General features: G+C 41.8%; 51 protein-coding genes and 1 tRNA gene. 26 read left to right on the forward strand and 26 right to left on the reverse strand.

Translation table 11 applies throughout. The features are described 5' to 3' along the window. The 8 genes from ACM9H2_RS04660 to ACM9H2_RS04695 all read left to right on the forward strand — a co-directional run. Nucleotides 1-846, forward strand: an 846-nt coding sequence (locus ACM9H2_RS04660) for a 50S ribosomal protein L32e (protein WP_415488717.1), incomplete at its 5' end; no start/stop codon positions are given. Beyond that, a complete protein-coding gene (locus tag ACM9H2_RS04665; RefSeq protein WP_415488719.1) occupies nt 843-1,292 on the forward strand; it encodes a 50S ribosomal protein L19e in 450 nt (149 codons plus the stop codon). The genes ACM9H2_RS04660 and ACM9H2_RS04665, both read left to right, overlap by 4 nt. Next, entirely contained in the window at nt 1,292-1,846 is a 555-nt protein-coding gene (locus ACM9H2_RS04670; protein WP_415488721.1) for a 50S ribosomal protein L18, read from the forward strand. Before ACM9H2_RS04665 ends, ACM9H2_RS04670 begins: the two co-directional genes overlap by 1 nt. Beyond that, nucleotides 1,843-2,493 carry a 30S ribosomal protein S5 gene (locus tag ACM9H2_RS04675; RefSeq protein WP_415488723.1) on the forward strand — a complete coding sequence of 217 codons (651 nt, stop codon included), beginning with the start codon at nt 1,843-1,845 and terminating at the stop codon, nt 2,491-2,493. The genes ACM9H2_RS04670 and ACM9H2_RS04675 overlap by 4 nt, the downstream gene beginning before the upstream one ends. Then, the gene (gene rpmD / locus ACM9H2_RS04680; RefSeq protein WP_415488725.1) at nt 2,493-2,957 is read left to right on the forward strand and encodes a 50S ribosomal protein L30; all 465 of its coding nucleotides are present in this window, start codon (nt 2,493-2,495) and stop codon (nt 2,955-2,957) included. Before ACM9H2_RS04675 ends, rpmD begins: the two co-directional genes overlap by 1 nt. 3 nt (nt 2,958-2,960) lie before the next feature. Then, on the forward strand, nt 2,961-3,428 hold the full coding sequence (locus ACM9H2_RS04685) for an uL15m family ribosomal protein (RefSeq protein ID WP_415488727.1): 468 nt from the start codon (nt 2,961-2,963) through the stop codon (nt 3,426-3,428). Nucleotides 3,429-3,433: 5 nt separating this feature from the next. After that, nucleotides 3,434-4,891, forward strand: coding sequence for a preprotein translocase subunit SecY (gene secY, locus ACM9H2_RS04690; RefSeq protein ID WP_415488729.1), 1,458 nt, complete (start codon nt 3,434-3,436; stop codon nt 4,889-4,891). A 75-nt stretch (nt 4,892-4,966) separates the two neighbouring features. Then, on the forward strand, nt 4,967-5,923 hold the full coding sequence (locus ACM9H2_RS04695) for an MBL fold metallo-hydrolase (RefSeq protein ID WP_415488731.1): 957 nt from the start codon (nt 4,967-4,969) through the stop codon (nt 5,921-5,923). On the opposite strand, the gene ACM9H2_RS04700 is transcribed toward ACM9H2_RS04695, so the two are convergent. Genes ACM9H2_RS04700 through ACM9H2_RS04710 form a run of 3 tightly spaced genes read right to left on the reverse strand, consistent with a single transcriptional unit; the run spans nt 5,924 to nt 7,806 of the window. Further along, nucleotides 5,924-6,322 (reverse strand): VOC family protein, encoded by a 399-nt coding sequence (locus ACM9H2_RS04700; RefSeq protein WP_415488733.1) that lies wholly within the window; start codon nt 6,320-6,322, stop codon nt 5,924-5,926. A 6-nt stretch (nt 6,323-6,328) separates the two neighbouring features. Beyond that, the gene (locus tag ACM9H2_RS04705) at nt 6,329-6,787 is read right to left on the reverse strand and encodes an adenylyltransferase/cytidyltransferase family protein (protein WP_415488735.1); all 459 of its coding nucleotides are present in this window, start codon (nt 6,785-6,787) and stop codon (nt 6,329-6,331) included. 50 nt (nt 6,788-6,837) lie between these two features. Next, a complete protein-coding gene (locus ACM9H2_RS04710) occupies nt 6,838-7,806 on the reverse strand; it encodes a beta-ribofuranosylaminobenzene 5'-phosphate synthase family protein (protein WP_415488737.1) in 969 nt (322 codons plus the stop codon). Nucleotides 7,807-7,887: 81 nt separating this feature from the next. On the opposite strand from ACM9H2_RS04710, the gene ilvD reads away from it, so the two are divergent. Next, nucleotides 7,888-9,615 (forward strand): dihydroxy-acid dehydratase, encoded by a 1,728-nt coding sequence (ilvD, locus tag ACM9H2_RS04715; RefSeq protein ID WP_415488739.1) that lies wholly within the window; start codon nt 7,888-7,890, stop codon nt 9,613-9,615. A gap of 10 nt (nt 9,616-9,625) precedes the next feature. On the opposite strand, the gene ACM9H2_RS04720 is transcribed toward ilvD, so the two are convergent. Continuing rightward, complete coding sequence (locus ACM9H2_RS04720) at nt 9,626-9,814, reverse strand: hypothetical protein (protein WP_415488741.1); 189 nt, start codon at nt 9,812-9,814, stop codon at nt 9,626-9,628. A 136-nt stretch (nt 9,815-9,950) separates the two neighbouring features. On the opposite strand from ACM9H2_RS04720, the gene ACM9H2_RS04725 reads away from it, so the two are divergent. Further along, entirely contained in the window at nt 9,951-10,730 is a 780-nt protein-coding gene (locus ACM9H2_RS04725) for a hypothetical protein (RefSeq protein ID WP_415488743.1), read from the forward strand. A 56-nt stretch (nt 10,731-10,786) separates the two neighbouring features. Here ACM9H2_RS04725 and ACM9H2_RS04730 read toward each other — a convergent pair. The 5 genes from ACM9H2_RS04730 to ACM9H2_RS04750 form a co-directional block, all read right to left on the reverse strand. Continuing rightward, nucleotides 10,787-10,859: transfer RNA gene (locus tag ACM9H2_RS04730), tRNA-Pro, on the reverse strand. Between the two features lie 52 nt (nt 10,860-10,911). Continuing rightward, complete coding sequence (locus ACM9H2_RS04735; RefSeq protein WP_415488745.1) at nt 10,912-11,796, reverse strand: RNA-guided pseudouridylation complex pseudouridine synthase subunit Cbf5; 885 nt, start codon at nt 11,794-11,796, stop codon at nt 10,912-10,914. After that, complete coding sequence (gene cmk, locus ACM9H2_RS04740) at nt 11,786-12,322, reverse strand: (d)CMP kinase (protein WP_415488747.1); 537 nt, start codon at nt 12,320-12,322, stop codon at nt 11,786-11,788. Before cmk ends, ACM9H2_RS04735 begins: the two co-directional genes overlap by 11 nt. Nucleotides 12,323-12,361: 39 nt before the next feature. After that, nucleotides 12,362-13,261: a DUF106 domain-containing protein gene (locus tag ACM9H2_RS04745; RefSeq protein ID WP_415488749.1), complete on the reverse strand. Its 900-nt coding sequence runs from the start codon at nt 13,259-13,261 to the stop codon at nt 12,362-12,364. A 46-nt stretch (nt 13,262-13,307) separates the two neighbouring features. After that, a complete protein-coding gene (locus ACM9H2_RS04750; RefSeq protein ID WP_415488751.1) occupies nt 13,308-13,937 on the reverse strand; it encodes a nucleoside monophosphate kinase in 630 nt (209 codons plus the stop codon). A 104-nt stretch (nt 13,938-14,041) separates the two neighbouring features. On the opposite strand from ACM9H2_RS04750, the gene ACM9H2_RS04755 reads away from it, so the two are divergent. Beyond that, entirely contained in the window at nt 14,042-14,794 is a 753-nt protein-coding gene (locus tag ACM9H2_RS04755; protein WP_415488753.1) for an MIP/aquaporin family protein, read from the forward strand. Between the two features lie 5 nt (nt 14,795-14,799). On the opposite strand, the gene ACM9H2_RS04760 is transcribed toward ACM9H2_RS04755, so the two are convergent. Continuing rightward, nucleotides 14,800-17,121 (reverse strand): xanthine dehydrogenase family protein molybdopterin-binding subunit, encoded by a 2,322-nt coding sequence (locus tag ACM9H2_RS04760; protein ID WP_415488755.1) that lies wholly within the window; start codon nt 17,119-17,121, stop codon nt 14,800-14,802. A gap of 235 nt (nt 17,122-17,356) precedes the next feature. Between ACM9H2_RS04760 and ACM9H2_RS04765 the strand changes: the two genes are divergently transcribed. Both ACM9H2_RS04765 and ACM9H2_RS04770 read left to right on the forward strand, forming a co-directional pair. After that, on the forward strand, nt 17,357-17,734 hold the full coding sequence (locus tag ACM9H2_RS04765; RefSeq protein ID WP_415488757.1) for a hypothetical protein: 378 nt from the start codon (nt 17,357-17,359) through the stop codon (nt 17,732-17,734). Nucleotides 17,735-17,791: 57 nt separating this feature from the next. Beyond that, nucleotides 17,792-19,018 (forward strand): TIGR00300 family protein, encoded by a 1,227-nt coding sequence (locus tag ACM9H2_RS04770; protein ID WP_415488759.1) that lies wholly within the window; start codon nt 17,792-17,794, stop codon nt 19,016-19,018. Nucleotides 19,019-19,039: 21 nt separating this feature from the next. On the opposite strand, the gene ACM9H2_RS04775 is transcribed toward ACM9H2_RS04770, so the two are convergent. From ACM9H2_RS04775 to gpmI, 3 genes are read right to left on the reverse strand one after another with little or no spacing between them, the layout of a single operon-like run. After that, nucleotides 19,040-20,032, reverse strand: coding sequence for a deoxyhypusine synthase (locus ACM9H2_RS04775; RefSeq protein WP_415488761.1), 993 nt, complete (start codon nt 20,030-20,032; stop codon nt 19,040-19,042). Nucleotides 20,033-20,036: 4 nt separating this feature from the next. Beyond that, entirely contained in the window at nt 20,037-20,804 is a 768-nt protein-coding gene (locus ACM9H2_RS04780) for a Nif3-like dinuclear metal center hexameric protein (protein ID WP_415488763.1), read from the reverse strand. A 22-nt stretch (nt 20,805-20,826) separates the two neighbouring features. Further along, nucleotides 20,827-22,338: a 2,3-bisphosphoglycerate-independent phosphoglycerate mutase gene (gpmI, locus tag ACM9H2_RS04785; RefSeq protein WP_415488765.1), complete on the reverse strand. Its 1,512-nt coding sequence runs from the start codon at nt 22,336-22,338 to the stop codon at nt 20,827-20,829. A gap of 145 nt (nt 22,339-22,483) precedes the next feature. On the opposite strand from gpmI, the gene ACM9H2_RS04790 reads away from it, so the two are divergent. The 5 genes from ACM9H2_RS04790 (at nt 22,484) to ACM9H2_RS04810 (ending at nt 29,552) form a co-directional block, all read left to right on the forward strand. Further along, nucleotides 22,484-23,716, forward strand: a complete 1,233-nt coding sequence (locus ACM9H2_RS04790; protein WP_415488767.1) for a DNA double-strand break repair nuclease NurA — start codon at nt 22,484-22,486, stop codon at nt 23,714-23,716. A gap of 35 nt (nt 23,717-23,751) precedes the next feature. Then, nucleotides 23,752-25,458, forward strand: a complete 1,707-nt coding sequence (locus ACM9H2_RS04795; RefSeq protein WP_415488769.1) for an ATP-binding protein — start codon at nt 23,752-23,754, stop codon at nt 25,456-25,458. Nucleotides 25,459-25,582: 124 nt separating this feature from the next. After that, nucleotides 25,583-27,520, forward strand: coding sequence for a threonine--tRNA ligase (gene thrS, locus ACM9H2_RS04800; protein ID WP_415488771.1), 1,938 nt, complete (start codon nt 25,583-25,585; stop codon nt 27,518-27,520). A 53-nt stretch (nt 27,521-27,573) separates the two neighbouring features. Further along, on the forward strand, nt 27,574-29,220 hold the full coding sequence (locus tag ACM9H2_RS04805; protein ID WP_415488773.1) for a CTP synthase: 1,647 nt from the start codon (nt 27,574-27,576) through the stop codon (nt 29,218-29,220). Between the two features lie 5 nt (nt 29,221-29,225). Next, on the forward strand, nt 29,226-29,552 hold the full coding sequence (locus ACM9H2_RS04810) for a hypothetical protein (protein WP_415488775.1): 327 nt from the start codon (nt 29,226-29,228) through the stop codon (nt 29,550-29,552). 6 nt (nt 29,553-29,558) lie between these two features. Here the strand turns inward: ACM9H2_RS04810 and ACM9H2_RS04815 are convergent, their stop codons facing one another. Both ACM9H2_RS04815 and ACM9H2_RS04820 read right to left on the reverse strand, forming a co-directional pair. After that, complete coding sequence (locus tag ACM9H2_RS04815) at nt 29,559-30,104, reverse strand: MogA/MoaB family molybdenum cofactor biosynthesis protein (protein ID WP_415488777.1); 546 nt, start codon at nt 30,102-30,104, stop codon at nt 29,559-29,561. Nucleotides 30,105-30,106: 2 nt separating this feature from the next. Further along, on the reverse strand, nt 30,107-30,673 hold the full coding sequence (locus tag ACM9H2_RS04820; RefSeq protein ID WP_415488779.1) for an isopentenyl-diphosphate Delta-isomerase: 567 nt from the start codon (nt 30,671-30,673) through the stop codon (nt 30,107-30,109). Nucleotides 30,674-30,787: 114 nt separating this feature from the next. On the opposite strand from ACM9H2_RS04820, the gene carA reads away from it, so the two are divergent. Together carA and ACM9H2_RS04830 are read left to right on the forward strand one after the other, a co-directional pair. After that, complete coding sequence (gene carA, locus ACM9H2_RS04825; RefSeq protein ID WP_415488781.1) at nt 30,788-31,819, forward strand: glutamine-hydrolyzing carbamoyl-phosphate synthase small subunit; 1,032 nt, start codon at nt 30,788-30,790, stop codon at nt 31,817-31,819. Nucleotides 31,820-31,900: 81 nt separating this feature from the next. Next, nucleotides 31,901-32,602, forward strand: coding sequence for a plastocyanin/azurin family copper-binding protein (locus ACM9H2_RS04830; RefSeq protein WP_415488783.1), 702 nt, complete (start codon nt 31,901-31,903; stop codon nt 32,600-32,602). Between the two features lie 9 nt (nt 32,603-32,611). Here the strand turns inward: ACM9H2_RS04830 and carB are convergent, their stop codons facing one another. From carB to ACM9H2_RS04855, 5 genes are read right to left on the reverse strand one after another with little or no spacing between them, the layout of a single operon-like run. Next, a complete protein-coding gene (gene carB, locus ACM9H2_RS04835) occupies nt 32,612-35,872 on the reverse strand; it encodes a carbamoyl-phosphate synthase large subunit (protein WP_415488785.1) in 3,261 nt (1,086 codons plus the stop codon). A gap of 39 nt (nt 35,873-35,911) precedes the next feature. Further along, nucleotides 35,912-36,427 (reverse strand): DUF5815 family protein, encoded by a 516-nt coding sequence (locus ACM9H2_RS04840; RefSeq protein WP_415488787.1) that lies wholly within the window; start codon nt 36,425-36,427, stop codon nt 35,912-35,914. Nucleotides 36,428-36,439: 12 nt separating this feature from the next. After that, entirely contained in the window at nt 36,440-36,856 is a 417-nt protein-coding gene (locus ACM9H2_RS04845; protein WP_415488789.1) for a hypothetical protein, read from the reverse strand. Between the two features lie 49 nt (nt 36,857-36,905). Next, nucleotides 36,906-38,141, reverse strand: a complete 1,236-nt coding sequence (locus ACM9H2_RS04850) for an NAD(P)/FAD-dependent oxidoreductase (protein ID WP_415488791.1) — start codon at nt 38,139-38,141, stop codon at nt 36,906-36,908. 4 nt (nt 38,142-38,145) lie between these two features. Then, nucleotides 38,146-39,471: an NAD(P)/FAD-dependent oxidoreductase gene (locus ACM9H2_RS04855; RefSeq protein WP_415488792.1), complete on the reverse strand. Its 1,326-nt coding sequence runs from the start codon at nt 39,469-39,471 to the stop codon at nt 38,146-38,148. Between the two features lie 90 nt (nt 39,472-39,561). Here ACM9H2_RS04855 and ACM9H2_RS04860 point away from each other — a divergent pair, with 90 nt between their 5' ends. Next, entirely contained in the window at nt 39,562-40,443 is an 882-nt protein-coding gene (locus tag ACM9H2_RS04860; protein WP_415488794.1) for a homoserine kinase, read from the forward strand. A gap of 11 nt (nt 40,444-40,454) precedes the next feature. Here ACM9H2_RS04860 and pdxS read toward each other — a convergent pair whose 3' ends face one another. Further along, nucleotides 40,455-41,363 (reverse strand): pyridoxal 5'-phosphate synthase lyase subunit PdxS, encoded by a 909-nt coding sequence (gene pdxS, locus ACM9H2_RS04865; protein ID WP_415488796.1) that lies wholly within the window; start codon nt 41,361-41,363, stop codon nt 40,455-40,457. Nucleotides 41,364-41,492: 129 nt separating this feature from the next. Between pdxS and ACM9H2_RS04870 the strand changes: the two genes are divergently transcribed. Continuing rightward, nucleotides 41,493-42,158: a DUF1405 domain-containing protein gene (locus ACM9H2_RS04870; RefSeq protein WP_415488797.1), complete on the forward strand. Its 666-nt coding sequence runs from the start codon at nt 41,493-41,495 to the stop codon at nt 42,156-42,158. Here the strand turns inward: ACM9H2_RS04870 and ACM9H2_RS04875 are convergent. Then, complete coding sequence (locus ACM9H2_RS04875; protein WP_415488799.1) at nt 42,153-43,463, reverse strand: DUF92 domain-containing protein; 1,311 nt, start codon at nt 43,461-43,463, stop codon at nt 42,153-42,155. The two genes, ACM9H2_RS04870 and ACM9H2_RS04875, sit on opposite strands and share 6 nt — an antisense overlap. An 80-nt stretch (nt 43,464-43,543) precedes the next feature. Here ACM9H2_RS04875 and ACM9H2_RS04880 point away from each other — a divergent pair, with 80 nt between their 5' ends. After that, nucleotides 43,544-44,152, forward strand: coding sequence for an undecaprenyl diphosphate synthase family protein (locus tag ACM9H2_RS04880; RefSeq protein ID WP_415488801.1), 609 nt, complete (start codon nt 43,544-43,546; stop codon nt 44,150-44,152). 18 nt (nt 44,153-44,170) lie between these two features. On the opposite strand, the gene uppS is transcribed toward ACM9H2_RS04880, so the two are convergent. Continuing rightward, nucleotides 44,171-45,100: a polyprenyl diphosphate synthase gene (gene uppS, locus ACM9H2_RS04885; protein WP_415488803.1), complete on the reverse strand. Its 930-nt coding sequence runs from the start codon at nt 45,098-45,100 to the stop codon at nt 44,171-44,173. Between the two features lie 101 nt (nt 45,101-45,201). On the opposite strand from uppS, the gene ACM9H2_RS04890 reads away from it, so the two are divergent. From ACM9H2_RS04890 to ACM9H2_RS04900, 3 genes are all read left to right on the forward strand, one after another. Further along, on the forward strand, nt 45,202-45,585 hold the full coding sequence (locus ACM9H2_RS04890) for a translation initiation factor IF-5A (protein ID WP_415488805.1): 384 nt from the start codon (nt 45,202-45,204) through the stop codon (nt 45,583-45,585). Then, entirely contained in the window at nt 45,585-46,394 is an 810-nt protein-coding gene (locus ACM9H2_RS04895) for an agmatinase family protein (RefSeq protein WP_415488807.1), read from the forward strand. Before ACM9H2_RS04890 ends, ACM9H2_RS04895 begins: the two co-directional genes overlap by 1 nt. A 64-nt stretch (nt 46,395-46,458) precedes the next feature. Continuing rightward, a complete protein-coding gene (locus ACM9H2_RS04900; protein WP_415488809.1) occupies nt 46,459-47,418 on the forward strand; it encodes a sugar phosphate nucleotidyltransferase in 960 nt (319 codons plus the stop codon). Nucleotides 47,419-47,467: 49 nt separating this feature from the next. On the opposite strand, the gene ACM9H2_RS04905 is transcribed toward ACM9H2_RS04900, so the two are convergent. The 3 genes from ACM9H2_RS04905 to ACM9H2_RS04915 form a co-directional block, all read right to left on the reverse strand. Further along, nucleotides 47,468-48,178 carry a diphthine--ammonia ligase gene (locus ACM9H2_RS04905; RefSeq protein WP_415488811.1) on the reverse strand — a complete coding sequence of 237 codons (711 nt, stop codon included), beginning with the start codon at nt 48,176-48,178 and terminating at the stop codon, nt 47,468-47,470. 13 nt (nt 48,179-48,191) lie between these two features. Further along, entirely contained in the window at nt 48,192-49,331 is a 1,140-nt protein-coding gene (locus ACM9H2_RS04910) for a DUF373 family protein (protein WP_415488813.1), read from the reverse strand. A gap of 86 nt (nt 49,332-49,417) precedes the next feature. Then, on the reverse strand, nt 49,418-50,311 hold the full coding sequence (locus ACM9H2_RS04915) for a coiled-coil protein (protein WP_415488815.1): 894 nt from the start codon (nt 50,309-50,311) through the stop codon (nt 49,418-49,420). Nucleotides 50,312-50,374: the final 63 nt, after the last annotated feature.

Raw genomic sequence — 50,374 nt, forward strand, 5'->3', positions numbered from 1 at the left:
ATCGAGGCACTACAAGCTGCAGGAGTAACCGACCTCGCCGCAGTTTCAGGAATCAGTGAAAATCTCGCTGAGAAAATAAAGGAAGCAGTTCAAATACTGGAACAAGAAATCTCCCCTGCAGATGCGCCATCCGAACCAGTTCCTACTGATTCAAACGACGATTTCCTAAGTATAAGCGGAATCACTCCTACCCGTGCAGATTCTCTCCGTGCAGCTGGATTTAAGACCATAGCTGATATCACAAACGCTAGCCAAGATGAGCTCTCTTCGATTGAAGGAATAAGCACTGCTCTAGCAGCTAGAATAAAAGCCAGTATAGGTGATATAGACCTTGAAGAAAAAGTAACTCCCCCCACGAAGCCCCCTGTCGAAGACACTCCCGATCCCACCACAGTTGAACTCCGCCCCCGCGGACATGTTGGAAAAATTCCTGAGCTAGGTCCCAAAGACAAACGACTATTGGCCCAAAAGCAACGCGAAGGAAAACCAACTTTCAATCGCCAAGACGGCCATATGAAAAAAAGACTCACTAAGAATAAACACAAGTCAGTTTGGAGAAGACCTCGCGGAACGCATTCCAAACAACGACGAAGAAGAGGAGGGCACGGAGAGGTTGTCCGGGCTGGGTATCGGACTCCCGTTTCTGTTCGCGGTCTCCATGCTAGTGGATTTAAAGAGGTTCACGTCCACCGGCCTGAAGATTTATCCGATATCGATCCAGCCATTGAAGCCATCCGTATTGCGGCATCTGTTGGCAACCGAAAACGAGAACGAATCGAAGATATCGCAGAAGAAAATGGAATCCGCGTCCTTAACCCCTCTTACGAAGAGGTGAGTCTACAATGACAAACCTCAGTACGCAACGGAGATTGGCATCTGAAGTTCTCAAAGTCGGAAAAAGTCGAGTGTGGCTTGATCCCGAATCCGAAGAACAAATTTCTGAAGCCATAACTCGAGAGGATATACGCAATTTAATTGATCAAAAAATGATCAAAAAGACCCCTGCAAAAGGAAATTCCCGTGGACGTGCACGAGAACAAAATCAAAAAAGAGCATACGGTCATAGATCTGGTCATGGATCCCGAAAAGGTAGGGCTGGGGCCAGACAAAACCGAAAGAAAAAATGGATGTCCAATATTCGAGCCCAACGAAAGCTCCTCCGGGAACTAAGAGAAAATGGAACTATCGACCCAACACAATATCGAATAGTCTATCGAAAAGCAACTGGTGGGGAATTCAGAAGCTCCCAACATTTAGCATCTTATGTGGAAAATAATTATGGAGGAAACTAATGGCTAAAGGCCCTCGATACAATGTCCCAATGCGCCGAAGGAGAGAAGGCATAACCAATTATCACCAACGATTACCGTTGCTGAAATCTGGCACTTCTCGAATGGTCGTACGGATTAGTAATAAATATATCTCAGTACAGTTAATCAATCTCGGATCTATTGGAGACGAAACAGTAGTTTCTGTAAGCTCAAAAGATCTTTTGAGTTATGGTTGGAAAGCACCCCTAAATAACCTCCCTTCCTCATATTTGACAGGTTTCCTTTTAGGCAAAAAAGCACTCTCCATTGGAATAAAAGAAGCCGTATTGGATATTGGTTTGCACTCCGGTACTAAAGGATCAAAAACATTTGCAGCACATAAAGGCGCAATCGACGCGGGACTTGACGTCCCCCACAGCGAGGTAGCATTTGGATCTTGGGAACGGATCCGGGGAGAACATATCGCAGAATTTGCAGAAAAAACTAATAATAAACTTTCTAACGATTTCGATTTGACGACGTTGCCAACTCATTTCGATGAAATCCTTGAAAGCCTTAAGGAGGAATCCCCATGACCGATCCAGTAGAAAATACTTGGGAACCTGTCACAAGACTTGGGCACATGGTACTAAATGAAGAAATAACTTCAATGGAAGATGCACTCAACTCTGGACTCCCTTTGAAAGAACCTGAAATAGTCGATCACTTATTGCCTGGAATCGAAGATCGCGTTCTCGACATTAATATGGTTCAAAGAATGACTGATTCCGGCAGGCGTGTTAAATTTAGGTGTTGCGTCGCAATCGGTGATAAAACTGAATTCATAGGCTATGCAGAAAGCCGAGAAACCCAAGTCGGTGCAGCAATTCAGAAAGCAGTTGCAGCCGCAAAACTCAATATTATTCAAGTACCTCATGGTTCTGGATCTTGGGAAAGTAGATCTGCAGATCCCCATTCCCTCGCCATGAAGACTAAAGGAAAATCTGGTAGCGTTATTGTTGAATTATTCCCTGCTCCTGCTGGACTCGGCCTGGCAGCTGCCCCTACTGTTAAAACCATCTTGGAACTCGCTGGAATCCAAGATGCTTGGACTAAATCCTACGGTAAAACTAGAACGACAATGAATTTGGCCAAAGCCACTTTCAATGCATTAGACAATGCATCCCAATTCCGCAGCGCTAATAATCAACGAGCCATATCTTCCAGACAGGAGACAAATTAATGAAAGCCATTGTACAATTACGCGGTGAGGTTAACATAACTTCTCAAACCCGGGATACTCTTAAAATGCTAAACTTACACCACGTGAACCATTGCGCGTTAATACCCGAAACAGATACCTATCGTGGTATGATCACCAAAGTACATGACTACGTAGCCTATGGGGAACCAAGCCTTTCGGTCTTGGAGAAGATAATTTCTCGCCGTGCAGAACCACTCAAAGGAGCTGCAACTATAGACGACGCTTGGATCTCTAACAACACAGAATATGATTCCATAGCCCATCTAACCCAAGCTCTCATTTCAGAGGAAACAACACTCCGATCCCAAGGACTTTCCCCCGTACTAAGACTGCATCCGCCACGCGGAGGTCACCGGGGTATTAAACACCCCACCAAAGAAGGCGGACAACTTGGAAAACACACTACTGAGGAGATTGATCAACTCCTTAACTCGATGCGATAACTCATGACTACTATCAAAAAAAGAAGACAAAGAGGCTCTCGAACTCACGGCGGCGGAACTCACAAAAATCGCCGCGGTGCTGGCAATCGTGGAGGCCGCGGAAACGCAGGGCGGAATAAACATCATATCCATTTACATCCCCCTCTAGGAAAGCATGGATTCACTCGTCCAACTAGTACTGAGAAAGGACGCGAAATATTTCCTATTAATATCCAGGACCTGGACGAGCAAATCACATCCCTTGTAGATGCAGGAATTGCAGAAAAAACTAAGGAAGGTTTCCGACTAAGCGCTCGAGATATGTTCGAGAACATTTGTGAATCCGATTCAGTAAAAATTCTTTCTTCAGGTCAAATCAATCACGCATTCGAGATAACTGCCGACGCCTTTTCACAAAAAGCTGTGACTCAGATCGAATCTGCTGGAGGAACTGTAATCTACACCGGAAATTCACACATTGAAGAGGAATAACTTTTATGACTTGGAAAGAATCTATAGCACCTCTTCTTTCCCGTATTCCCGTAGTCAGGCGTCCAACCAAACACGTCCCCTTCCGGCAAAAAATGCTTTGGACTTTATTAGTTCTAGTGGTTTATTTTTATTTGACCAATGTCACTCTTTACGGTCTAGGTGGGAATGCCCAAGATATATTTGGACAATTCCGGTCCATCCTCGCCGGTGAACAGGGCTCTATACTTCAACTTGGAATCGGACCCATCGTCACTGCGAGTATAGTTTTGCAGTTGCTAGCTGGTGCAGATCTTTTAGGTCTGGACACTTCAAATCCTGCCGACCAGGTTATATACCAAGGACTTCAGAAGTTTTTGGTCATTTTAATGGTTATTCTAACTGGATTCCCTATGGTATTTGCTGGTGGATTTCTACCTGCTGATCCCTTCGTAAGTACTCAGTTAGGCGTCAGTCTCAATGCAGTCCGCTGGATAATATTTGCCCAGATTTTCGCAGGTGGAATTTTCATACTCTATATGGATGAAGTTGTTTCCAAATGGGGTATTGGTTCTGGGGTGGGACTATTTATTGTAGCAAGCGTCAGTCAACATCTAGTTGGAGGGATCTTCACTCTTGGATCTGATACTCAACCTAGTGGACTCATTCCCACTTGGATTGGAATGGCATTAGGAAATATCCAGGTTTCTCCTTTCTTCTCTGGTGGCTTTCAAGAATTAATATTTGGCCAGGGTCAAATTCTAGCCCTCATCACTACACTTCTCATTTTTGGACTCGTTGTTTACTGCGAGTCTGTTCGAGTTGAAATACCTCTGAGCCACTCCAAAGTCAGAGGCGCAAAAGGTCGTTTCCCTGTAAAATTGATCTATGCAAGTGTCTTACCCATGATCCTTGTCAGGGCTGTACAAGCAAATATTCAGTTTTTAGGTAGAATTCTAGATTCTCAAATGAGCAATATGCCCTCTTGGCTCGGTGTTTATTCTTCAAATGAACCTGTTGGTGGCTTTTTCTACTATTTGAATCCCATTATGACTCCTGGAGATTGGATGTGGTGGTTAGGACAAACCGCAGCAGAGCCCTGGCAAATTCTATTACGCGTTTCAGCTGATCTCTTCATTATGGTGATTGGGGGTGCAATTTTCGCTATTTTCTGGGTAGAAACCACCAATATGGGCCCTGCGGCAACTGCCCAACAAATTCAACGGTCTGGGATGCAAATCCCCGGATTCCGAAGAAACCCTGCGGTACTGGAAAAAGTCATGCAAAGATATATCCCACTCGTTACTGTAGTCGGCGGTGCACTTGTAGGATTCTTAGCCGTAGGTGCCAATATGTTAGGGACCATCGGAGCAGTCGGAGGAACTGGGCTACTCCTCACTGTTTCTATTGTATATAAGCTATATGAAGAAATAGCGGAAGAACAACTTATGGAGATGCACCCTATGATGCGTCAAATGTTTGGTTAATTTTCTTCTCTTTTTGTCCCCTCGAACTCCATCTCTTCCCGAAACGGTAATGCTACTTAGTTTTGTATATACGATGTGCATAGGATATCTCTATCAAACACAGAATTTGAAGGAAAAAATAATGCCTATTTATTAGATGATGGAAATGAAACCATTCTCATAGATACTGGCCTATTTTCACCACAAATCCATGTGGAATTCCAACAAGAACTATCCAAATATGGCCATTCCATTTCAGACATTGATACCATTCTACTCACCCATTGGCACGCAGATCATGTTGGCTTGGCAGGGACGATCCAGGAAGAAAGCGGAGCAAAGGTCTACTGCCATGTAAAAGATTCTCCTATGGTGGAAAAAGATCCCTCTGCTCTTGCTGAGCTGCTCCACATAGTCGAAAAAAGATTTATAGAGTGGCATGTACCTCCTGCCAAACTCGACCCTCTCATCGATGTGCTCAAACTTGGTCATAGACTAGGGGGACCGCCTCCCCGAACAACTGATTTTGATGCTGGCGACCAAATAGAATGTGAAAATTATTCTTTCTCAATACTCCCCGTCCCTGGCCATACACTGGGACTTTCTTGTTTTTTACTAAACGAAACTAATATCGCATTTGTAGGAGATGCTGTTCTCCCCGTTTACACTCCCAACATTGGCGGTGCAGATCTCCGAGTCACTTCTTCGCTTTCTCAATTCCGTGACGGTCTCTTGCAGCTTAAAAATCATAATTTAGACATATTCTACCCTGGACATCGGCATAAAATATTGGAACCAAATCCTCGAATCGACGAAATTCTCCAACACCACCGAGACCGACTCGACCAAATCGTTTCTCTACTAACAAATCCTACTGATATCTGGAACCTCAGTACTCGGATATTCGGCCAACTCGATGGAATTCATGCACTATATGGATCTGGTGAAATATTCGCCCATCTTGAATATTTGGAATCTATGAATATCGTAACTTCCTCTGATGGATTGTATTCTCTAACTACCCCTTCTGTAGATATATCTACTATTTTTTAGTCACCGGCCTCCTCTAATCTCAATCAAATACCCGTCTGGATCCCTCACTAGAAACATAGATTCTCCCCATGGAACTTCTCTGGGTTCTGTTATTAATTTTCCATCCGAATTTTTAATAGCATCTTTTATTCTTTTATATATTTGGTCAATTTCACCATCAATTGTCACAATATAAACTGAACCATCCCCTCTGTTTCCATCTCTTGGGGGGTCCAAATTAAATGCCTTCAAAGCTGTGGGATCAAAATCTACTTGCAGTTTCAATTCACAACTACCTGTTTCGTATGCACAAGTCCCCTTTCCCCCATTTTTTGGTGACAATCCCATCACTCTCTCATAAAAGTCTCTTGAATTTTTTAGATCACTCACCATCAAATATAATTGAATCAGTTTGGACATGGTCAACTAATTTCTCCTCTCTTTTCTAGAAAAGAAAACTTCCTTTCCCTCCTGCAATTGGATGTGTTCTTTGATCATACTCGAAGATTGCAGCCCTTCTCTCTCGTAGTTTCCTATCCTAACTACGTCGATATCTGGAAACCCAGCCTCTCTAAGCTGCCCTTTTAATGAATCTATGTCAAATTCTTGGTCATGTCCTAATGTTATGATATTTGGTTTTATCTTCTTTACACTATCAAATAAACTCCCTTCAGATCCTAAAATTGTAGAACTTACCATCCCCATCGATTCTATAACTTCTCTCCTCTCATTTTCTCCCATGAAGATGTTCTTCCTCTGTTTTATACGCGAATCTCTAGCAATAACCACGTGCAATTCATCTCCCAATTTAGCACTTTCAGACAAATAATAGATATGTCCAGGATGCAGTAAGTCGAATACACCTTGGGCCATCACTCTTTTCATATCCACCTATAAGGATTGTATGGGTATCAGTATAGCCATTCGTATATTTCTCACGTGACTTCTGCTCCTTTATTCCTAGGGGCTGCCATAATTATCTCACCACTCATCCCCAAACCGTCTAACAACTCCTGGACGACTCCTTCTACATCTTTTCTATATTCTTCACTTGTCACACAATATAACGAAGGTCCCCACGAAGATTGCCCCACTCCAAAAATATTACTACTATTCTTTAATTTTCCCACTACATCGCCAATTGGAGGTCGATATACTCCTCCTTGGCATTTTTCATACCAGATTCCATTAAGACGGTTTATTTCCCCAACCGCAAACCCAAACTCAGCACAGTTTTCATTTTGGATAGCAGGAATCAAAATTCTATCTATCACCCGATCTATCTCCTTAGTGACATCCAATCTAGCTTCCTTGATAACAAAATTTATTAATTTTTTCTCCTCATTTCCACTATATCCCTCTCTAGTTTCTAATTTTACAACCACAAAAATCCATTCCTCTGGGATTCTAAGATTAGTTTTAATGCTTGGTACTTCCCACCCCGATCTCCTCTCCTCATCAAAAACTGACAATGAACTGGCTTCTTGCCCTCTATCAATATTAAACCCCCCTTGCTCAAAAGTCGCCACCCCCACTCCGCTTCTCTCCCCCCGACCTAGTTTTGGAGCACACTCTCGACTTTTCGGTTCTATCCCATATGTCTCTGCAATAGCTGTATACACGGCAAGTGCCAATTGAGTCCCACTTCCCAACCCCATATGGGTGGGTATTTTTTCTTTTATTTCAACTTTTGCCCCTTCCACTCCTAATATATCCACAGCCTTCTGGGCATACTCCTTAGCACTTTCATCATCACATATGATTCCTTTTTCTGGTTCCGCGGTCAGGACTACTTTTGGATCTTCGAGACACACTCCTATCCCTCCGTATACGTGCGATTCTTCTAAACACAAGTTACGAAACCCAAAATGCAGTCGACTACCTGCAACTACCCGAACGACCATATCTTATCCTCACAACTATCAGGTAAAGACGTTTCTGCACGATCACGCATCTTTTAAGACTCTTCGAAACAACTTTCTACCATGATTCGGCCCGGAAAAACCATTGACACTAAAGACGATTCTCTTCCAAGTGCAGATATAACCAAAGGCCCCGAACGAGCTCCACACCGTTCCATGTTCCGCGCAATGGGGTATGATGATTCCGATCTTTCTTCTCCTATGATCGGAATTGCAAACCCCGCCGCTGATATCACTCCTTGTAATGTACACCTAGATGAAATCGCTAGAGAAGCAATCGAAGGAATCAAAGAATCTCAATGCATGCCAGTCGAATTTGGGACTATAACTGTTTCAGATGGAATCTCTATGGGAACTGAAGGCATGAAGGCTTCTCTCATTTCCCGTGAAGTCATAGCAGATTCAGTAGAACTAGTTGCTTTCGGCGAACGACTAGATGCCCTCGTCACAATAGCTGGCTGTGATAAGAATCTTCCCGGAATGATGATGGCTTCTATTAGAACTGATTTGCCCTCTGTATTCGTCTATGGGGGGACGATACTTCCTGGAAAATATCATGGCGCAGATGTCACTATTCAAGATGTTTTTGAGGGCGTTGGAGCATATGCGGAAGGTGATATCTCCCGAGAACAACTAGATGCCTTAGAGCATGCAGCTTGCCCCGGAGCTGGTTCTTGTGCTGGAATGTACACTGCCAACACTATGGCCTCTCTTAGCGAGGCATTAGGCCTAGCCCCTCTTGGGTCTTCCACCGCACCTGCAGTCACTGCAGAACGCAGAATAATTGCTAGACAAGCAGGAAAATTAGCTGCTTCTTGTGTTAAAAACCAATTGCGACCCTCTCATATTCTTTCAAAAAAATCATTTGAGAATGCTATCTCTTTACTAGTTGCAATTGGTGGTTCTACCAATGCTGTGCTGCATTTATTGGCCCTCTCTGCAGAAGCAAAAATTCCACTAACTCTCTCTGAGTTTGATAATATAAGTAGAAATACACCTCACATATGCAACCTCCGTCCCGGAGGAACATTTGTCATGGCAGACCTTCACCAACAAGGTGGCATCCCTGTCATTATACGTAGATTAATCGAAGGCGGTCTTTTCGATGGAGATGCAAAAACTGTAACTGGAAACACAATCTCAGAAGAACTTAGCTCTCTAACGTTGCCCCCCGACGAAGAAATAAATAATCAAGTTATTAGGCCCCTCTCCGACCCCTTACATAAACAAGGATCTCTCGCTATTCTCAAAGGCAACCTAGCCCCTGATGGTGCAGTACTAAAGATCACAGGAGATGAGGAATTACAATCTAAGGGTCCTGCACGAGTCTTTGAATGTGAAGAAGACGCAATGAAGTGGGTCCAAGAAGGAAATATTTCTTCAGGAGATGTTCTTGTAATCCGAAATGAAGGACCTCAAGGCGGCCCTGGAATGCGCGAGATGCTCGGAGTTACTGCAGCCGTTGTAGGCCAAGGACACGAAAGCGATGTGGCATTGATCACAGATGGAAGATTTTCTGGAGCAACCCGTGGCCCGATGGTTGGGCATGTTGCACCCGAAGCATTTTCGGGAGGTCCCATCGCCTCTATATCTGATGGAGATATTATCACTTTAGATATCCCAAATCGAATTTTATCCGTCGATCTTTCCGAAAATGAACTACAGCAACGAATGAAAAATTGGTCTAGACCCCCTCCAAACTACTCTTCCGGTGTCCTAGCAAAATATGGTCAAAGTTTCGGATCCGCAGCTTATGGGGCAACCACCAATCCCGCTCTAAATAAACCTTAATCCAATCTCTCTACTCTGTAGAATATTTTTCCGTTACTAGTGGTATGATAGACCCTATTACCAATGCCAAACCAACAACCATTAGTATTACTACTACGTTCCTCTCAACTTCCAAAATATTCCCCATTTCTAGAATATTCCCTAGTATGAACAACGACACACCCGACACAAACATTTTTTGCAGACGTTTTGTTTCCATACTATTTGACTCAATTACTAATTATAAAACTTTTTTCACATGGTTTTCCCTTCGCTTTAAACTCTTCAAATTTTATTAATTTTCTTCTCCATTGCTATTGGATTACTTTATTGGTAGCTACCGCCTATACCAAACTATGCATCGACGAGGTTTCATATCACTCTTGGTGGCCATATCTGTTTCTGGATGTTCTCAAATCTCAAATCTCCGAGGCGAGAAAGAACAAACCTCTGTAGCTGAAAAAACCAAATCCCCGCCATCTAGTAACACCGAAAAAAAAGGCATCATAAGCCGCATTAACCCCTTCAATAAGGATCCAAAACCCGAGCCATTAGTAGATACCGATGGGGACGGGATGGTGGATTCTAAAGATTACGCACCCTGGGATCCAAACGTACAAAGAAAATCAGATGTATCGGATGTCAGTAGTGCCGACCCCCCCGCAGAATCACCTCCAGCAGAATCACCTCCAGCAGAATCACCTCCAGCAGAATCACCTCCAGCAGAATCACCCCCTGCAACCCCTCCTGAAACTCTGCCCCACCTTGAAATAGCAAATTTAGTATCTGCTTTAACTTCCATCAACGACGTTACTAATAACAAATTGACTAGCTCCAAAGCTGGTGACTCTATCCTAATAGCATTCAAATATCGCGCATTGGTTCACCCCACCGGAAAATACAAAGTCCGAGAACAAGTTACTCTCACCAACAAATCTACCTCGGACGAAGTGGCAACAAAATCTAAAACCTCGGAGAGCACGGGAAAACCTGGAAATGTGCAAATCATAGTTCACGCTATCCGTTTTCCAACCACCTCTCTTTCCCCTGGAACTTACAATGCAAAAATTTTGCTACGTGATGAAATAGACATGAAAGTATCTAATGCTTTAAATGTTGAATTTACCTTGACTTAGTCTTCTCAAATTTCTTTCCCTATCTTCTAAATCTATCTTCTAAAGTACAGTTTGATTGGGGCCGCTGAGATTCGAACTCAGGTCCGACGACCCCCAGCCGCCGAGGATACCAAACTACCCCACGGCCCCATAGGAAAACCGTAGATCTGGTCGCGGTTTAAGCCCTTCGAATCTCTATCTCTCACACCAATACACGTTCTAATTCTACTACCTTTCCTTTCTTCGAATCAATTTTTCCAGTGTATTCTCCAAGACAAACGGCAGAACCCCCCTGAGTGTAACACACCACTCGCATACCTTCTGTTAATATTTCCTTTTTCTCTGCAGAAATTATTCCTGGTGCATATACAGGGGCACCATTTGCAACCTGCATGGCAGCCGTTTGTGAAATTATTATTTTTGGTATTCCTTCTAAAATTGACTCTGCTGGGTGTATTATCTCTCTTATCAACTCTTCATTTCCTTCCTGCTTCCAAATTTCCACCGCGTCGACCAATTCGTGCAATTTTGATAATTCCCCATCATCAAATGGATAGCTCTTCGTTCGCCGAAGATCTCCCATATGCGCCCCCTGTCCCAAAATTAAACCTATATCGTGACACAATTTCCTAATATATGTCCCACTTTCACACTCAACTCTAAGTAGTGCTTTTCTCCCTTTAATTTCAAGTAGTTCTATGTCGTATATTTCACGAACGCGTACTTTTCGCGAAACTGCACTTTTTTTCGGTGGTTTTTGATAAATTTCTCCCTTGAACTCTTCTAAAACCTGACTTAATTCTGTTTCATCCTTTCCCTCATCATGCAATTCTAAGACCACTATGTATTCTTTTTTACCCAGTAGTAATTTTGATAACCTCGTTGCATCTCCTAGTAAGATTGGTAAACACCCTGTGACCTTTGGATCTAATGTCCCCGAATGAGCCGTTTTACCAACTTTCACTATCTCTCTAACCCACGCCGAGATTTGGTGAGAAGAAGGACCTATTGGTTTGTCTATATTTATTACTCCAAATGACATCAGCTCAGATATACTCCTATCTTCAGGTGGTTCTCTAAGCTTCATCACCAAACACCTCTATGAATCGCATTATCCTCTCCACTACCTCATTTGCATCTTCTTCGGATGTATCAACTACTAAATCATATATTGATAAATCTGAAAAATCAATGTCATAATATTCGTCATAACGATGCTTTTCTGATGCTTCTCTTTCTTTAGTTTCCTTTAAAATTTGGTCTATTTCTCCATCTTCTCTATTGGCAATTCTCTGTCCCCGTATACTAATTGGAGCATCGAGCCATATTCGTATGTCTGCGTTTTCACCTGCCATCCAACCTGCCAACCGTGATTCTATCACTGCATTATCTTTTACCAATGCAATTTGCTTTATATTTTCATCCAATTCTCTATCTATTGAATCATCATCTTCTGCAACCTTATTCAACTCCCCCACTGATATTCCACGATCTTCTGCTATTTTTCTAAAGACCGTTCCCCCGCTTATATATTCCAAACCGAGCCTAACTGCTATTCCTTCTGCAACAGTACTTTTACCACTCCCCGGGGGGCCCGAAACAGTTAACAGCATGTGATCTATTCGGCCTTCTTAATTAAAAAGAGATCCCTTCTACGTTGGACTCGTTCTGATATTCAATGCCTTTCTAATCACCTGGGTAAATGCCATGGAAGACATGAAATACCATACGATCCACAATTGAATTGGTCCTACTAGCCCCTCCGTCCAATCCGCTTCTCCCACAAATGGAACTGTTATTGTAACCTCATTCGGATCTATATTTCCACTTAGTATTTTCCAATATATCCACAAGAATACCGGTATTGTGAATACCATTATCCACACCATCGGACGAAATTGCAATTTGAACATTCCCATTTGATCTCCCATTGCTTCCATTTGTTCTTCTCGCAGCCTTTCCATTTCTTCTTTATCTCCACTCTTTTGGGCCGCTTTTTGCCGCTCTTGTAACTCTTTCATTTCAGATTGATATTCTCCCATCTTTTCCATATCCATCAAATTAGCCTGGAGAAGTGTGGAATATAGTCCTGTAAATAATGCCAATATCATTATAACGAGGTAAAATGGAAGCACAGTATCTGCCGGACCGATCAGTAAATCTACGCCCCTCCCAATTAATTCCCTGACTTCTGTAAAAGAATACCCTGCAAACAAACTTATTGCAAAAACAGCAGCAGCTTTGTCCCACTTCGTCCATTTACCCTCTGCATCCGACTTCGTTTTTGATTTTTTTGCCCTCGGTTGATCAAAATTTTCTATCGTCTGCTTAATCGTAGCCGCGTCTGAAACCTGAAAACCTTTTTTCCCCTCTTTTAATATTCCCGTTTCTATGAGCCTTCCCCAATGCCCACTCGTAACTTCTCCTCTCACATCTGCCCAGTCCAATTCTACCTCCCCATCTACACTTTTTTCAAGAACGGTTCGAATGGATTCAACTATCCCTGCATCTCTCATTATCAACCCTGCAACTTTCCTTTCAATTCGAGCCATTATCTATTCCCCCTCTAATCTTTTGTAAGTAGACATTCTCATTTATTTAACCCTCTTCGAAAATTTTTCTAATGCTTTCCCAAACATCTTCTGGATTATCTCTACCTTCTATCCTTACAAAACCCTCTCGATTGATGTAGTATTCTAAAACCGGTTCGGTGTGTTCCGAAAATACTCTCAATCGATTCAAAATAGTCTCTTCCTGATCATCTGATCTCTGTACCAGTTCACTACTGCATAAATCACATTTTCCATTCTTTTTCGAGGGACGAAATTCAATATGGTAATTTTCACCACAAGAGGAACAAACACGTCTCCCTGAAAGGCGTTTAATCAATTCTTCACTTGCCACATCTAAGTATATGATCTTATCAATCTCAGAAATAGTACTCAAATATTCTGCCTGTTTTCTATTGCGCGGATACCCATCTAGTACAAACCCACTTGCCTTCTTTATCTCAACTTCCACAATCTCATTGACGATCGAATCTGGAACTAATTCACCCCGATCGATGAAACTTCCTGGGGTTCCTAGTTCCGTTTCTAGATCTCTGTTTATTCTTAACGCATTCCCTGTAGTTATATGTGCAATTCCAAAATATTCTGACATCAAGCTCCCCTGAGTGCCTTTCCCCGCCCCAGGTGGCCCAAGAAGCACGATTTTGGGCAGTTTCATACCCCTTCGTTTCGCGGGAACGGTAATATGCTTACAGAAAAGTTTTTCCTGTTTTCAATAACCGAATCTTGAAATATATTGGACAATTCTGCCTATGTTGAGATATGTCATCTAATTACACATTAACTCAAAAAGCCATCGCAGAATTTCTTGGAACCTTTTCCATTTTATTCTTCGGTGTTGGTTCCGTAATAATTGAATTTCTGACAGTCCCCGATTCGGTTGAATATGGCACATATGTCCTAAATGGATTGGGGCATGGTGCACTCGGATGGACTGGAATTGCAATCGCCCATCTATTCGCAGTGGGAATCCCAATCTACCTCTTCGGACGTGTATCTGGGGCCCATATCAACCCTGCCGTAACAATCGCACTTTGGGTCACAAAAAGAATAGACGCAAAAACAAGCGCTGTTTATATTGTATCCCAGATTCTTGGAGCAACCATTGCAGGAATACTTTTCGTGCTAGTTCGCGGAACTGTGGCTGCCACTATCGGTGGTATGGGCGCAACTGCACCTTTCCCTGGTGTAACCGTGGGGCAGGCATTTTTGGTCGAATTCATCATCACCTTCTTTTTAATGTTCGGTGTTATGGCATTCGCTGTCGATTCACGCGCGCCAGAAAATTTCGCTGGATTCGGAATAGCTTCCATCATCGCCATGGGTGTGTTTGCTACAGGAAACATTTCCGGTGCATCATTCAACCCAGCTAGATCTCTCGGACCATATATTGTAAATACTATTTATGGGGGGCCCGATCTTTGGGGTGTAGCTTGGATTTATATTCTTGCACCAACTCTCGGGGCAATTGCAGCAGTATACTTCTACGATCAAATATTCTTAAACTCTGAGTAGTCTTTCTATATTTTTTTCTCTTTAATCGCTTGCCACACAACTTCGTCTGTGATGGGCATGTCTATTGATTTTACACCCCATGGCTGTAGAGCATCAATCACTGCATTTACTATGGCAGGAGGGGCAGCAATGGCCCCCGATTCCCCCGCCCCTTTTGATCCCAATGGATTATGAGGACAAGGAGTAACTGTTGATCCTAGTTCTATATCTGGTATGTGAAATGTCCTTGGAAGTGCATAATCTTGTAATGTCCCTGTAAGTAAGTTCCCTGCACTGTCGTAAACAGTTTTTTCATACAAAGCTTGTCCAATCCCTTGCACAATGCCCCCATGCAGCTGCCCTTCTACAAGCAATGGGTTAATTTGCACACCACAATCATCAACTGCAATATACCGTTCCAATTTAACTTCTCCCGATTCCGCATCAACCTCAACTACTGCAATATGTGTCCCAAACGAGTAAGCGTTGCTTACTGGATCATACAAAGCTTCGGCTTCCAATCCCCTCTCTATCTCTTCTGGGAGGCCCTCTTCTCTATGTGCCATCATAGCTATTTTCTCCATTTCTATTGATTTATCCTTTGAACCTACTACAAAAAAATCACCATCTTCAAATCCTATATCTTCTATAGGGGCCTCAAAATACCACGACGCAATTTGTTTACTTTTATCAATTATCATCTCTGCACATTTGACAAGAGCACTTGCGCCAACGGCAATACTCCTACTACCAAAAGTCCCCACCCCGTGCCCCAATGCATCTGAATCTCCTTCGTATACTTCTATTACCTCCATGGGAACTCCCAACTTATCAGATAAAATTTGACGAAATGCTGTTTTGTGACCTTGACCATGATCTGCGGTCCCACAATACACCTTTACAATCCCATCTGTTCCAAATACAATCTTCCCACTCTCCGGAACTGATGGACCTGTGCCTGTATTTTCCACAAAAGTAGAAAATCCGATTCCAATATACCTATTCTCCTCCCTTAATTCTTTTTGTAAAATTCTGGTTTTATCATAATCAAGCATTTCTAGAGCCTCGTCGAGTGCCAGTTCATAATTTCCACTATCATATGTCATCCCGACTGCAGTTTCATAGGGAAATGCCTCTGAGGGAACTAAATTCATACGTCGGAATTCCACAGGATCCATTCCCATCTCTCTCGCAGCATGATCCACAACCCTCTCAACAGCGTATATCGCTTCTGGTCTCCCCGCACCTCTGTACGGGCCAATTGGAGCCGTATTGGTGAAAACCCCTTTGACATTCCCATATATTGCTGGAATCTGATATGCCCCCGATGATAAATGTCTAAAATTAGCCGCGGGCGTTTTTCCCCATACAAGATATGCCCCTATGTCAAAAACAACTTCAAATTCCACCCCCTTTATCTTTCCACTTTTTTCAACTGCTATTTTCCCCTTGACAAAAAACCCTCTCCCATGGTGGTCCGAATGATGCACTTCCGACCTTCTTCCTGTCCATTTAACTGGACGTTTCAATTGCATGGAACACCACACTACCAATGGATCTTCCACATACGGTGAACCCCCTTTACTACCAAAACCTCCTCCTACATCTGGTGCAATCACCCGAATACGATCTTCTGACAAACCTAGGGCAACAGATATATTCTTTCTAATACCATGCGGCGTTTGAGTCGAAGTTCTCACCGTAACTCTACCAGTGTCCTCACTATATTCTGCAATTACACTTCGAGGTTCCATAGCATCTGGATGGAGTTTTTGATTTACCATCTCTAATTCAAATATGTGATCTGCATCATCAAATGCCGCCCGCGTACTTTTTTTATCTCCATATTTCCAATCCAGCGCTATGTTGTTCTTCCCCTTCCCTATGTGGACTATGGGTGCATCTTCTGCAATTGAAGACCAAATATCACCACTACTCTCTAATCTCGCATATTTGACTCCAACCATAGAAAGCGCTTCGTGTGCTACATATCGATCATCTGCAATAACAATCGCAATAGGTTCTCCTGTGTATCTCACAAATCCTCGAGCCAAGATTGGAAATTTACTGTCCCTTTGTCCCTCAAATGATCCCTTTATGTGAAACACCCCTGGAATCTGAGCAATTTCTAAATCCTCACTGGTGTATACTGCTATGACACCCTCTATTTTTTTTGCCGCTTCTACCTCGATCGAAACTATTTTTGCATGTGGATGTTGACTTCTAAGAATTGCAGCGTAAGTCAATCCATCCGGCTGAAAATCATCTGTATATTTCCCTTCCCCCTTTATGAGTGGAACATCTTCAAATCTTGGTATTTCTGTCCCCGAAACTTTCACTTTGGTCATTGCCTATAGTTTGTGTCACTCTCAGGTTAAGCGTTACTGGACTAGCTCCCTCTCTTTGACAAATAATATTTCATATGGCCTCCGTACTCATAGGGTTCGTCATAGCATGGGACTGAGCTCCGAATCTATACCCATCATCGGCCACTTTACGCTATGCATTCTTACTTTGAAAATCCATTGCATTCCTCCTCTACCCTCCGAGAAACCTAAGTTCGAGCCAATCTTACGTTCTTTCATGCCCATTTCTTCAACGTCCGAAGGAGTCCCACTAGACGATCTAATCGGAACCTGCAGAGCAATTATTGGCGATAATCTTCGCTCTATAACTTATTTTACAGAATCTAGCCATACTCAGATCTATTTACGCTCCGATCTAGACCAAGACGCCGACCTGGCGGGTTTCACCGATCTAGAATCTCGCGGATTAGCTGGTGCACCAATCGCTTATCGCGGATCTGAGCTAGGAAATTACCTATATACTATACGGGCATTCGAGTTCGGATATCTATTACGTGTATTGAAGAATAATCAAGGCGTCTTTATAACAACGGACAATATCACATTACAAGACTTTTCAGAAGCATACTTGGCCATCAAACAAATTTTGACCTAATATTCTCCCCTCGATACCATAGAAAAATTCATGTTCCACCTCCGCGTCTCGTAATCAATGACTATTGAAACAACTGTCGAACTCGAAGGTCATATCATCGATTCTGGCATCATGCAACGTGCATTTGGAATCATCATGGATATGGGCGGGACTTTTCACGTTGAACAATTCGATGTCGGAACGCATAAAAATGAGACTACTTATTGCCGCATGACCGTCTCTGCAGAGTCTGAAGGACTTTTATTGCCAATTTTACATGAACTCCATCAAAATGGAGCTACCATAGCCGAGCCCATTGACGCCACCCTAGAGCCTTCTCCCTCTTCAAAAGTTGTCCCTCGTGGGTTTTATAGCACGACCCACCACCCCACTGATATACTCTACGAAGGTGAATGGATCTCTGTAGAAAACATAGAAATGGACACTGCAATCGTTGTGGATCCTACTACAAAAACAGCCTCAACTAAAGTACTCACCTCTGTTGATGAAAACGATTTGATAGTTACCGGAGAGGCCGGAATTCGAGTAAAACCCCCTTCTCGACCTCGAGACTCTTCCAGCGGCCCATTTGGATTTATGCAAGGTGGAGTCTCCTCCGAACGCCCATCCGAATCATTGATCAAGAAAATAGCAGAAACTATCAAAGCCACGAAAAAACAAAATGGAAAAATACTCGTGGTCCCTGGACCTGCAGTAATACACTCCGGAGCGGGAGATGACTTGTCACGATTAGTACAAAAGGGCTATGTCGATATGATTTCTGCCGGGAATGGGTTTGCGGTCCATGATATCGAAAGAAATCTCTATGGCACTTCTCTTGGTATGAATATAACCACACTTGCACATCCGCGGAAAGGACACAAGCATCACATCTACACGATTTCTGAGATAGTCCGTGCTGGTTCTATCAAAGATGCAGTTGAACAAAAAATAATCACCGGAGGGGTCATGTACGAGTGCATAACTAATAATATTCCCTATGTTCTCGCCGGATCAATCCGAGACGATGGTCCACTTCCTGATACTATCACTGACACAATTAAAGCACAAAATGCAATCAGAGAGCAAACGCAAAAAGCCGATTTAGTACTCATGCTTTCCACTCTATTACATTCTGTGGCTGTTGGAAATTGCCTTCCTTCTACCACCCCGACCGTTTGTGTTGATATAAATCCTGCAACAGTCACTCAACTTCTAGATCGTGGTTCATCCCACGCTGTAGGTGTAGTCACCGATGTTGGAATGTTCATCCCCCGGCTTGCGCAGGCACTCCTAGGTGAGTAATTCCCCTTTTATTCTATTTTCTCATTTGGATCCATTTATCCTCTCACGAGCTGCAGCAACAACCAACGGAAACGTAATTGTAGCATCTGCATAAACTGTAATGTTTTTTGCATTTTTCTCAAGTTTCCCCCACGATCTAGCTTCATCCAACGAAGCCCCCGAAAGACCTCCCAAATGTTCAGAATCCCCTGTTAGTTGCACGGCATAATCATATGCCCGCGGCGTTAGTAACATCGCCTGTAAAATATAGTTTTTTGGCAATCCTCCTCCTACTATCATCGCTCCCCTTCTCTTGGCATCATGTGCTATATCATTGATTTCAGTCATATCTGCAATTGCATCTAATGAAAACGATGAAATTTGGGAATACATCCACGCCTGCAATCCTAGCATCGAATCTTGTATCCCTGGACAGTATATTGGAATTCCACACTCATAAGCCATCGCCGCTATGCCTCCGTTATCATTCCTGGCTTCCTCTGAATTAGCACGTCCCAATTCTGCCGTAAATTCTCTAATTGAAACTTGCCTGTCTAGGTTAGGAAATACATTGGATCTAAGGTGATTTTCCAATATGGAAAATCCTTCTTGTGGCAAATATACATCATATATTCTATCTACTCCTTCATCCCTCAATTTTTCATCATGTTCTCTAACCTTGTCTTCATTCCCCCATCGCCTCTGGATTGTCGACCCGTGATGATGACTGTGGCCCATTGCTTCTATTGCATCGTGGGTCAGTGTAGCCCCGGTTGTAACTAACACGTCCACATGCCCATCTTGTATTAATCCTGTCACTATTTTCCTCATACCTGCTGGTACCATCGCCCCCGCTATACTCAAAAAATTTGTAACATCCTTTCCTCCTATCATTTCCGTATATATATTTACAGCTTCAGATAGGGCGCTTGCAGCAAAACCTGCATTTGAATATTCTTCCATCAATTCGGAAACGGTCATTTTGTTTTTCACATCAATGTGGTTTATTGGATCATGTCGAAATTCTTTCCTCATGGTATTATAACCCTGTAGGATAGGAGATGCACGTAGTTTTTATTCCCCACTCTGAAACAATCTTCTCGAGTGAAAAAACACCGAATGTTTCTGTTGCATAATGTCCCGCCAACACCACATTCATGCCCAATTCTTTTGCTTCATGGTATATTCGGGCCTTTCCCTCTCCTGTAATGAATACATCCAGTTCTTTTTCAACAGCCTCTCCTAACCAATCCCCACCTGCCCCTGTAACAATTCCAATTTTCGTGATCTCTTCTACTCCAAAATTCAATAATTTTACACCCCCATCTCCTGTATCCAATTCCCCTGCCAAAAATGATCTCAATCTCTCTGGAGTACATGGATTCTTCACCTTTCCCATAATTCCAATGAATTCAGTACCCAATCTTCCAAATGGCTCTCTTTCTTCTAATTCTAATATTTTAGCCAAACCTGCAGCATTTCCAAGTTCTTGATGTGCATCTAATGGCAAATGGGAAACATACAACGATATTCCCGATCCAATAAGAGCTTGTATTCGATTGTAATTTATCCCTGTAATTCTATCGATGTCTCCCCATGTAATGCCATGATGCACTACCATCATATCTGCCCCGATACTTGCAGCATCTTCTATAGTCTCCATAGATGCATCTTCTGCAAAAACAACATGACTCACTGTTCCCTCCCCCGTCCCAATCTGAAGGCCATTTGCACTAGAATCAATTTCTTCAAATCTTCCCGTACCTAGAAGTTCATCAAGACGATCTACGAGCTCTTTTGTTTTCATTTTATGATTCTAAAGTCCCTTCCTATCGTAATAATGATTCCCCTGTCATCTCCGGTGGCTTTTCTATCCCTAGTAGATCTAATATTGTCGGAGATATGTCCGATAAACCTCCTCCCTTTCTAATCTTTTTTTGTGCTAGGTTTCCTTCTAATCCTATACAAATGATCGGCGCAGGATTAAACGTATGACTCGTACGGGGATCTTTCTTGGTTCCCATTTCTTCCGCATTTCCATGATCTGCAATTACTATGATTTTTGCCTTCTTTCCCCTAAGAAATTCTATTAATTTACCCAATTCTTGGTCAACTATTTCTACAGATTTCACAGTCGCATCAAATACACCTGTGTGGCCCACCATATCCGGATTTGCATAGTTAAGAATCAAGACATTGGGATTTTTTTCTTCAATAATTTTTATCGCAGCTTCTGTTACTTTCCCTGCGTTCATTTCTGGCTGTTGATCATAAGTGGGGACCTTTGGACTCGGAATCATTTTTCTAATTTCACCTTCCCACACTTTCTCTCTCCCTCCATTCAAAAAATAAGTAACATGAGCATATTTTTCAGTTTCTGCAATTCTCAATTGGGTAAGACCACCTTTTGATAATATTTCCCCTATGGTATTCTTGGGCCCCTCGGTGGGGAACACAACTGGGAATTTATAACTTTCATCATAATTTGACATGGTCAGAATTCTTTCCGAAGAATTCTTTTCTGAAAAATATTTACCTATGGTTTCTTCACACATTAGAGACATTTGCCGCATGCGATCTGCACGGAAGTTTGCCATCAGAATAATATCTCCTCTATTGAAAAAATCACCACCATTTATCACTGTAGGTTTGATAAATTCATCAGTTTCTCCACGTGTATATGCATCTTCAATAGCAACCAATCCTGATTTAACCATGTAATTCGATTCCCCTCTCATAATCGCATCGTGAGCTTGTAGGGTCCTTTCTATATTCCCATCCCTGTCCATTGCATAGTATCTCCCCGTAACTGTGGCAATTCTTCCAGTTCCTTTTTTTCCAACTACTTTTTCGAGTCTAGATATGTATCCCTTTGAACTCTTCGGCGGTGTATCTCTTCCATCTGTAATCACATGAGTTACCACCTCTACTCCGCTATCCGATGCCATCTCTATCATTGCATGAATGTGTGTGTCATCCGAGTGAACCCCTGCGTCACTTAATAACCCTATTATGTGGGCCCGATTTTCTGTGGATTTTATTTTTTCAAATCCTGATTTTAACACATCATTTTGAAAAAAAGACCCATCTTTAATCGCTCTATTAATCTGTGTATGTTCTTGTTCTATAATTCTCCCTGCACCTATTGTCAAGTGACCAACTTTCGAATTTCCCACCCCTCCTTCTGGAAGGCCAACGGATTCTCCACCCGTTTCTAGCGTTCCATACTTCTCATCCGAACAGAGACGATCAAATATAGGGGTGTTTGCGGCTCTAATTGCATTTCCTTCTTGGGTCTCTGAAATTCCCCACCCATCTAGGATAATTAAAGCAACGTCCATATACATAACAAATCCTGGATGCACAACTATTCATCGCTATAAATTGCTATCATGTTTTAATCATCGAAGTATTATCTATCTACACGTGACACTTCCTCCAGACCTCCCGTCCCGATTAAAAACTTTCCTTAATTCTCTACCTTCTATGGAGTATTATTCTGACAGCACTGACGAATCCGCTTCTTCTATCTGGAACCGTCTAAATCCCCTTCAAGACCAAAATGGAACAACCATAATCGAACCCATTGATTCTGATCTTTACATAAAAGAGTTTTCCATTAGGAACGCACCATCCACTGAATCACCCTTCCCCACGCAAAATGCGGTAGACTCTGGAACGCTTTATGTGCCTTTCACAAATGGAATGTCATTGGCGTATTCTCGTGCAGTCATGGCTGTGAACCCCACTGATAAAAATCTTCATGATTCAGACACAATAACAATGTGCTACAACGCTCCCCACCCCTTGGCACCCGATCAATCTGAAACTCTTGAAAGTTTTTCCATGACTACGATTCCCAACCTTCCAGACGAAACCGCGCTACATGATACCGCTTTGTATTTATCTGAAGGGGGCCATGCACTCAAGTGGGCCGATTCCGTAAAAGATATACTAATTTTAGACGGTCCAATTTTTCCGGTAGGTCTATTGGCTTGGTACAGTGGAAAACCCAATTTAAAAAAATTACTATTGGAAAATGGTCCTTCCAGACGTGCATTAAAAACATATATAGACCTCATTAATTCCTTCGTCAAACCCACCGCTGCCAATGGCCAACAAACTCCCCCTTTAATCGGATTTGTAAAAAATCCTCGTGGATCTGCGATAAAGTCTGCATTTGACTCCCTACAAAACGAAACGAATTCATTTGTCTGGGGACATGATTCTTCATTCTTCAAACAAATATTGAGTGCCCATTCCACCTCCAAAACACAAAGAGGGGTGACGACGCACGATTCCACTTTAGTCTATACAAATTGGTTCATTTCGAAAGGTAGGATTGCATCAAAATTTGAGGAGTTTCTTCTCGATCCATTTATTGGAATCCTGGATCATAAAAACCCTCTTTACGATTTAACATTTTTTATGATCTACGATCCCCGATCAGGTGTTGTTTTTCGTGTAGAATCTCCTTATGCATTTTCTCAGAACCCCCTCATCCGTCAAAAAATTGAAAATTTCATATTGAAAGAAATGGCAATTTACAATGGCCCTCCTCGCGTAATCAACAAAGCCGACCATCTAGCTCGGATGTCGAATTCCCAAAAAGTAACCCTTGGAAAAATACTAGCCGCTCATTACAACACCCGCATAGATGTAAATTACAATTTCATTCGTTGGAGTAGCAGTAGTATGGATCAACTCAGAGATTTGTAAGTATTATATCTCTGAGGGTCATATGCTATCATCATATGGACTTGGAATCTCAACTTGATGACACAATAGTAGGCCTTTTGACTTCCACCGATAGTGGACTTTCTATAGGTCAAGATCCAAAAGACGCCTCGCTTTATGGTCTCATAGCTTTAGCAGAAAGGGAATCCTTTCGTTTAGGAGAATATTTCCGAATTCCATTTTTCGATTCCGAAGGAAACTTGGATGAAAACCTTCTTTGTGAAGCCATCGAGCTCTCCTACCATAATGAGTTCCCTCACGAGTTTGGTACTTATGATACCTCAAACCTTCTGGCAGAGGAGTTGATCAACCAAAGTAATAAAATCATTCAAGATATTGATTATAATTTCATAGCAAAACTCCTCCCACTTTCTATCATTCATAAAAACAATAGGAAATCTCCAAATAGACTTCCAAGACCTGCATCTAGGATTTACAGAGCCGATGAAAAGACAATAACAATTGGCCTCAAACTTTCTCAAAAATTAGAAGACATTTTCGTTGGACATATATCAAATTCACCTCCTGGACGTAAAATTCCGTATCGATTTAAAGATAGAGTGGCTGATGTACCTCTCATTTTTACCCATGTACTTGTAGCAGGGGGAACCGGATCTGGAAAAACACAAGCAACCAAAAATATCCTCCGCCAGTGTCTAGGGGACTCTAAGAATGGACGGACTTACAAAATCAATGAATCCTTCAAAAAATTAGCCATTGTTCAATTCGATCCCCAAGATGAATATGCTCAAATGTATCATGATGGAGGCGATCTAACCGAAGACGATAAAACGTACTATGAAGACAATCAAATTCTATTTAACAAACACGACAAAACTATAGTGTTTGCACCTTCCATTAAAGGCACAAAATATGAATCCAAATATCATGAGGCGGAAACAATCACTTTCAGCATTCCCTTTTCCCTTGTAGAAACAAACCCTTGGCTCATTTCTCGTAGTGGTCTCACTGACCCGCAAAAAGCAGGGTTAGATAACCATCTATTACCTGATTTCTTCAACCAAACAAAAGAAGACGAGTGCACTTATTCCAATTTCTTAGAATTTCTTGATCAAAACAAAACTAATTATACTGATCCTAAGGACATACCCCTCGCAACTTTCGACGCAATCAAACGAAAAGTAGTAGGTTTTTCTAATGTATTTTTTGACTCAAATTCTCCCCCTATCACTGACCTAATTGAGAAGTTCATCGTGCCCGGGCAATTATCTATAGTGCCTACATCCCACATTAATAATCACCGAGACGCGGCCTTCGTGGTGTTGGCACTTTCTAGTTTGTTAGTGGATAATAAAATGACCGAGTCCCCTGACTATGAGCACATCAAAAATATACCTCTACTGATTTCTATGGACGAAGCACACAATTTCCTCTCCCGAGGAAACACCGAGACACAACAAGAAGACCTTCTCATTGATAAATTTATCAATGTGGCAAAACAGGGAAGGAAAGAACTACTTGGGCTTTTTCTGGTCACACAAGATCCTCATGATATAGACGCTGATATCCTTAGTCAAATTAAAACCAAAGTCATCTTAAACCTCAGCGAAGAGTCAGCCATCCGATGCTTAAATCTACCTGCTAGGTTAAAGTGGAAAGTTCCCAATCTCACTCGTGGAAATATGGTTATTCATTCCCCTGACTATTGCGACCCCACTGAAGTAACCGGACTATCTCGCTGTCTAGTCCGCCATGGACGGTGAATATAACCCGTATTACAAAAAGCCTAACCGATTTATATCTCTTATTACCATTTGTTAATATGGTTGTACGATCTAATCTATCTATACCCAACCCAGTTATTCTTACACAAATATAAAAATCCCCATGTCCCAAACCCAACCAAAAGATATCACTGTGATACTTCCTGATGGTGCAAAATTATCAATCCCCCTGGGTTCAACCATTTCGAATGTTGCATATGAAATAGGCCCTGGCCTGGGAAAATCCGCTGTTGCAGGAATCATCAACGACGAGCTAGTAGATCTTTATACTCCTGTATCTGACAACGATCAGATCTCTATCGTAACTGAAAAATCAGACCAATATCTCACTGTTCTTCGCCATTCTGCTGCCCATATATTTGCACAAGCACTCTCCCGATTATATCCTGATGTAAATTTGGCAATAGGACCTCCTATTGACACCGGATTTTACTATGATTTTGATGGAATCTCGATTACCAAAGAAAATCTCCCCGAAATAGAATCTGAGATGAAAAAAATCATTAAATCTGATTATGAGATCCTCCGGACTGATGCTCCCCGGGAGGAGGCAGAAAAGTTCTATTCCACTAATTCCTTTAAATTAGATATTCTCCAAAACGAAGCCGCTGAATCAGAAAATGTATCATTTTACACCCAAGACACCTGGAAAGATCTTTGTAAAGGTCCCCATGTATCCTCTACAGGCAAGGTGAAAGCCATCCATTTGTTAGATATATCTGCCGCTTACTGGAGGGGGGACTCTGACAATCAAACTCTCACCCGCGTCTACGGGACTGCTTTCAAATCCCAATCTGATCTTGAAGAATTCCTCACCCTTCGCGAACTCGCAAAAGAACGAGACCATCGAAAACTTGGACAAGAACTCGATCTATTTTCCATACCCGAAATAACTGGACCCGGACTTCCTCTTTTCCACCCCAATGGGGCCTATGTTCTCAGGGAGTTATCTTCATATGTCGATTCTCTAAATATCAACTCTGGTTATGAACCAACCGAAACGCCCCACTTATTTAAAACAGAACTGTGGAAACAATCAGGCCATTATGATAACTACCAAGATGATATGTTTATCTTCGAAGTTGGTGATGAAGAATTTGGTCTCAAACCTATGAATTGTCCTGGTCATGCAACCATCTTTAATCAACAAAAAAGAAGTTACCGCGATTTACCGGTTCGATATTTTGAAAATGGAAAAGTATACCGAAAAGAACAACGTGGTGAATTATCCGGGCTATCTAGATTATGGGCATTTACCATCGACGATGGGCATCTCTTCATTCGCCCCGACCAAATCGAAACCGAAGTCAATGGGGTTTTAAATCTAATTCTCGAAGTGCTCAAAACATTCAACCTTGACTTTAAAATTTTCCTCGCAACAAGGCCCGAAAAATATGAAGGGAGTTTGGAAATATGGGAAAAAGCAGAAACCCAACTCAAATCTGTACTTGACAATTCTGGTCTTGCTTACACGGTAAATGATGGGGATGGTGCATTTTATGGGCCAAAGATAGATTTCGCATTCCAAGACGCACTTGGAAGATCTTGGGACGGCCCCACTGTCCAACTAGATTTCACTATGCCAGAACGTTTTGATTTGAGCTACGTTGGCACCGATAATACTCAACACCGTCCTGTGATGATCCATCGAGCGTTATATGGTAGCTATGAGCGATTTTTTATGATTCTAATTGAACATTTCAATGGGAAATTCCCTCTGTGGTTGGCACCCCAACAAATTCGCATTTTACCCATCACCGATGATAATTTAGACTACGCACAAAAAATAGCCGCTGAATTATCTTCTTTTAGAGTCTCGATCGATGATAGAGCGTGGACAATCGGGAAGAAAATTAGAGCTGCCCACAACGATAGAATTCCCTATATGGTAATCCTTGGAGAAGCTGAACAAAAACAAAATTCAATTTCTATCCGCGACCGAAATCAGTCCGAAAAATCCGGAGTAAAATTATCTGATTTCACAACTCACCTTGTTAATGAGTACCAGGAAAAGCGGATCGAACCCGATTTCCTCCAATAATCCATTTTTATTCTATTCGAAATCGTTTTCAAGTATGGCGGCGCACAATTATTATGCCGAAAACCGATTCTTCGTCAAATTCTAAGTTTATTTTTGTTACCGGAGGGGTTATGTCAGGATTGGGAAAAGGTGTCACAGCCGCTAGTGTAGGGCGTTTACTTTCAAATGCTGGTTTCACTATCACTGCCGTTAAAATAGACCCCTATCTTAATGTTGATGCTGGGACGATGAACCCCTATCAGCATGGGGAGGTGTATGTACTCAAAGATGGGGCAGAAGTCGATCTAGATTTAGGTAACTACGAACGTTTTCTTGGAATCGACATGACCAGCGACCACAATATCACCACTGGTAAAATCTATCAGCATGTAATCGAACGTGAAAGAACTGGAGATTATTTGGGGAAAACAGTTCAGATCATTCCTCACATAACTGATGACATAAAACGAAGAATTAGATATGTAGCAAAAGGACACGATATTTGCATAGTGGAGGTTGGTGGAACTGTTGGGGATATAGAAAGTATGCCTTTCCTAGAGGCACTTCGACAACTTTCCCACGAAGAACCCGACAATTGTGTTTTGTTCATCCATGTCACTCTGATTCCTCATTCTAAAAATGAAGAACCAAAAACAAAACCAACTCAACACTCCGTAAAAGAACTCCGATCAATTGGTATTCAGCCCAACTTAATCGTGGGGCGATCTACCAGGCCTCTAGATGACGATGTACGTGAAAAAATAGCTCTCTTTTGCGACGTTCCCACTGAAGCTGTGTTTTCTAATCCAGATCTCGACAATATATACCACCTCCCCATGTCTCTTGAAGAAGAATCCCTTGATGAATATGTCATGGAACAATTGAATTTACTCGATAGAGCCGTTCCATTTCCTAATAGGGATACTACTTGGCGCGAGTCCGTAACTGCCCCCAAACATAATAAAGTCAACATAGCATTGGTAGGGAAATACGGATTTGAAGATGCTTATATTTCTGTATATGAAGCCCTCAAACATGCAGGCCTCCCCGATGGCATTGAAGTCAATACTTTCTGGGTCCATTCTGAAACACTCGACGATGGTGACTTCTCTCCTCTCTCTGAAATAAAACCAGATGGTATTGTTATTCCGGGCGGATTTGGTTCTCGAGGGACCCCTGGGAAAATAAATGCAGTTCGTTATGCTAGGGAAACAGGCATCCCATATCTTGGTCTCTGTCTAGGGTTTCAATTAGCCGTTGTAGAATATGCTCAAAATATTTTGAATCTAAAAGATGCTCATTCTTCCGAGATCTATCCCGAAACCCCGCACCCTGTAATCGACCTATTACCTAGTCAACATGATATCAATGAACTGGGTGGAACAATGAGACTTGGGGAACTCGAAACACAAATTGATAAAAATACTCTTGCTCATTCTTTGTACGGTGAAAACCAGTGTCTTGAGCGCCATCGCCATCGCTATGAAGTCAATCCAGATTATATAGATTCACTTGAAAAGGCTGGATTAAAATTTACGGGAAAATCTGGCCCCCGAATGGAAATATTGGAAATCCCAGAGCATCCCTATTTCTTCGGAACTCAATTTCATCCCGAGTTCACTTCGCGCCCGACTCATCCAAGTCCTCCTTTCTTAGGTCTAGTCAAAGCTGCACTTTCCCATTCTTCCTCCAACAATAAAAATCCTAAAATTTCGGAGTGAAAAAAATGAAAATTATCTTTTTTGGAAGTGGTGGGGATTTATCATTTTCCTTATCTAACCAAGGCTTTGAAATTGAGGAAATGCCTACATCCGGAGACGTTTATGCCCCTCCTGCAGATCTAATTTTGGATGCGGATCTGTTAGTTATAACTGATACCAGTGATCCTACTGGCATCTTGCTGTGCAGGGAACTCAATCCAGATATCAAAACGATCGTATATTCCAAAGACGAATTATCTGACTTTTTGAGGCCGCAAATTGACTTTGCATTGGATCCTCAGCTATTTCCCCCCGATCTAGTAGCCGAAGAAATCTCGAATTTATTTTCTTGATTTTCCCTATTTTTTCCCGCGACATGCTTGTTCAACCGTATGGCCACAAACAGGTAAAATAATTTTTCCCACTCCCAATTTAACAGCATTCGAACTACCTGGTAAACAAAATATTGGGGTATATTTTGCTATTCCTGCCATCGACCTACTAGCGATCGAAAGGGGCCCTATCTCTTCATAGGATAATTGTCGAAATAGCTCTCCAAATCCTGGGAGTTCCTTTTCTATCATTGGTGAAATTGCTTCGACTGTAACGTCATCTGGAGTTGCCCCCGTTCCTCCTGTGGTGATAATTAGATCTATGTCCTCCCTATCTACTAAATTTTTTATATAACTGCTAATCTCTTCATAGTCATCTTTAACAACTTTTTGAACGGCATTTTCATGCCCCGCCGATTCGATCATTTCTGCTATTATTTTCCCACTCTTATCTGTGCTATCTGACCGTGTTGTCGATACCGTAACGATTGCTATCTTTAACCTATTAAATTCGCCAATATGCCCGCAACTTGGGCCCCCCTCTATTTCCCCAATATCTCCATTCCCATCCATTTTCATTCCCCTATCTTGTGAAAATCTCTATACATTGCAATTTCTAACCATGGGCATAAATCCAATTGACGATAGTGCACAGGATTGAGTTGCATATCTTCATAATCTACCCATAGTATTCCTGCTATCTCTTCTGGATCAGGATTTACTTTTGTATCTACTAACGTGGCCTCCAATACTGTGCAAACCTCCCATTCCAAACCCGCATTCATGTAATAACTTTTATACTCAAATTTATCTGTCACTGTTAAATTTTCATATTGGTTCGGCTTGATGCCTAACTCAACCTCTAGACGGTTTTGTGTTGCTTCTACTTGACTTTCATCTGGCTTAGGGTGTGATGCAACAGTCCCGTCCCAGTATCCTCCCCATAATCTCTTTGATGGACTTCTCTGAGCCAGCATCAATCTCCGCTGCTCATCGAATAGAAGGCATGTAAAAGCACGATGGCGTATACCATCACCCGTATGGGCTTCCAATCGATCTACAACCCGTTGTTCCATATCATTCGAATCAACCGCTACAACATTTTGTTTAGCTCCTTGAACTTCATTCTCTTCTCGACTCATATATGCATTAAAGACGACATACTTGATACATTCTTCGAAATCTAAAAGAGTTTATCTTTCCCCTCAACTCTAACTATAAAACCTTATGAAGTCTCCTCTCTTTTCATTACTATAATGGCTGATGCTTTTCTAGCTTTAGAGACTGGGGCTGTAGTAAAAGCACGCTCTAGGTCTCCTGGATTGGCACGGGGAGAGCTGGTTTTCACGACTTCTTATGCAGGATATGAAGAAAGTTTAACTGATCCCTCATATGAAGAACAAATTCTCACTTTTGCCTATCCTCTGATTGGCAATTACGGGGTAAATCTCAATAGACTTGAATCTAGTCGGATTCACCCCCGTGCAATAATAGCACGACAGCTCACGGATTCTATTTCTAAGTGGTTATCTACAGAATCTATCCCTGCGATCGATACACTCGACACCCGAGAACTTGTTATGGCTATCCGCGATCACGGTGCAATGCGGTGTGGAATTTCTTCCGGAAAAGACGCAACACCTGAATCGGCAATTGAAGAATTAGAAAATTGTCCTTCTATGGATGATCATTCTGATATAGGCTCTTTAGTCAGCGTAAAAAAACCAGTTACCCACCCTGGCACTGGTCCACATATCTGTCTAATTGATTGCGGTGTTAAGAAATCAATTATTGATTCATTTATAAAACGCAATGTACGTCTCACGATTCTACCCTATGATACCACCATAGCCATCGTTCGCGAGGCCGACCCAGATCTTCTTTTTATCTCAAATGGCCCTGGAAACCCTGAACACTTTACAGATGCAATTTCACTCGTAAATGAGTTCTCTGGAGAACTCCCCATTGCCGGAATCTGTCTCGGACAACAGATAATTGCATTAGCTCTCGGGGGGACTACTGAAAAAATGAGATTTGGACATCGTGGTGTTAACCAACCCGTTTTAGATCTTCCAACTAATAAAGTAGTAATGACTACTCAAAATCATGGGTATACCGTTTCTGACCCTGGAGAACTCATCATTTCTCAACTTAATGTCAATGATGATACCATCGAAGGCCTTGTAAACTCCGATCTCTCCATCCTAACACGACAATATCACCCCGAAGCCCACCCTGGGCCTCATGATACCCTAAACTTTTTCGACGAGGTCCTTTCTCTAATCTAACCAAAACAATTTATCCAAGCTCCCTGTCCCTATTCATTCGTATCGGTGCCTTTATGGGACTTGATTTCCGATATTTGTTATATGCTTCGGCGGCATTTCATTCAATTTGCTACCGGCTCTATTGCTCTACTTTCCACCTCTTCGGTTGCAATGGCTGCAGAGGACTCTTCCTCCACTCCACAAACACATATAGTCGCCATGACCGACGATATGATCTATGACCCTGAAGTAATCACCATCGCACCAGGTGACACAGTACGATGGTTGAATATCGGTAAAATGGGACATTCTGTATCTGCATATGAAAATGAATTACCTGAAGGCACGTCCTATTGGGCATCAGGAGATTTTTCTTCCGAAAGTGAAGCAAGAAGTAAATATCCTATTGGAGACATTCCTGGTGGGGATTCTTATTCTTACACGTTCGAAATAGAGGGCGAATATGGCTATTTTTGCATCCCTCATGAAACCATCCAAATGGTTGGAAAAGTCGTAGTCCAAGAAGGCGGGGCATCCATTTCAGCTGGCGGTTCTCAAACAGGAGAAACTTCCGATCAGTTTGGTAGCAATCTCCCTGGAGGATCCGTAGGTGGGGCTTTCGCAGCAGTTGGGATTCTGCTAACCGGACTAACTGTCTTCATAGTCTTTGCAAGTGATCTCTATTCTTTTATCATGGGCGAACCCGAAACTGGACCAAAGAGTTCTAGAATCGCCGTTTTCTTTGCAGGACTCGCAGGACTGTTACTATTATTATTCATGATAGGGACATTGATCTCATCTTGAATTTTGTTTTTAATCAAGTCCCCACTGACCCTGCACTTTCTTCCTGTCCCCCACTGCCTCTACACAATTACTTTCTCCCTCTGATTTAATTGCCTCTATCGCAGCTTCTGCACTAGAGCACGTTGAAAAATACGTAATCACTTCCTCCACCGCAATCTCTAATATTCGACGATCTCTTGAAATTATTATATCAATTTCTTCGTTAGCAATAGCATCTCTCATGCTCTTCTCATCCTCAAAATACCTTATTTGGAAGAATTCCTCTAAACTTTCAATTAGTTTTTTCCCCCGATCACTTTCTGGATCTGGAAATTCCGCACTATCTAGATCTACTATTGCATTACCCGATATAGGGATCGGTTTCCCTATCGCCACTTGTGCTTTTGCATATGATTTCCCAAATGAATCTGATGTACTCATTATCTCTCCTGTAGATTTCATTTCAGGTCCAAGACATGGGTCTACCCCCGGCAAACGACTAAACGGTAAAACAACTTCTTTCACACTTACTTGCACTGGAATTTGTTCTTTTACTCCCACTTCTTTCAAGGTTTTACCTGACATAACTTTGGCAGCAACCTTCGCAATAGGAACTCCAGTTGCCTTTGATACAAATGGAACAGTTCTCGATGCACGCGGATTGGCTTCTAGCACATATATCTCCTCATTTTTTATGGCAAGTTGTATATTCAATAGTCCTACTATCTTCAATGCTTGGGCAATTTTCTCCGTTATTTCTCTCACTCTCCTAAGGGTTCCTTTGTCTAGATTTACTGGTGGTATCATGCAAGCAGAGTCACCTGAATGAACTCCTGCCGATTCAACGTGCTCCATTATACCTCCAATAAGTATCTCTGTTCCATCTGACACAGCGTCAACATCTAATTCAATAGCATTTGAGAGAAATTGATCAATTAACACAGCGTTATCCGGACTTACTCTAACCGCTTCTTTTAGATATTTTTTTAATTCTGTGTCATTTTCTACTATTTGCATGGCCCTCCCTCCCAATACATATGAGGGGCGCATTAATACTGGATATCCAATCGTGTTGGCAAGTGACAGGGCACCCTCTTCATCAGTCGCCTTTCCACCCACTGGTTGAAGTATCTCCAAACTTCCCATTAGGTTGTTAAACCTGTCTCTATCTTCTGCCAAATCTATAGAATCCACCGAAGTTCCCATTATCTTGCAATCTATTTCTCTCCGCTCAATTTCTCTCTGAAGCGGTCTTGCAATATTCACCGAGGTTTGTCCTCCAAATTGAAGCATTACCCCTCTAGACCCTGTGGCTTCAATCACATCTGCAACTTCTTCCGCAGTGATTGGCTCAAAAAATAATCCATCTGATGTATCATAATCTGTGGAAACAGTCTCTGGATTGTTGTTGACCACATGAGTTTCTATTCCCTCCTCTCGTAACGATTGAATTGCATGAACGGCACAATAATCAAACTCTACACCCTGTCCAATTCGAATTGGGCCGCCTCCCACCACCACTATGCTCTCTGCCTCTTGATTCACTCGAAGCTCTCCTGCAGCAGCATCCCCTTCGTATGGTCCACTAAACCATTCTGGTTTTCTAGAAGAATAATAATAAGGTGTAGTTGCTTTGAACTCCCCTGCACATGTGTCAACTTGTTTATATGTTCTGCCTGGGACAACCTTTTCTATCGAATCAATGTCCCATTTTTTCCCCTGCACTTTATTCCATTCCGATTCTACCGGCAACCACGAACTCTGAACATCTGAATACTCTCCGGTTGCTATGGCTTGAATTTCATGATTTGTAAATCCCATTGTTGCTGTCTCTACAATCGAATTTTCCATTTCTAATTTTGCAGAGCTACTAATCCGGGCATATCTCTCTACATACCACTTATGTATCCCTGTTACCTCTGAGACCTTGTCTATGGAATATCCTCTATAGAGTGCTTCAAGCATAGCATACAAACGATCGGGAGTTGCCTTTTCCAAATACTCTTTTATGAGTTCTTCATCTTCGACAGTGTCCCAATCCACGGCAGGCTTGTACTCGCTTGATCTCATGGCTTTCATCAACGATTCCTCAAACGTTCTCCCAATTGCCATGGTTTCCCCTGTTGACTTCATCGCAGTGGTGAGCTCAAACTCCACTTCTGGGAATTTATTCTTGGGCCATCGAGGTATTTTAGTAACAATATAATCTATAGCTGGTTCGAAAGCGGCACTAGTTTCCCCGGTAATTTCATTTTTAATTTCATGTAGGCATTTTCCCAATGCCACTTTTGCAGTAACTCTTGCTATCGGATACCCCGTAGCCTTGGAGGCCAATGCAGACGATCTTGACACCCTTGGATTGACTTCTACAATACGATATTGTCCTTCTTCGGTTCCATTATCCCTCCACGCAAATTGAATATTACAACCACCTTGTACTCCCAACTCCCTAATAATCTTCAAAGCAGAGTTTCGCATCGCCTGATGTGCTACATCTGGTATGACCTGAGATGGAGTTACTACGATAGATTCTCCTGTATGTATCCCCATCGGATCAATGTTTTCCATGTTACAAATAATAATGCACGAATCAGATGCATCACGCATGACTTCATATTCCATTTCAATCCAACCAACCAAAGATTCTGTAATCTGAACCTCCGAATTTCGTGACAATTGCAAACCTCTGTGTACCCATTCGATGAGAGTATCCATATCTTCGATAACTCCTGAACCACTCCCTCCTAGTGTATATGCAGTTCTCAAAATAACTGGAAGCCCTCCCACTCCTTCTACTGCACTTTCCACTTCTTCTAAAGATCTGATTTTCTCTGATTTTGGAACTGGCTGTCCTATTTTTTCCATTCGTGCACCAAACAAATCCCTATCTTCTGTTGCATAGATGGTATCTAGTGGAGTTCCCATAATCTCAACCCCGTATTTCTCTAATACTCCCTTTTCTGCCAATTCGGCTGTTACATTCAACCCAGTCTGTCCTCCCAACCCAGCAATTACCCCGTCAGGACATTCTTTCTTAATAATTTCCTCAATGATCTCTGCGGTAATAGGTTCAATATAGACTTTATCCGCCATCTCTGGGTCTGTCATAATTGTTGCCGGATTCGAGTTCACCAAGACAACTCTTATTCCTTCCTCTGCCAAAGCACGACAAGCCTGGGCACCCGAATAATCAAATTCTGCCGCTTGTCCTATTTGAATAGGGCCACTACCTATCAAGAGAACAGTTTTTCCTTTTTTCATCTTCCCTGTCCGATTTGGTCCATACTCCATAATAAGGTCGACGATATTGAGAGGAGACCTTTATATTCTCTAAATGTACTCCCCCGCGTAATCTTCTGGATCCAAATCTCTCTCTGCGCGATATTCTCTTACAAACTCTGTAATATCAAAAAGTGACATTTGTTTTTCGAAATTGATCATAGCATTTTGATCACCCGAATGACTCATAGCATGTTCCATTATTTCTATCACCAATTCTACTACTATTTCATGCAGTCTCCAGGCATTAAAAGTTGAAATCCAGAGTCCAGAATAGCCAAGATACCCATCTTCACTAGCATCAAAAAAAACTACTTCTTCCGCGAAATCTTCCATCACCAGCCCCATCAAATGAACCATTCCAAATTCTCCCCACTTTTCTGAATCTGCAACTTCTATTATTTCTTCAAGCGAATTCACTAAAAATTCAGGCAAAAACCGAGTTAGTGGATTGACATTTGTTACCACGGCATGCATCTCTCCACATTCACATTTTAATTCTCTCATTCCCAAATCAATCCTATGCGACTCAACTGAAACGCCACATGGGAGCAAGATAACACTCATATGTATGTCTCTTCAAGGCCAATTTTCACGTTTATCTTCTCCAATTTCAATCGTTTCGTGTTTTGTATTTTCTCCAAGTTCCCATCCTGCCTTTTCAGCGGCATCTGAAATATGTAGGTATTCCCACCCCGTCTCGTTTGCCATTTCTATATCTTCCTCTCCCGTTCCTATCAATACGTGACGATCTGTATCAAAATGATATTTAACACTTTTTAAACTTTCAAATTTTCCCTTGGGCCCTGAAAAAAAATCTTGCCTGATTCTTTTTTGTCGTGTGTAGTTAGTTACAACATATGTCGGTTCATCTGTGATGACTCCTACATATTTACTCCAAGCACGAGCACTTTCAAACACCTCTTTGGGAGCTGTTAATTCTTTTAAAGCGGATAGTTCGAATGCAAGGGTCATCGTACCTTGAGAATTACTCATATTTGCACTTTGAACAATTCAAATTGAAAACACCTTCGATATAGTTCAACTATGCTTTTTTCACAACTATCTTCTCCAAATCAATTTTTTTATCTAATATGGACATTTCTTGATCAACCTGTTCCACCCTTTCCGTTATTATTTTTTTGTATCTACTTTGTGAAGATACATCCCCAATCAAAACTCCTCCAATCAACCTTCCATGCTTAAACGCTAACCGACGCCATTCATTTTCACTGTATTTTTTTTCAAGAAATTTTTCCCCTTCTGTAGGGTGCCCAAATGAAATAATTGGATACTTAAAGTGCGTTATAGAATATGATGGAATCCACTCAAATTTCTTGTAATCCCTTCCCTTGACCATATTTTCTCCCGCAACCATCCCCTGCTTTTTGGCACTTCCCCACGACCCGTTTTGTAGCTCTTCTCCTATTATAACATCGTGATATCTTGCAATATCTCCTGCAGCATATATCCCCTCGACACCTGTAAACATATGTTCGTCCACAACTATCCCATTTCTATATTCTACACCTGTGTTCTGTATTAACTCTATATTGTAGTCTAACCCAACTGCTACTCCTACAAAATCTGCCTCATGCCGTTCCCCATCCGTTGTGACTACTGCCTGGACCTTTCCTCTTCTTTCCTCAAAACATTCGATTTCCTTATTAAACACTGGAAGTACGTTCTTGTCCCTCAGCGATTTATGAATTATCTCACCTCCAACATTTGAAAGTGCATTTCTCCACCACACATCTCCTCTCATAATATATTTACTTTCAACCCCATGTGCTCCACAAATGGCAGCCAAATCAATTCCCAATAACCCTGCTCCTATGATTGCCCCAAAACTCGCGGTTTCGGCATGATTTCTAATCCCAATCGTGTCTCTCATGGTCCAAAAATGGTGTATACCTTCTGCACCACTATTCGGGACGTTTAACTCCCGAGGAGTTCCCCCCGTCGCAACTAATACTTGATCATATTTTTGGTGGTCGCCCTTATTCACTTCTATAATTTTATTTTCCGAATCAATCCTGATTATTTGAGTGTTTAACCTAATATCAATCCCCCGATTCAAATACCAATCTTCATCTCGAATGTCAACTGAATTTTGATTCAATTTACCCTTTGCAAATTCTTTTAATAATATCCTATTGTACAATGCTTTTCCTTCTTCTGTAAACACGATTACTTCCGATTTGGGATCTCTTTCTTTAATCACACTAGCAGCTGCGTCACCAGCCACTCCATTTCCCACAATACAATATACTTTTCCCATTTTTCTATATACTACTTTCCCCCCGTTTTACTATCAGAGATGCGCATGCGTACCCTGCCTCTATTGCTCCATTTAAACTCCTCTCTGGATATTGGGATCTACTAGCCATGCCTGCATAATATATCCCTTCTCCCACTTCTTCAGAAATATCATATGGGACAATTTTATCCACATACCCCATCTCATATATTGGAGCAGTTAGTGGATTTCTCGAAACTTTAAACCAGTTAATTTTTTGTCTATCGAAATCCGGAATCATCTCTTCAATTCCCTTTACCCAATATTCTTCAATTTCCTTGTCTGTCATTTTCCATATTGATTCTTCAAAGTCTTGAATATAGCTTACCATGTAAGTCAAATGCTCTCCCCCATATCTCCTCGGATCTATAAAGTTTGTATGCTCAATAATCGCCCCAAAACGAGATTTATCTGATATATTTAACCAATAGGTTTCAGTTATTTTCTCGGAATAACTCATGAGTGCACATACGGCTCCTTGAAATTGAATTGGACATTCATACCCTGTAAGATTCTCTAGAACACTAGGCATCGTGGCCACAATCACCGCATCAACATTTTCTCTCATCTTCCCATTCTTGGTATCAATCACCATCGACTCCACCCTTCCATTTTCAACAATTATCTCCTCTACAAATGCTCCTGTAATTATGTTTTCCTGTCCAATTTCTCCAATGAGCGTGTCAATAAGTTCGACAAATCCCCCGTTTATATATCCTAAAACTTCTCCTTTTAGAAAATCCCTTTGACCCCTAAATTTTATTCGTCCCAATAACCACGCAGCACTAACTCGATGTTTATGCCCACCAAATTTTGCCTCTAGTAGCGGTGTGACAAACTTATCAAATATATTGTTTGTTGTATGTTCTCGAACAAAATCTTCCACCGGTGTGTGTTCAAACTCTTCCAAATTCTGATAAGCACCAATTCTGGGAAAAATCCCTCTCGCATCTATCCCCAGTGTAAGAAGTGTCAAACGTATTTTATCATATATAGTCAAATGTGGATATCTCAATATCTCCCACGGGGTGTCCAACGGAAATATTTCCCCATCAATATAATATGCATTTTTTCCAATTTTCCACTCAACTTTATCTCCTATTCCCAATTCCTCCGCCAACTCAACTATCGTTTCTTCCGATTTTGATAAATGATGATAAAATTTCTCAATCGAATCCCCTTCCGTATCGTAAGAAGCCGCCAATCCCCCTAGTTCTTTCTCTCCCTCAAATATTCGCACTTGGTATCCTTTTTGCTGTAGGTAATAAGCAGCGGAAAGACCAGCCAGACCACCTCCTATGATTCCAATCATTATTCCTACTTGGTTCTACACCGGAAAGAACTTTTTTGAATCATATTGATACAGCGGTAGGTTTTCATCCCCCTAGGAAAAATAGTTTCTATGGTTATCGTCCGGGCCCCTGCTACTGTAGCAAACCTTGGTAGTGGTTTCGACGTTTTTGGCATCTCACTTAGTCACCCTGCCGATGTAATTCATGTTGAACCTGCAGAAGAAACCACCATAACTGTTACTGGCGCTGGAAGTCAATACATCCCCGTTAATCCAAAAAAGAATACTGCAGGGGTAGTGGCAGAAGCCCTAGATGCTCCTGCGGCGATTACAATTGATAAAGGAATTCGACCGGCTTCTGGACTTGGATCTTCTGCAGCCAGTGCAGCCGGAACGGCAGTTGCTCTAAACGCTTTATATAATAAGGGACTTTCAAAAGAAGAGCTTGTTTGGATAGCCGCCAAAGGAGAAGAAGCTGCATCCGGAGAGGCACACGCAGATAATGTTGCCCCTGCAATCTTTGGTGGGTTTACAATTGTTAGCCAAGATCGAATTACTAACATAGATGCTCACCTCGAAGTTGTCGTGTGTCTACCCGAAATTACCATATCTACCCGAAATGCTCGAGAAGTTTTGCCCAAATCACTCGATCTACATTCTCATGTCCATACTGTTGGAAGTGCCGCAACGTTAACTGCGGGAATGTTAACAAACAACCCCGAACTAGTGGGCCATGGATTAGCAGATTCTATCGTAACCCCTGCTAGGACTCAGCTTATAAAGGGATATGAATCAGTCCAAGCTGCAGCCATGGAATCTGGGGCAGCCGGAGTGACAGTTGGTGGATCTGGTCCCACTATTCTTGCAATCCCAAACAAAGGAAAAAGCCGTCTTGTGGCTTCAGCCATGGTGGATGCATTTTTCTCTCAGGGCATTCAATCCATTGCCTATCAAACTAGAATTGGCAGCGGAGTCGAATTATACTTAGATTAAAAAGGAGTTACTCAAATACCTCTGCCCTGCAATTTTTTATCTTCTGGCATGTCTATATTTGCCTCTCCTTTCATACCTTTCCCGATCCCCGTTGAGATTTGTGCCAATTTTTCTTTATTGTCCCAGTTATTCACAGCTTCGACAATAGCATTCGCCATTTTCACTGGATCCTCTGCTCCAAATATACCTGAACCTACAAATATTCCATCACAACCATGATGCATCATCAACGCAGCATCCGCAGGGGTGGCAATGCCTCCTGCTGCAAAATTTACCACTGGCAATCGGCCCATTTTTGCTGTTTCTTCAACCAATTCTGTCGGTGCTCCTATTTTACGAGCATATGCTTCACATTCTTCGTACGACGCATTCCCCAATTTACCAATTTTACTTGTAATGGCACGTTGATGTTTCACGGCTTGATTAACATCCCCTGTCCCCGCTTCGCCCTTTGTTCTTATCATCGCAGCACCTTCATTTATCCGGCGTAATGCTTCACCAAGATCTCTAGCGCCACACACAAATGGTGTGGTAAAACCCCGTTTATCAATATGGTATTCACTATCTGCAGGAGTAAGCACCTCTGACTCGTCAATCATGTCGACCCCAATTGACTCCAAAATTTGAGCCTCTGTAGTGTGACCTATTCTCGCCTTTCCCATCACTGGTATTGAAACCTCTTCTATTATCGCTTTAACTATCTCTGGATCTGCCATTCGTGCAACACCTCCTTCTTTTCGAATATCTGATGGCACCGCTTCCAATGCCATAACCGCAACCGCACCCGCATCTTCTGCTATCCTAGCCTGCTCCGGCTTCACGACATCCATTATAACTCCCCCTTTCTGCATACTAGCAAAACCACGTTTTACAAGTTCCGTTCCCTTTCTTAACTTCTCAAACTCAATAGGTACTCCCATGAACCACATTTGACGGCAATACAATTATATCCACTGATATCGGCAATTCTATAACCCAAATATATTTAGTACTCTCACTCCTCCATAATCCTCGTTGAAAGAACCTCAATGCAACAGAAATTACACTCCATGAATCACTCCCCCTTCCTTAATCCTAACATTTGGTCTCCAATCCCTGCGCCCCTCGAACGAATAGCACTTCAGCTCGCTTGGCCCATTATATTCATAAATTTACTTGGAACTGCATTTGGCTTCTGGTATTATCTCCCTCAACTTTCAACCGAACCTCTTTTGATGTGGCCATTCGTCCCCGATAGTCCCATTGCAACTCTTTTTTTCGCTCTCAGCTTGGGACTTTGGAAATTGGGTAAAAATTCAATTTGGGTTTCATCTATAGCCTTTATAGGGTGCATCAAACTTGGTCTATGGACGCCCTATGTTTTACTCATATTTTATTCTGATTTCTCATATCTCCACCCTCTAATGTACCATTTTCTTTTTTGGAGCCATCTTGCCATGGCTTTGCAAGCATTCTTAATTTTCAGATACACCACATTTTCATTCATACCCATACTGGTGGGTTTTTCCTGGCATGCTTTCAACGATATGGTTGATTATTTCATCCCTTTACTTGGTTCTCCCCACCACACTTGGCTTCCATCTGAGATGGTTGGAGGGGTCATAGATCACACTGGCTCTGCACATCTCCTGGCTGCGACAGGTGCCGTATTATTAACCTGTATCTCTGTTGCCTTTTTGCTCATTTCAATATACCTCCCTTCTCAAAAACTATAATAATACAATCCCCCCTAGAATCGCCCCCCCGATGGAAGCAATGGCACCTATTAAAGTCGCCATGAAATTCACACCCTCATTGCTCATCCACTCACCCTCTAGACTAGCTCCTAGAACACTGTCGCCAACCATCCCTGTTACTCCTGCAATTCCAATTACAATTGCACCGCCCAATCCAACTCCTAAAGTCCAACTAGTCAATAACCCTATGGAAAACGCTCCAACAAAACCCGCCAATGAACCCTGTACTGTTACCCCCCCATCCGTTCCAACCTCAACTTTACTAAATGTAGTTATTAGCCTAGTGTTCTCAAAAAGAATCCCAATTTCACTTGACAGTGTATCACTCATCGCAGCTGCAATGGCACCTGCAAACCCGAATATGAATATATTTCCACTGATTCCTAGCTGTGTGTTCATCGAAAAACCCACGACGCATATCGCCGCAATCACCGTATTCGCAAATACATTTTTCGCCTCTCTTGCACCCTCATTCTCTTCTGCAACACCCATCTGCAACTTTTCTTTATAATTCAACCGCGCAACTAAACTTCCCACTCCGAAAAAGACAAGCATTATACTAAACCAAGTAAACCCTCCAAAAACAATAACAATAAGTGAAAATATAATTCCAGTTAGCATACCCGTTATCGAAGCTGAACCCACTCTCCACGAAATATATCCCAACCCTCCTGCAATACCAATCCCAAACATCAATTGCTGTGGGATGATGTCTAGATACTCAAATGCTGGGAGTGATAAAATCCAAAGAACAAGGGCAATAGACAACATAGATGCAGTCCTATTCTTACCTATCCAATCCTCTCGGGCTAAAGCTACAAGCAATCCTCCTATGACTGCAAAAAAAACAACTCTTGAAGTTCCAATCTGAATCCCATTTACCATACTTAAAACTTGACCGAAGGCTCCCAAAAACCATGCCCCTATCACAAAACCCGCCACTTCCCGTATGGGGGATATATCCCGTACTAACATCACTTTTTCAATAATATAGACTCCACCCACTAGTATTGATGAGACTACAAATATATTCATGGGCATCCCTGCGAATGTCACCAGTAATGTTAGTAATATCAATCCCATCGAAAATTCAACTATTCTTCTTGACCCCTTTTCCTTCCCCACAAATCTAAAAACCCCCCCTCTTCTTGGAATGAAGTTTACTATGATTACAATTAATGATAGTGGAACTATTATCACTATTATTTCTTCTATTATGGACCCTACCAATACTAAAACCGCCAACAACGCAAACAGCCACTCCTTTTCAACTCGATCTTGCACGTCAAATTATACCCTCAGTGATTATTTAATCTTCTTGTCTGAACCGAGGTATTTTCCTTCCTTGGAACCTGATTTTTTGTGTGGGACTCTATGATCAGTATCTAAGTTTTAGGATACGCCATTTACAGGAAGCTACCCCTCTGCATGTAGTTTTAGTGATAACTGAAAGTGATTTACTTATTAACCAATCCTATTCGACACTCGAGCAATTTTTCAGATGGGCATTTGATTATGGAGCCGAAGCCGTTTCCGTATATGTTAGTGTACTTGACTCTGCCATAATCCCAACTCTCGACCGAGAACTCTACCGAATCCAGACACCGCATGAGATCACTATTTGTAAACCAAGTCATTTCTCACGCGCCGAAACACCCATTAGAATTGGCATAGGACTCGGAGGAAAATACGAGTTCCTCGAAGCTGTAAAATCCATCTGTACTGATGTCTCCAGTGGACTCCTGTCTACTAAAAAAATATCAAAAACCACTATAGAAGAACGTCTCGTCTTCCCCGCAGAACCCGATTTGGTAATTAAAACAGGAGGCGAGCGCCTATCTGATTTTATGATTTGGCAATCTGTCTACTCTGAGCTATATTTCACTGATATCAACTGGAGAGATTTTCGCAAGCGTGACTATCTCCGAGCACTCCGCGATTATGCATCTCGAAAGCGTAGATTTGGGAACTAGTAAATTACCCTTTGTTTCTCACTTTTCGTTATATTTTATAGAACCTCTATTTTCTTGATCAACCTCACTTACTATTTCTTCTAATACTTTTTCTGGAATATATGCCCGCAAACGATTTGCTACTTTTTTGACATCTTTAATCTCTGCCATTTTCATAACTTTAATAATTGCCATAGACCTTTCTGCCCGGGTCGTTTGCCAGGTACTTTCTCTATGCTCATATGTTCTAATACCTCTTAAAAAATCAATTTTTGAAAACCCCGGCCAATATGGGGTACAAAAAAACACGGCAGCTTCATTCCCATTCGCATGCCACGGAAGAAAATTCGACGTACGAACATCTCCTCCTGTTCTAATTATTAAATCTACATCTCTAATATTCTGCTTTGACAATCGAGATTCTATCATTTTACTATCGATTTCTTCTATAGATATTTTTTTTGAAGCCACTTCTTCTGCTATTTCTATTGCAGCATCTAACATTTCATCTCTCCCCCCATATGCCAGTGCAATATTAAGTTTAAATTTGGTATTTCCCCTAGTATCTCTCTCTATTTCTCGAGCCACCTTTCTAATGCGTTCTGGCACTCTTTCTAGTTGCCCTATAACCCTCACTCGAACATCTCTCGAATATTCTTCTTCCATTTCTGAAAACTGCTTTAACTTTAACTCTATCAAATCAAATAGTTCTTTTTGCTCCCGACCCGACCGATCAAAATTCTCAGTTGAAAATGTATACAATGTCAGTTCTTCCACTCCAATTTCTTTGCACCAGTGAAGTACCCTCTCAGTCGTTTTTGCACCTTCTATGTGCCCTTCTTCTCTCTCAATTCCAAATTTTTGGGCATATCTCCTATTTCCATCTTGTATGATTGCCACATGTTTTGGAGGTTTTTTTATCTCACTCTGCAAGAGATCCTCATAAAAATTCTCCAATTTTCTCCTCAAAAACGAAAGCATGACTGTATGCCTTTTAACAAAATTTTTAAGTAGTTAACACCTCCCATCGAAACCAACCGTTTTTATACGTTCTTATCTTGAAATTCTGTATGGTCAAAATGCAAAAGGAGATCCGTGATATCCAAAAAGGATCGTATTTGATTATGGATGACGCACCCTGCGAAATAATCGCCTACAGCACGGCCAAACCAGGAAAACATGGAAGTGCAAAAGCAAGAATTGAAGGTAAAGGTGTATTCGACAACAAAAAAAGAAGCATGTCTCAACCTGTAGATGCAAAAATATGGGTCCCAGTAATCGAACGTAGACAAGGACAAGTCATCAACTTAGAGGGAAATAACGTCGCCCAAGTAATGGATCTAAACTCCTATGAATCATTTTCACTAGAAATACCTGGTGAATTGAATATTTCCGGTGATAGCGAAATAGAATATTTGGAGTATGAAGATCAAAGAAAGGTCGTCGTAAAGTAATGTTATTTTCTGGGGCAAATGCCTCTCGAAACGAAGCTTCTTATATACTTTTCGGGGCCCCTTTTGATTTTTCTACCACCTTTATTCCTGGAACTCGATTTGGGCCAAATCAACTCCGAAAATTCTCTGCCCATTTTGAAGACTACGACCCAAGGACTAAGACACATTTTTCGGAATTGTTGGTCCATGACTTTGGAGATGTAATACCAGAATCTTCTCATCTTCCCACTTATCTTGATTATTTGGGGGGATTCATCACAGAGGCAGTCAACGACAACCTCACTCCTCTTCTTATCGGTGGAGAACACACAGTAAATCTGGCTGCAATCCGGGCACTACAACCTGACACTTACGTTTGTCTCGACGCACATCTCGACCTTCGAGATTCGTATCAAGATAACCCTTGGAGTCATGCCACTTCTACATTGAATGCACTTGAAGTTGTAGATCATGCGATCATTCTTGGAGCAAGATCCGGTTGTGAAGAAGAATGGGATCACGCCATTGAAAGTGATGTTACTATCATACCCCCTGAAGAAGTTTCCAGTTGGGAACCCAATTTAACTGGATCTGTCTATTTCAGTATCGATATTGATGCGGCAGATTCCAGTATTGTCCCCGGAACCGGAACCCCCGAACCCTTTGGGTTGACCACCCAGGAAATGCTCCATGTAGTCCGTTTAGTATCTCCTCACGCATCTGGATTCGATATCGTAGAGGTCAACGATAGAGACTCTGGCCAAACCGCAATACTTGGCGCAAAACTCCTCCGCGAATTTGTCCATTCGCATCAACATTCATTGTTGTAATTCTCCCCCTTTCAACATGCTAACTTATCCAAAAAGTCTTACCACTCGAAGGTAACTCTTGTTTATGGATGCCATTGTTCTCGCAGGTGGCTATGCAACGCGATTATGGCCAATAACTCAACACAGGCCAAAAATGCTATTACCTGTGGGCCCATCCACGGTCATCGATCGAATTTTCCAAGAACTTGAACAAGAGCCTAGAATCAATAATGTTTATGTAAGTACTAATGAATTGTTCGCAGCCGATTTCACTGACCATTTGGCAAATACCTCTTTTTCAAAACCTAAACTAACTGTGGAGGAAACCACTGCAGAAGAGGAGAAATTCGGAGTTATAGGTGCACTTGGTCAACTCTTAAACCGCGAACAAATCAAAGATGATTTACTGGTCATCGCGGGGGATAATCTAATAAGTTTCTCTATAAGCGATTTTCTAGACTTCTTTGAATCTAAACAAAATGTGTGTCTCGCTGCATACGATGTTGGTAATAAAGAACTCGCGAAATCCTATGGCGTGGTTAAAGTAGACCAAGAACAAGTGGTAGGATTCCAAGAAAAACCATCTGATCCTCAGAGTAGTCTAGTTTCCATTGCTTGTTACGCATTCCCTGCCAAAACTCTCTCTTTATTTCACTCTTATCTCTCAAATGGAAACAACCCCGACGAACCCGGGTGGTTCCTCCAATGGCTTTATCCAAATTACTCGGTTTATGCCTTTTCATTCGATGGAGCTTGGTTCGATATCGGCACTCCTGAAAGTTATATAGGAGCAGTAGCTTGGGCTTTGGACGATGGAACTCTTATAGATTCAGAAGCAATCCTTTCTGGCACTACACTGGGAAAAAATGTCCATGTCATGTCTGGTGCAAAAATAACCGATTCTCATATAGAGAACTCCGTCGTTTTTCCAAATGCAGTCGTCGATTCTTGCCACTTAAAAAATTCTATAATCGACGAAGCAACTCAAATACGAAATATCGATCTTTCTGGAGCGTTAATTGGAGCCCACACCCAAATAGGGTAATCTTGTGTAAGTTCTTCTATTTGCTTAACCTATTCCTATCACTCGAAACTCAACATAGCCAAGCATTTTTCACTCGTATCTCTCCCCAATTTTCCTCCCAAAAAACATCATATTCTACTTTTATCTCCCGATTCATATGGGGTCCATTGGTGACCAACGTTTCGTATTCTCCCCCTTCCCCTAGGATGTGAACTCCATATTTCGCATTGAGAACTTCCAATTCCCCAATTGCATTTATATCTATATATCTCCCCAACCAAGATTCATCAATACCATCTGCAGCAACACTAACCATCATAATTTCAAAACCAGCTTCAACCATTTTATTAACCATAGCCAATGGATCAGATTTCCATAAAGGAGCATACAATGTTATGTTCAAATTGTCGCACATTTTTTGAATTCTACTCCTCTGGTACTCACTCTCTACTGCTCCTGCTATGACCCCTTCTAGGTGAATCTCGTCTGCTATTTTTATCAACGAATTTTCAATACATTCTACTTCTCTATCCCCTTGTTCCCCCGAATCTGCATCTCCTAGAATTTTAAATTCGGGTTCAATTTCTATGAGCTCAATCCCAATACTCTCCGCCACAAAGGGTACTACCCTCGTTGCCGGAACATGATACATATACGAGCCAGCTGGAGGGTGAACCGTCAATAAGTATTTGACATCAAACCCATTTTCAAGCGCCTGGTATAGTGCCCAATTAGAGTCTTTTCCACCCGAGAATAGACTTACCCATTGATCCTCTTTCATTTCACTATTGAATTCATTTAGCTTTACTTTGCATCTTTCTTATTCTGGGCGCCATTTTTATACCAACAACACTCACCAATATCCCCAAGCCCACAAATATGGCCAAATGTTCCTCTGCTGTCCACACTAGCGGCCCTATTTCGATCAATCCTGCTATTTTTGTTTTTGCCAACCCAATCGCTCCTATGACACCTTGCTGCTGTAGGAAATAGGATGAAAAACCTCTGATTACTATTGCAGTTGATATTATCCCAAATATCAGGTTTATATGTGCAGTTTGCACTTGTTTATTCCTTATCACTCTGTCCAATGTTTTACCTAGACTCATTACCAATCCTCCCAAAGCTACCCATGGAATACTATTATGTATAAATCCCATCAAAGAAGTCACCGATCCGCCTACATCTTCTGATGTTGGCATGTTGACCAGTCCAATAAAAACCCCAACTAAAATTAGTCCCACTCCAACTACATATGTCACAACAGATACCCTGCCCGAGTAAAGCATTTCACGAATCTTCGTGGGTATGATTGCAATACTCTCATCAATATCAAGTGCCTTGTATAATACAAACACCCCTATAATTGCTGTAATAATTGCAAATGTGGTTCTTATATCTACTAAGTATGAAAGGATTGGTAGAATTGTAAGCACAACTCCCATGGGTACCAAAATGGTTGATCTCAACTCATCATCTGCCAAAAAACGTTTTGCTAAATAGTATTTCGATTCCAAATCGTGTATCTGACGAACAATAACCCTATCAACCGCGTCTATTCTAATTCGACTTTCCAATATTGGGATCAATCTTTCTTGTTCAATCGACCCTATTACCAAAATGGCTGAATCTGGTTTTACTTCTTCTAAGAGTAAATCCAACTGTCTCGCCAATGAATTATCTGTTTCTGATAATATAACCCCCGACCTCCCCGAAACAACTGCAACTTCTACCTTTTCCCCTGCTTGTTCTAGTTCTTTTGTTACTTTCAGTGCCTCTAGCAAACAGTTAACATGACTATTTTCTGGATCTTCCAACCCCACAATGGAAACCAGTTCTTCTATCTCCCCTTGCCCCACGACGTACCGGGAATCCTCTGAGCTATCTCTATTTCCACCTTCATTTACATCTAAACATACTACCAAGACACTCATTTTTCACCCTACTAAGGAACTTACTACTGCAAAAAGATGTGTTTTGTGGCTTCCTCCCTTCGTTACACTTATCCTCTACTATGGTTTTAGAGCAATCCGGCCTTCTGCAATTTCATTAAATCTTCCGTTCCAAGAGCTTGTCCTTTTTTGAACCTCTCATATATCTCCTCCCCTTCCTTCTTCGCCTCTTCCCGAGCCGCTTCTCTCACACTTTGACGTGAGGATTCATCTCTTTTATCCATTTTTCTTAGTTTCTTTTGGACTTTAATGAACCATTCATGGTGGAAATCTGCCAACTCTTGCGCGTGGATGAATTTTGCGTGAATTTCATCTGCCTCATTTCTGACTTGATCTGCCATTCTATAACATTCAATCATCTTATTATGTTCTAGCTGAGCATCATCTGCTAGTTGTATCATTTCTCTATGGAGGGCCGACGCTTCTCTTCGTGAATGTTCCGCCTGTCTTTTTTTCTCACCAAGTTCTCTATCCTGTTCAAGCTGTTTCTTCTTCTCGGAATATTTCTCTTTCAAATCCGCTATTTTTTCGATTAATTTCCTTTCAGTCCCTCCTGTTAATACTTCTGTTTGCTGTCTAAATTCCAGGGATTCAATCTCCTTTTCTAGTGCGGATATAGGTTTCTCTTTTTTTGCCCCCGATTCTTTCTTCTTGTTACCCACGCCCTTGAATAATTCACTTGCAGAACGATTCATTTCGTCCCTTTCCTCCTTTGTAGATTGAACCGAATTATTGAGTTCATCCCGTTTTTCTCGATGTGAATGTGCCTCATCTACTCTATTTCTTGTTTCATCATTGAGACGATCCCGAAGAGTCGCTCTACGCGAAGCTTCTTGATTCAATTCGTTCCTTCTATCTCTGAGTTCTCCCGCTATTTTGATCAGTTGGGACTTCGATTTCTCTTCTACATCCTCTTCTGTTACTTCAACATTTTTGCTTAAGTCAATCTCTTCAAGCTCAATCACTTCTTTCTCTTCTTCAGGTGCATTTCCTTCTTCAAGCTCAATCACTTCTTTCTCTTCTTC

The sequence above is a fragment of the Candidatus Hikarchaeum yamanae genome, assembly GCF_009889665.1.
GTDB classification, from domain to species: domain Archaea; phylum Halobacteriota; class Halobacteria; order Halobacteriales; family Hikarchaeaceae; genus Hikarchaeum; species Hikarchaeum yamanae.

What these genes read in the sequence shown, in the direction of transcription:
- ACM9H2_RS04775 (WP_415488761.1), bottom strand. Translation starts at nt 20,032, where the DNA reads ATGAGGAAAGAATTTCGACATGATCCAATAAACCACATTGATGTGAAA.
- thrS (WP_415488771.1), top strand. Translation starts at nt 25,583, where the DNA reads ATGTCCCAAACCCAACCAAAAGATATCACTGTGATACTTCCTGATGGT.
- ACM9H2_RS04850 (WP_415488791.1), bottom strand. Translation starts at nt 38,141, where the DNA reads ATGGGAAAAGTATATTGTATTGTGGGAAATGGAGTGGCTGGTGACGCA.
- ACM9H2_RS04795 (WP_415488769.1), top strand. Translation starts at nt 23,752, where the DNA reads ATGGACTTGGAATCTCAACTTGATGACACAATAGTAGGCCTTTTGACT.
- gpmI (WP_415488765.1), bottom strand. Translation starts at nt 22,338, where the DNA reads ATGGACGTTGCTTTAATTATCCTAGATGGGTGGGGAATTTCAGAGACC.
- cmk (WP_415488747.1), bottom strand. Translation starts at nt 12,322, where the DNA reads ATGCTGTTAACTGTTTCGGGCCCCCCGGGGAGTGGTAAAAGTACTGTT.
- ACM9H2_RS04670 (WP_415488721.1), top strand. Translation starts at nt 1,292, where the DNA reads ATGGCTAAAGGCCCTCGATACAATGTCCCAATGCGCCGAAGGAGAGAA.
- ACM9H2_RS04685 (WP_415488727.1), top strand. Translation starts at nt 2,961, where the DNA reads ATGACTACTATCAAAAAAAGAAGACAAAGAGGCTCTCGAACTCACGGC.
- ACM9H2_RS04770 (WP_415488759.1), top strand. Translation starts at nt 17,792, where the DNA reads ATGACTATTGAAACAACTGTCGAACTCGAAGGTCATATCATCGATTCT.
- ACM9H2_RS04845 (WP_415488789.1), bottom strand. Translation starts at nt 36,856, where the DNA reads ATGAGTAATTCTCAAGGTACGATGACCCTTGCATTCGAACTATCCGCT.
- secY (WP_415488729.1), top strand. Translation starts at nt 3,434, where the DNA reads ATGACTTGGAAAGAATCTATAGCACCTCTTCTTTCCCGTATTCCCGTA.
- ACM9H2_RS04735 (WP_415488745.1), bottom strand. Translation starts at nt 11,796, where the DNA reads ATGAAGCTTAGAGAACCACCTGAAGATAGGAGTATATCTGAGCTGATG.
- ACM9H2_RS04780 (WP_415488763.1), bottom strand. Translation starts at nt 20,804, where the DNA reads ATGAAAACAAAAGAGCTCGTAGATCGTCTTGATGAACTTCTAGGTACG.
- carB (WP_415488785.1), bottom strand. Translation starts at nt 35,872, where the DNA reads ATGGAGTATGGACCAAATCGGACAGGGAAGATGAAAAAAGGAAAAACT.
- ACM9H2_RS04830 (WP_415488783.1), top strand. Translation starts at nt 31,901, where the DNA reads ATGCTTCGGCGGCATTTCATTCAATTTGCTACCGGCTCTATTGCTCTA.
- ACM9H2_RS04815 (WP_415488777.1), bottom strand. Translation starts at nt 30,104, where the DNA reads ATGGATGGGAATGGAGATATTGGGGAAATAGAGGGGGGCCCAAGTTGC.
- ACM9H2_RS04910 (WP_415488813.1), bottom strand. Translation starts at nt 49,331, where the DNA reads ATGAGTGTCTTGGTAGTATGTTTAGATGTAAATGAAGGTGGAAATAGA.
- ACM9H2_RS04820 (WP_415488779.1), bottom strand. Translation starts at nt 30,673, where the DNA reads ATGAGTCGAGAAGAGAATGAAGTTCAAGGAGCTAAACAAAATGTTGTA.
- ACM9H2_RS04720 (WP_415488741.1), bottom strand. Translation starts at nt 9,814, where the DNA reads ATGGAAACAAAACGTCTGCAAAAAATGTTTGTGTCGGGTGTGTCGTTG.
- carA (WP_415488781.1), top strand. Translation starts at nt 30,788, where the DNA reads ATGGCTGATGCTTTTCTAGCTTTAGAGACTGGGGCTGTAGTAAAAGCA.
- pdxS (WP_415488796.1), bottom strand. Translation starts at nt 41,363, where the DNA reads ATGGGAGTACCTATTGAGTTTGAGAAGTTAAGAAAGGGAACGGAACTT.
- ACM9H2_RS04675 (WP_415488723.1), top strand. Translation starts at nt 1,843, where the DNA reads ATGACCGATCCAGTAGAAAATACTTGGGAACCTGTCACAAGACTTGGG.
- ACM9H2_RS04665 (WP_415488719.1), top strand. Translation starts at nt 843, where the DNA reads ATGACAAACCTCAGTACGCAACGGAGATTGGCATCTGAAGTTCTCAAA.
- ACM9H2_RS04790 (WP_415488767.1), top strand. Translation starts at nt 22,484, where the DNA reads ATGGAGTATTATTCTGACAGCACTGACGAATCCGCTTCTTCTATCTGG.
- ACM9H2_RS04855 (WP_415488792.1), bottom strand. Translation starts at nt 39,471, where the DNA reads ATGATTGGAATCATAGGAGGTGGTCTGGCTGGTCTTTCCGCTGCTTAT.
- ACM9H2_RS04765 (WP_415488757.1), top strand. Translation starts at nt 17,357, where the DNA reads ATGCCCATTTCTTCAACGTCCGAAGGAGTCCCACTAGACGATCTAATC.
- ACM9H2_RS04810 (WP_415488775.1), top strand. Translation starts at nt 29,226, where the DNA reads ATGAAAATTATCTTTTTTGGAAGTGGTGGGGATTTATCATTTTCCTTA.
- ACM9H2_RS04760 (WP_415488755.1), bottom strand. Translation starts at nt 17,121, where the DNA reads ATGACCAAAGTGAAAGTTTCGGGGACAGAAATACCAAGATTTGAAGAT.
- ilvD (WP_415488739.1), top strand. Translation starts at nt 7,888, where the DNA reads ATGATTCGGCCCGGAAAAACCATTGACACTAAAGACGATTCTCTTCCA.
- ACM9H2_RS04750 (WP_415488751.1), bottom strand. Translation starts at nt 13,937, where the DNA reads ATGAAACTGCCCAAAATCGTGCTTCTTGGGCCACCTGGGGCGGGGAAA.
- rpmD (WP_415488725.1), top strand. Translation starts at nt 2,493, where the DNA reads ATGAAAGCCATTGTACAATTACGCGGTGAGGTTAACATAACTTCTCAA.
- ACM9H2_RS04805 (WP_415488773.1), top strand. Translation starts at nt 27,574, where the DNA reads ATGCCGAAAACCGATTCTTCGTCAAATTCTAAGTTTATTTTTGTTACC.
- ACM9H2_RS04900 (WP_415488809.1), top strand. Translation starts at nt 46,459, where the DNA reads ATGGATGCCATTGTTCTCGCAGGTGGCTATGCAACGCGATTATGGCCA.
- ACM9H2_RS04710 (WP_415488737.1), bottom strand. Translation starts at nt 7,806, where the DNA reads ATGGTCGTTCGGGTAGTTGCAGGTAGTCGACTGCATTTTGGGTTTCGT.
- ACM9H2_RS04700 (WP_415488733.1), bottom strand. Translation starts at nt 6,322, where the DNA reads ATGTCCAAACTGATTCAATTATATTTGATGGTGAGTGATCTAAAAAAT.
- ACM9H2_RS04890 (WP_415488805.1), top strand. Translation starts at nt 45,202, where the DNA reads ATGGTCAAAATGCAAAAGGAGATCCGTGATATCCAAAAAGGATCGTAT.
- ACM9H2_RS04905 (WP_415488811.1), bottom strand. Translation starts at nt 48,178, where the DNA reads ATGAAAGAGGATCAATGGGTAAGTCTATTCTCGGGTGGAAAAGACTCT.
- ACM9H2_RS04870 (WP_415488797.1), top strand. Translation starts at nt 41,493, where the DNA reads ATGAATCACTCCCCCTTCCTTAATCCTAACATTTGGTCTCCAATCCCT.
- ACM9H2_RS04840 (WP_415488787.1), bottom strand. Translation starts at nt 36,427, where the DNA reads ATGAGTGTTATCTTGCTCCCATGTGGCGTTTCAGTTGAGTCGCATAGG.
- ACM9H2_RS04705 (WP_415488735.1), bottom strand. Translation starts at nt 6,787, where the DNA reads ATGAAAAGAGTGATGGCCCAAGGTGTATTCGACTTACTGCATCCTGGA.
- ACM9H2_RS04745 (WP_415488749.1), bottom strand. Translation starts at nt 13,261, where the DNA reads ATGGCTCGAATTGAAAGGAAAGTTGCAGGGTTGATAATGAGAGATGCA.
- ACM9H2_RS04725 (WP_415488743.1), top strand. Translation starts at nt 9,951, where the DNA reads ATGCATCGACGAGGTTTCATATCACTCTTGGTGGCCATATCTGTTTCT.
- ACM9H2_RS04755 (WP_415488753.1), top strand. Translation starts at nt 14,042, where the DNA reads ATGTCATCTAATTACACATTAACTCAAAAAGCCATCGCAGAATTTCTT.
- ACM9H2_RS04895 (WP_415488807.1), top strand. Translation starts at nt 45,585, where the DNA reads ATGTTATTTTCTGGGGCAAATGCCTCTCGAAACGAAGCTTCTTATATA.
- ACM9H2_RS04860 (WP_415488794.1), top strand. Translation starts at nt 39,562, where the DNA reads ATGGTTATCGTCCGGGCCCCTGCTACTGTAGCAAACCTTGGTAGTGGT.